The organism is Geodermatophilus sp. URMC 65 (assembly GCF_053502545.1).
Window position 1 is genome coordinate 2948391 of the sequence record NZ_CP199954.1, and the last position, 55736, is coordinate 3004126.

58 protein-coding genes, 1 tRNA gene, 1 pseudogene and 1 riboswitch (2 of these 61 cut by a window edge) are annotated in these 55736 nt (G+C 75.5%); of the genes and pseudogenes, 23 read left to right on the forward strand and 37 right to left on the reverse strand.

All coding sequences use genetic code 11. The annotated features are described in order from the left end of the window. The 3 genes in view from ACWIX7_RS14305 to ACWIX7_RS14315 are tightly spaced (at most 42 nt apart) and all read right to left on the reverse strand, a layout consistent with a single transcriptional unit that may run on beyond the window. Positions 1–345 carry the 5' end (the start) of a YihY/virulence factor BrkB family protein gene (locus ACWIX7_RS14305; protein ID WP_448617114.1) on the reverse strand. It extends 504 nt beyond the left edge of the window, so 345 of the gene's 849 nt are visible here — the first part of the coding sequence; its start codon is at positions 343–345; its stop codon lies off the left edge, out of view. After that, entirely contained in the window at positions 339–1904 is a 1566-nt protein-coding gene (locus ACWIX7_RS14310) for a phytoene desaturase family protein (RefSeq protein WP_448617115.1), read from the reverse strand. Before ACWIX7_RS14310 ends, ACWIX7_RS14305 begins: the two co-directional genes overlap by 7 nt. 42 nt (positions 1905–1946) lie before the next feature. Next, a complete protein-coding gene (locus ACWIX7_RS14315) occupies positions 1947–2159 on the reverse strand; it encodes a hypothetical protein (RefSeq protein WP_448617116.1) in 213 nt (70 codons plus the stop codon). Between the two features lie 232 nt (positions 2160–2391). Continuing rightward, positions 2392–2486: riboswitch (cyclic di-AMP (ydaO/yuaA leader) on the forward strand. 34 nt (positions 2487–2520) lie between these two features. On the opposite strand from ACWIX7_RS14315, the gene ACWIX7_RS14320 reads away from it, so the two are divergent. Next, a complete protein-coding gene (locus ACWIX7_RS14320; protein WP_448617117.1) occupies positions 2521–3573 on the forward strand; it encodes an NlpC/P60 family protein in 1053 nt (350 codons plus the stop codon). A gap of 69 nt (positions 3574–3642) precedes the next feature. On the opposite strand, the gene ACWIX7_RS14325 is transcribed toward ACWIX7_RS14320, so the two are convergent. Then, on the reverse strand, positions 3643–4176 hold the full coding sequence (locus tag ACWIX7_RS14325; protein ID WP_448617118.1) for a hypothetical protein: 534 nt from the start codon (positions 4174–4176) through the stop codon (positions 3643–3645). A gap of 84 nt (positions 4177–4260) precedes the next feature. On the opposite strand from ACWIX7_RS14325, the gene ACWIX7_RS14330 reads away from it, so the two are divergent. Further along, complete coding sequence (locus tag ACWIX7_RS14330; protein ID WP_448617119.1) at positions 4261–4596, forward strand: DUF3817 domain-containing protein; 336 nt, start codon at positions 4261–4263, stop codon at positions 4594–4596. A gap of 26 nt (positions 4597–4622) precedes the next feature. Continuing rightward, positions 4623–5948, forward strand: a complete 1326-nt coding sequence (locus tag ACWIX7_RS14335; protein ID WP_448617120.1) for a serine hydrolase domain-containing protein — start codon at positions 4623–4625, stop codon at positions 5946–5948. Between the two features lie 103 nt (positions 5949–6051). Here ACWIX7_RS14335 and ACWIX7_RS14340 read toward each other — a convergent pair whose 3' ends face one another. The 3 genes and pseudogenes from ACWIX7_RS14340 to ACWIX7_RS14350 all read right to left on the reverse strand — a co-directional run bounded on the left by ACWIX7_RS14340 (position 6052) and on the right by ACWIX7_RS14350 (position 7923). Next, on the reverse strand, positions 6052–6570 hold the full coding sequence (locus ACWIX7_RS14340) for a hypothetical protein (protein WP_448617121.1): 519 nt from the start codon (positions 6568–6570) through the stop codon (positions 6052–6054). Between the two features lie 41 nt (positions 6571–6611). Continuing rightward, a pseudogene (locus ACWIX7_RS14345) lies at positions 6612–6929 on the reverse strand (hypothetical protein); the annotation flags it as partial. Between the two features lie 451 nt (positions 6930–7380). Continuing rightward, positions 7381–7923 carry a hypothetical protein gene (locus ACWIX7_RS14350; RefSeq protein WP_448617122.1) on the reverse strand — a complete coding sequence of 181 codons (543 nt, stop codon included), beginning with the start codon at positions 7921–7923 and terminating at the stop codon, positions 7381–7383. Positions 7924–8137: 214 nt separating this feature from the next. Here ACWIX7_RS14350 and ACWIX7_RS14355 point away from each other — a divergent pair, with 214 nt between their 5' ends. Then, the gene (locus ACWIX7_RS14355; protein WP_448617123.1) at positions 8138–8389 is read left to right on the forward strand and encodes a DUF3253 domain-containing protein; all 252 of its coding nucleotides are present in this window, start codon (positions 8138–8140) and stop codon (positions 8387–8389) included. Positions 8390–8438: 49 nt separating this feature from the next. Here the strand turns inward: ACWIX7_RS14355 and ACWIX7_RS14360 are convergent, their stop codons facing one another. Further along, positions 8439–8906 carry an Lrp/AsnC family transcriptional regulator gene (locus ACWIX7_RS14360; protein ID WP_448617124.1) on the reverse strand — a complete coding sequence of 156 codons (468 nt, stop codon included), beginning with the start codon at positions 8904–8906 and terminating at the stop codon, positions 8439–8441. A 218-nt stretch (positions 8907–9124) separates the two neighbouring features. On the opposite strand from ACWIX7_RS14360, the gene pdhA reads away from it, so the two are divergent. The 5 genes from pdhA to ACWIX7_RS14385 all read left to right on the forward strand — a co-directional run bounded on the left by pdhA (position 9125) and on the right by ACWIX7_RS14385 (position 14631). Then, on the forward strand, positions 9125–10264 hold the full coding sequence (gene pdhA / locus ACWIX7_RS14365) for a pyruvate dehydrogenase (acetyl-transferring) E1 component subunit alpha (protein ID WP_448617125.1): 1140 nt from the start codon (positions 9125–9127) through the stop codon (positions 10262–10264). A 76-nt stretch (positions 10265–10340) separates the two neighbouring features. Continuing rightward, complete coding sequence (locus tag ACWIX7_RS14370; RefSeq protein ID WP_448617126.1) at positions 10341–11321, forward strand: alpha-ketoacid dehydrogenase subunit beta; 981 nt, start codon at positions 10341–10343, stop codon at positions 11319–11321. Positions 11322–11323: 2 nt separating this feature from the next. Further along, positions 11324–12826 (forward strand): dihydrolipoamide acetyltransferase family protein, encoded by a 1503-nt coding sequence (locus tag ACWIX7_RS14375; RefSeq protein ID WP_448617127.1) that lies wholly within the window; start codon positions 11324–11326, stop codon positions 12824–12826. A gap of 88 nt (positions 12827–12914) precedes the next feature. Next, on the forward strand, positions 12915–14084 hold the full coding sequence (locus ACWIX7_RS14380; protein ID WP_448617128.1) for an AGE family epimerase/isomerase: 1170 nt from the start codon (positions 12915–12917) through the stop codon (positions 14082–14084). Positions 14085–14163: 79 nt separating this feature from the next. Further along, positions 14164–14631 carry an SRPBCC family protein gene (locus ACWIX7_RS14385; protein ID WP_448617129.1) on the forward strand — a complete coding sequence of 156 codons (468 nt, stop codon included), beginning with the start codon at positions 14164–14166 and terminating at the stop codon, positions 14629–14631. Positions 14632–14836: 205 nt separating this feature from the next. Here ACWIX7_RS14385 and ACWIX7_RS14390 read toward each other — a convergent pair whose 3' ends face one another. Genes ACWIX7_RS14390 through ACWIX7_RS14405 form a run of 4 tightly spaced genes read right to left on the reverse strand, consistent with a single transcriptional unit; the run spans position 14837 to position 19082 of the window. Further along, entirely contained in the window at positions 14837–15097 is a 261-nt protein-coding gene (locus tag ACWIX7_RS14390; protein WP_448617130.1) for an HPr family phosphocarrier protein, read from the reverse strand. Between the two features lie 50 nt (positions 15098–15147). Beyond that, the gene (locus tag ACWIX7_RS14395; RefSeq protein WP_448617131.1) at positions 15148–17277 is read right to left on the reverse strand and encodes a PTS fructose transporter subunit IIABC; all 2130 of its coding nucleotides are present in this window, start codon (positions 17275–17277) and stop codon (positions 15148–15150) included. A 21-nt stretch (positions 17278–17298) separates the two neighbouring features. Then, a complete protein-coding gene (locus ACWIX7_RS14400; RefSeq protein WP_448617132.1) occupies positions 17299–18318 on the reverse strand; it encodes a 1-phosphofructokinase family hexose kinase in 1020 nt (339 codons plus the stop codon). Continuing rightward, entirely contained in the window at positions 18315–19082 is a 768-nt protein-coding gene (locus tag ACWIX7_RS14405; RefSeq protein WP_448617133.1) for a DeoR/GlpR family DNA-binding transcription regulator, read from the reverse strand. The genes ACWIX7_RS14400 and ACWIX7_RS14405 overlap by 4 nt, the downstream gene beginning before the upstream one ends. A gap of 174 nt (positions 19083–19256) precedes the next feature. On the opposite strand from ACWIX7_RS14405, the gene ACWIX7_RS14410 reads away from it, so the two are divergent. Then, positions 19257–20966 carry a phosphoenolpyruvate--protein phosphotransferase gene (locus ACWIX7_RS14410; RefSeq protein WP_448617134.1) on the forward strand — a complete coding sequence of 570 codons (1710 nt, stop codon included), beginning with the start codon at positions 19257–19259 and terminating at the stop codon, positions 20964–20966. A 212-nt stretch (positions 20967–21178) separates the two neighbouring features. Beyond that, positions 21179–21325 (forward strand): hypothetical protein, encoded by a 147-nt coding sequence (locus tag ACWIX7_RS14415; RefSeq protein WP_175486584.1) that lies wholly within the window; start codon positions 21179–21181, stop codon positions 21323–21325. Between the two features lie 69 nt (positions 21326–21394). Here ACWIX7_RS14415 and ACWIX7_RS14420 read toward each other — a convergent pair whose 3' ends face one another. Continuing rightward, positions 21395–21658 carry a DUF4396 domain-containing protein gene (locus ACWIX7_RS14420; RefSeq protein WP_448617135.1) on the reverse strand — a complete coding sequence of 88 codons (264 nt, stop codon included), beginning with the start codon at positions 21656–21658 and terminating at the stop codon, positions 21395–21397. Between the two features lie 102 nt (positions 21659–21760). Here ACWIX7_RS14420 and ACWIX7_RS14425 point away from each other — a divergent pair, with 102 nt between their 5' ends. Beyond that, positions 21761–23851, forward strand: a complete 2091-nt coding sequence (locus ACWIX7_RS14425; protein WP_448617136.1) for a diguanylate cyclase domain-containing protein — start codon at positions 21761–21763, stop codon at positions 23849–23851. Positions 23852–23860: 9 nt separating this feature from the next. Here ACWIX7_RS14425 and ACWIX7_RS14430 read toward each other — a convergent pair whose 3' ends face one another. Further along, positions 23861–24706 (reverse strand): tyrosine-protein phosphatase, encoded by an 846-nt coding sequence (locus ACWIX7_RS14430; RefSeq protein WP_448617137.1) that lies wholly within the window; start codon positions 24704–24706, stop codon positions 23861–23863. Positions 24707–24923: 217 nt separating this feature from the next. Here ACWIX7_RS14430 and ACWIX7_RS14435 point away from each other — a divergent pair, with 217 nt between their 5' ends. Then, complete coding sequence (locus tag ACWIX7_RS14435; protein WP_448617138.1) at positions 24924–26582, forward strand: tannase/feruloyl esterase family alpha/beta hydrolase; 1659 nt, start codon at positions 24924–24926, stop codon at positions 26580–26582. Positions 26583–26665: 83 nt separating this feature from the next. On the opposite strand, the gene ACWIX7_RS14440 is transcribed toward ACWIX7_RS14435, so the two are convergent. The 3 genes from ACWIX7_RS14440 to ACWIX7_RS14450 form a co-directional block, all read right to left on the reverse strand. Then, positions 26666–27544: a 3-methyladenine DNA glycosylase gene (locus ACWIX7_RS14440; protein WP_448617139.1), complete on the reverse strand. Its 879-nt coding sequence runs from the start codon at positions 27542–27544 to the stop codon at positions 26666–26668. A gap of 124 nt (positions 27545–27668) precedes the next feature. Then, positions 27669–29567: a helix-turn-helix domain-containing protein gene (locus ACWIX7_RS14445; protein ID WP_448617140.1), complete on the reverse strand. Its 1899-nt coding sequence runs from the start codon at positions 29565–29567 to the stop codon at positions 27669–27671. Between the two features lie 107 nt (positions 29568–29674). After that, complete coding sequence (locus ACWIX7_RS14450) at positions 29675–30430, reverse strand: 3-hydroxybutyrate dehydrogenase (protein WP_448617141.1); 756 nt, start codon at positions 30428–30430, stop codon at positions 29675–29677. A 265-nt stretch (positions 30431–30695) separates the two neighbouring features. Here ACWIX7_RS14450 and ACWIX7_RS14455 point away from each other — a divergent pair, with 265 nt between their 5' ends. From ACWIX7_RS14455 to ACWIX7_RS14475, 5 genes are all read left to right on the forward strand, one after another. Next, complete coding sequence (locus ACWIX7_RS14455; protein ID WP_448617142.1) at positions 30696–32060, forward strand: MFS transporter; 1365 nt, start codon at positions 30696–30698, stop codon at positions 32058–32060. 179 nt (positions 32061–32239) lie between these two features. Further along, the gene (locus tag ACWIX7_RS14460) at positions 32240–33178 is read left to right on the forward strand and encodes an ABC transporter ATP-binding protein (RefSeq protein ID WP_448617143.1); all 939 of its coding nucleotides are present in this window, start codon (positions 32240–32242) and stop codon (positions 33176–33178) included. 25 nt (positions 33179–33203) lie between these two features. Further along, positions 33204–34004, forward strand: coding sequence for an ABC transporter permease (locus ACWIX7_RS14465; protein ID WP_448617144.1), 801 nt, complete (start codon positions 33204–33206; stop codon positions 34002–34004). A gap of 41 nt (positions 34005–34045) precedes the next feature. Continuing rightward, on the forward strand, positions 34046–35257 hold the full coding sequence (locus tag ACWIX7_RS14470; RefSeq protein ID WP_448617145.1) for a sensor histidine kinase: 1212 nt from the start codon (positions 34046–34048) through the stop codon (positions 35255–35257). Further along, positions 35254–35859, forward strand: a complete 606-nt coding sequence (locus ACWIX7_RS14475; RefSeq protein ID WP_448617146.1) for a response regulator — start codon at positions 35254–35256, stop codon at positions 35857–35859. The genes ACWIX7_RS14470 and ACWIX7_RS14475 overlap by 4 nt, the downstream gene beginning before the upstream one ends. 26 nt (positions 35860–35885) lie before the next feature. On the opposite strand, the gene ACWIX7_RS14480 is transcribed toward ACWIX7_RS14475, so the two are convergent. From ACWIX7_RS14480 to ACWIX7_RS14530, 11 genes are all read right to left on the reverse strand, one after another. After that, positions 35886–36080 (reverse strand): hypothetical protein, encoded by a 195-nt coding sequence (locus ACWIX7_RS14480; protein ID WP_448617147.1) that lies wholly within the window; start codon positions 36078–36080, stop codon positions 35886–35888. 31 nt (positions 36081–36111) lie between these two features. After that, positions 36112–36330: a hypothetical protein gene (locus ACWIX7_RS14485; RefSeq protein ID WP_448617148.1), complete on the reverse strand. Its 219-nt coding sequence runs from the start codon at positions 36328–36330 to the stop codon at positions 36112–36114. Between the two features lie 69 nt (positions 36331–36399). Beyond that, on the reverse strand, positions 36400–36792 hold the full coding sequence (locus tag ACWIX7_RS14490) for a type II toxin-antitoxin system VapC family toxin (protein WP_448617149.1): 393 nt from the start codon (positions 36790–36792) through the stop codon (positions 36400–36402). Further along, entirely contained in the window at positions 36789–37037 is a 249-nt protein-coding gene (locus ACWIX7_RS14495) for a type II toxin-antitoxin system Phd/YefM family antitoxin (protein WP_448617150.1), read from the reverse strand. The genes ACWIX7_RS14490 and ACWIX7_RS14495 overlap by 4 nt, the downstream gene beginning before the upstream one ends. Positions 37038–37278: 241 nt before the next feature. Next, a complete protein-coding gene (locus ACWIX7_RS14500) occupies positions 37279–39123 on the reverse strand; it encodes an acyl-CoA dehydrogenase (protein WP_448617151.1) in 1845 nt (614 codons plus the stop codon). 118 nt (positions 39124–39241) lie between these two features. After that, positions 39242–39595 carry a lipopolysaccharide assembly protein LapA domain-containing protein gene (locus ACWIX7_RS14505; RefSeq protein ID WP_448617152.1) on the reverse strand — a complete coding sequence of 118 codons (354 nt, stop codon included), beginning with the start codon at positions 39593–39595 and terminating at the stop codon, positions 39242–39244. A 37-nt stretch (positions 39596–39632) separates the two neighbouring features. Continuing rightward, positions 39633–39797 carry a hypothetical protein gene (locus ACWIX7_RS14510; RefSeq protein ID WP_448617153.1) on the reverse strand — a complete coding sequence of 55 codons (165 nt, stop codon included), beginning with the start codon at positions 39795–39797 and terminating at the stop codon, positions 39633–39635. Between the two features lie 103 nt (positions 39798–39900). Continuing rightward, entirely contained in the window at positions 39901–40326 is a 426-nt protein-coding gene (locus ACWIX7_RS14515) for a hypothetical protein (RefSeq protein WP_448617154.1), read from the reverse strand. A 37-nt stretch (positions 40327–40363) separates the two neighbouring features. After that, positions 40364–40987: a TetR/AcrR family transcriptional regulator gene (locus tag ACWIX7_RS14520; protein WP_448617155.1), complete on the reverse strand. Its 624-nt coding sequence runs from the start codon at positions 40985–40987 to the stop codon at positions 40364–40366. 490 nt (positions 40988–41477) lie between these two features. Continuing rightward, positions 41478–42611 (reverse strand): ribokinase, encoded by a 1134-nt coding sequence (locus ACWIX7_RS14525; protein WP_448617156.1) that lies wholly within the window; start codon positions 42609–42611, stop codon positions 41478–41480. 22 nt (positions 42612–42633) lie between these two features. Beyond that, complete coding sequence (locus tag ACWIX7_RS14530; RefSeq protein WP_448617157.1) at positions 42634–43131, reverse strand: DUF6328 family protein; 498 nt, start codon at positions 43129–43131, stop codon at positions 42634–42636. Between the two features lie 59 nt (positions 43132–43190). Between ACWIX7_RS14530 and ACWIX7_RS14535 the strand changes: the two genes are divergently transcribed. From ACWIX7_RS14535 to ACWIX7_RS14550, 4 genes are all read left to right on the forward strand, one after another. Beyond that, positions 43191–43538 carry a DUF3140 domain-containing protein gene (locus ACWIX7_RS14535; protein WP_448617158.1) on the forward strand — a complete coding sequence of 116 codons (348 nt, stop codon included), beginning with the start codon at positions 43191–43193 and terminating at the stop codon, positions 43536–43538. 9 nt (positions 43539–43547) lie between these two features. Then, positions 43548–44303 (forward strand): methyltransferase domain-containing protein, encoded by a 756-nt coding sequence (locus tag ACWIX7_RS14540; protein ID WP_448617159.1) that lies wholly within the window; start codon positions 43548–43550, stop codon positions 44301–44303. Positions 44304–44322: 19 nt separating this feature from the next. Next, positions 44323–45357: a type III polyketide synthase gene (locus tag ACWIX7_RS14545; protein ID WP_448617160.1), complete on the forward strand. Its 1035-nt coding sequence runs from the start codon at positions 44323–44325 to the stop codon at positions 45355–45357. 123 nt (positions 45358–45480) lie between these two features. Next, complete coding sequence (locus ACWIX7_RS14550; RefSeq protein ID WP_448617161.1) at positions 45481–46137, forward strand: response regulator; 657 nt, start codon at positions 45481–45483, stop codon at positions 46135–46137. 13 nt (positions 46138–46150) lie between these two features. Here ACWIX7_RS14550 and ACWIX7_RS14555 read toward each other — a convergent pair whose 3' ends face one another. From ACWIX7_RS14555 to ACWIX7_RS14565, 3 genes are all read right to left on the reverse strand, one after another. After that, entirely contained in the window at positions 46151–47869 is a 1719-nt protein-coding gene (locus ACWIX7_RS14555) for a GAF domain-containing protein (protein WP_448617162.1), read from the reverse strand. Further along, positions 47866–48396: a universal stress protein gene (locus tag ACWIX7_RS14560; RefSeq protein WP_448617163.1), complete on the reverse strand. Its 531-nt coding sequence runs from the start codon at positions 48394–48396 to the stop codon at positions 47866–47868. Before ACWIX7_RS14560 ends, ACWIX7_RS14555 begins: the two co-directional genes overlap by 4 nt. A gap of 62 nt (positions 48397–48458) precedes the next feature. Beyond that, positions 48459–49340 (reverse strand): putative protein N(5)-glutamine methyltransferase, encoded by an 882-nt coding sequence (locus tag ACWIX7_RS14565; protein WP_448617164.1) that lies wholly within the window; start codon positions 49338–49340, stop codon positions 48459–48461. A 127-nt stretch (positions 49341–49467) separates the two neighbouring features. Here ACWIX7_RS14565 and ACWIX7_RS14570 point away from each other — a divergent pair, with 127 nt between their 5' ends. After that, the gene (locus ACWIX7_RS14570; protein ID WP_448617165.1) at positions 49468–49704 is read left to right on the forward strand and encodes a hypothetical protein; all 237 of its coding nucleotides are present in this window, start codon (positions 49468–49470) and stop codon (positions 49702–49704) included. Between the two features lie 82 nt (positions 49705–49786). On the opposite strand, the gene ACWIX7_RS14575 is transcribed toward ACWIX7_RS14570, so the two are convergent. The 6 genes from ACWIX7_RS14575 to ACWIX7_RS14600 form a co-directional block, all read right to left on the reverse strand. Beyond that, complete coding sequence (locus ACWIX7_RS14575) at positions 49787–50428, reverse strand: hypothetical protein (protein WP_448617166.1); 642 nt, start codon at positions 50426–50428, stop codon at positions 49787–49789. Between the two features lie 162 nt (positions 50429–50590). Continuing rightward, positions 50591–50661: transfer RNA gene (locus ACWIX7_RS14580), tRNA-Gly, on the reverse strand. A 16-nt stretch (positions 50662–50677) separates the two neighbouring features. Then, a complete protein-coding gene (locus ACWIX7_RS14585) occupies positions 50678–53413 on the reverse strand; it encodes an ATP-binding protein (RefSeq protein WP_448617167.1) in 2736 nt (911 codons plus the stop codon). A 114-nt stretch (positions 53414–53527) separates the two neighbouring features. Then, positions 53528–54493: a methyl-accepting chemotaxis protein gene (locus ACWIX7_RS14590; protein WP_448617168.1), complete on the reverse strand. Its 966-nt coding sequence runs from the start codon at positions 54491–54493 to the stop codon at positions 53528–53530. Between the two features lies 1 nt (position 54494). Next, positions 54495–55070: a PAS domain-containing protein gene (locus ACWIX7_RS14595; protein WP_448617169.1), complete on the reverse strand. Its 576-nt coding sequence runs from the start codon at positions 55068–55070 to the stop codon at positions 54495–54497. 140 nt (positions 55071–55210) lie between these two features. Beyond that, positions 55211–55736, reverse strand: the 3' portion of a protein-coding gene (locus tag ACWIX7_RS14600; protein ID WP_448617170.1) for a S8 family serine peptidase. The gene runs 2183 nt beyond the window's last position; 526 of the gene's 2709 nt are visible here — the last part of the coding sequence; the start codon falls outside the window, past its right edge — the gene reads right to left on this strand; it ends in the stop codon at positions 55211–55213.

Genomic DNA, 55736 nt, shown 5'->3' on the forward strand with positions numbered 1-55736 from the left:
CCCCTCGCCGTAGAACGACAGCGGGACCAGGGCCAGGACGAAGCCCAGCAGGTCCAGGCCGGTGCCGGCCTCGGCCAGCGTCCGCAGCGCCCCGGGGGCACCCAGCTCCGGCGGCAGCAGCTGCGCCAGCCGGTCGCTCAGCTCACGCACCCGCTCGGCCGAGGTGAGCAGCGCGGTCAGCGAGAAGGCGACCAGCAGCAGCGGCACCACGGCGATGCCGGCGTAGAAGGTCAGCCCGGCGGCGATCAGCGCGACGTCCCGGCCGCGCAGCTGCTCGGCGGCCCCGCCCAGCAGCGCCGTCGTCTCGGCGCGCAGCCGGCGCGCCGTCCAGGCCCGCCTCAGCACCGGTCCAGCAGCGCGCGGGCCGCCGCGTAGCCGCCCAGGCCGCTGACCGCCCCGCCGCGCACGGTGCCGCCCGAGGAGGCGGCGACGACGCGCGGGTGCGCCGTCCCCACGCCCCAGGTGCCGACCTCCTCCGGCGTCGCGGCGACCGGCCACGACAGGTCGCCGTGGAAGATGTGCCCGCCCGGCATCGCCAGCGACGCCTCGACGTCCAGCGGTGAGGCCGCCTGCAGGCACGGCCGGCCCTCGGCGTCCCGGGCCAGGCAGTCCAGCAGCGGCTCGGCCAGGTGCGCGTCCAGCTGGGCCACGACCCGGCCCACCGCCTCGTCCCGGACGCCCTCGGGGTCGTCGCGGAACAGCGCCGCGGGCGTGTGCAGGCCGAAGAGGGTGAGGGTGTGCCGGCCGGCCTCCCGCTCGGCCGGGCCCAGCACCGTCGGGTCGGTCAGCGAGTGGCAGTAGACCTCGAAGGGGACGACGTCGGGCAGCCGGCCGGCCCCGGCCTGGGCGTGCGCGGCGTCCAGCTGGGACGCCGCCTCGTCGACGTGGCAGGTGCCGGCGAAGGCGAGCGCCGGGTCGATGTCCGGCCCGTGGCCCGAGCGCAGCCGGGGCAGCCGCGACAGCACCATGTTGACCTTGAGCTGGGCGCCGTCCGCGGAGGGGCGGGGGGGCTGGCCCAGCAGGCGGTCGAGCACGGTCGGGGCGGCGCCGACGACCACCCAGCCGGCGTCCGCCGCCCGGTCGGTGCCCTCGTCGTCTGTCCAGTGCACGGTCGCTCCGTCGTCCCGCGGCTCCACGGCGGTCACCTCGGCCCGGGTGACCAGCTCCGCGCCGGCGCGGCGCGCGGCGGCGGCCATCGTGCCGGTGACCGCGCCCATCCCGCCCACCGGGACCCGCCAGCGCCCGGTGCCGTTGCCGACCACGTGGTACAGGAAGCAGCGCCCGGCCAGGCCGTCGGCGGCGTGCACGTCGGCGTACGTGCCGATCAGCCCGTCGGTGAGCGCCACCCCGCGGACGACGTCGTGCGACAGCGCGTCGGCGACCACGTCGGCCAGCGGGCGCTCGCGCAGGTCGTGCCACAGCCGCGGCTCGCGCAGCCGGCCGGCCAGGTCGGCGGGGGAGAGCAGCGGCTCGGTCAGGGTCGGGGCGAGGTCCTCGGCGAGCGTGGCGACCCGGCCGTAGAACCGCTGCCAGGCCGCCAGCTCGGCGTCGGAGCCGGTGAGCGCCCGGAAGGACGCCGCGGTGGCCGGGCCCTCGTCCCGCTCCACCAGCAGTCCCGGCCCGCCGGGGACGGCGGTGTACGAGGCGACCGCGCGGTCGGCCAGCGTCACCTGCAGGCCCAGGTCGGCCACGATCCGGTCGGGCAGCAGGCTGACCAGGTAGGAGTAGGCCGAGAGCCGGACGTCGACGCCGGGGAACACCTGCCGGCTGACCGCGGCGCCCCCGACCTCGGCGAGCCGCTCGAGCACCAGCACCGACCACCCGGCCCGGGCCAGGTAGGCCGCGGCGACCAGCCCGTTGTGCCCGGCGCCGACGACGACGGCGTCGTACCTGCGCGTACCCACCGGCGGACCGTAGCCGGAGCGCTCCGCCCCCTCACGCCGCGGTCAGCCGGTCCCGTCGTCCTCCTCGTCGGTCTGCTGCTCGTTGTCCTGCTCGGTGTCCTGGCAGAGCTCCTCGTCGGTCGAACCGGCCTCAGCGGCGTTGCACTCGCCCTGGCCGCGATCCACGTCGGTGTTGCCACCCGTCTCCGTGGCGGCACCGCACCCGGCCAGGGCGGCGACGGCGGCCAGCACGACGAGGGGTCGCTTGAGATCCATGACCCCTGCGTGCCCCGCGGCACCCGCGGCGAACCTCGTCCGTCACACTCACCCCACCCGTCGCGTGCGGCCCGGCAGTCGAGTCGAGATCCGACCAAATCACACCCGGGTAATTGTCACGGCGGCGTCACGGCCCTTACGGTGAGTGCATCCGCCGGGGCGCTCCGTCACCAGCCTGGGTGACACCCCGCGGATGCCGCCGAGCCGGCGCTCCTCTCCCCGGGAGCGCGGGGCCGGGGACCCACCGAACCACTGGGGTGAAGCGCGCGCCGGCTCGTGGCCGTCCGCGCCGGGCTCGTCCGGCCCGAACCCGTCAGCTGACCCGGTAGGCGGCCGTGGATGAACGGAGTGCCGCCGCACCATGGCGACCCCTCGCACCGCCCGCCGCGCCGCCCTCGTCCTCGCCGGCGCCCTCGGCCTCGCTCTCGCCCCCGCCCCGGCCGGCGCCGAGGAGCCCACCACCGCCGCCGACGCCGCCGCCCTCGTCGCCGCCCGCGGCCACGAGCTGGAGGTGCTCACCGAGGAGTTCAACGAGGCCCGCGAGACGCTGGCCGGCCAGCAGGCGGCGGCGCAGGCGGCCGCCGCGGTGGTCACCGAGGCGCAGACGGCGGTCACCGCCGCCCAGGACTCCCTCGTCGGCGTGGCGCGCAGCGCCTTCACCGGCGACACCATGGGCTCGTTCCAGGCCCTGATGACCAGCGACTCCGCCGACGAGTTCGTCAACCGCGTGACCCTGCTGCAGGCCGTGGCCGGCCACCAGGGCGAGCTGCTCGAGACGGCCGTCGTCGCCGGCGAGGCCGCCGCCCAGGCGCAGATCGTGGCCGACCGGGCCGCCGCCGAGGCGCAGTCCCAGTACGACGCGGTCGCCCGTCAGCAGGCCGACCTGCAGGCCCAGATCGCCGAGTACCAGGCCGACTACACCCGGCTCTCGGCCGAGGAGCGGCGGGCCGCCCTCGCGGCCGCCGCCGCTGCCCACGGTGCCGGCGAGGACGGCCGGGCCAGCCGCACCGAGCGCGAGGAGCCGGCCGCGGCGTCCTCCGCCCCCGTGGCCGTCTCCGGCGGTTCGCTCCAGGCGGTCGTCGACCGCGCCCTGGCCCAGCGCGGCAAGCCCTACGTGTGGGCGGCGTCGGGGCCTGGCTCGTTCGACTGCTCGGGCCTGGTGCAGTTCGCCTTCCAGGCGGCCGGGATCAGCCTGCCGCACTCCAGCCGCATGCAGTCGCAGATGGGCACCCCGGTGTCCCGCTCCGAGGCCCGTGCCGGCGACCTCGTCGCCTTCTACAGCCCGGTCAGCCACATCGGCATCTACCTGGGCAACGGGCAGATGGTGCACGCGCCGACGTCCGGTGACGTCGTCAAGATCGCCAGCGTCGACAAGATGGGCGCGACGCCGAAGTTCAACCGCATCGCCGGCTGAAGAAGGACCCCGGACCCCTTGGCAGGGGCCCGCCGCGAGCGTGCGAGCGGTGGGGAGCAACGGGGTCCTTCAATGGTCGACGGCCTGCAGCAGGCCCCAGACGAAGCGGGCGCGGACGCCGCCGAGCAGGTGCACCTCCCAGCGGGTGACCACGCCGGGGTCGACGCTCGTCGCCCCGCGCAGACCGACCACGTCGTCCAGCGTGTGCTCCCACACCCGCAACCGGGCCGGCGTGGCCCGCGGTACGGGTGAGCCCGGCGCCCGCACCAGGTGCTCCTGCAGCACGCTGCCCCCCGGGCCGGTGAGCACCTCCCAGTACAGGTGCGGCCACAGCGGCAGCGGCCAGCGGCGCACCTCGAGGTCGAGGTCGCCGAAGCGGCGGTCCTCGGTCTCCTCGGGCGGGCCGAGGACGGCCGAGCGCAGCGCCAGCCCGCGCGGCGCCCGCGGTGAGTGCTGCAGCGCCTGCCACCGGGTGTGCGCCGCGTGCGCCTCCGCCCGGGTGGCGCCCAGCCGGGGCAGCGCCTCGGCCACCAGGTCCGGCCGCAGGTCGGCCATCCGGCGCAGCAGCACCAGGCAGAACTCGCGCCGCGCCAGACCCCGCACGGGCCTCGACCCTGCCACGGGGGGACGACGGGTGGCGCGGGTCACCCCGACCGACGCGACCGGCCCGTCCCGGCGTCGGGGACCATGGGGCGCGTGACCCCGCGCGCCGTCGCCCTCGCCTTCCGTGCCGTCGCCCTCGCCGAGGCGTGCTCCTGGGTGGGCCTGCTGTTCGGGATGTTCGTCAAGTACGTGCTGGCGACCTCCGAGCGTGGCGTGCAGATCTTCGGCCCGATCCACGGCGGCATCTTCATCGCCTACGTCGTCGTCGCGGTCGTGGCCGCCCGGGTGCTGCGCTGGAACGCCGGTACCACGCTGCTCGCCCTCGCCGCGTCGGTGCCCCCGCTGGCCACCCTCTGGTTCGACCGCTGGGCCACCCGCACCGGCCGGCTGCCCGTGCCCGAGGCTGCGCCCACCTCCTGACCCGCGGCTCGCTAGCGTCTGGGCCCGTGCCCGACGCCGTCCTGCCGTCCACCGCCCGCCTGCTGCTCGCCCGCACCGCCCGCGTGCAGCGCGACGGACGGGCGCCCAGCCTCCTCGCGGGCGTCGTCCGGGACGGCGGGCTGGCCTGGTCCACCGGGCGCGGGGACGTCCTCGAGCCGCACACCGACGTCCAGTACCGGCTGGGGTCGATCAGCAAGACCGTCACCGCGGTCGCCGTCCTGCGGCTGCGCGACGAGGGCCGGGTGCACCTCGACGACCCGCTCGACCGGCACGTGCCCGGCACCCCGCTCGGCGACCGCACCGTCGGCCAGCTGCTCGCCCACGTCGCCGGCGCGGCCGCGGAGAGCCCGGGCGCGTGGTGGGAGCGGGCCCCCGGCGGCTCGCTGGCGGACCTGCAGCTGGCCCCCGAGCACGTCGTCCTCGGGGCCGCGCGGCGCTTCCACTACTCCAACCTCGGCTTCGGCCTGCTCGGTGAGCTGGTGGCGCGGCTGCGCGGCCGCTCCTGGGTGGACGTCGTCGGCGCCGAGGTGCTCGGCCCCCTCGGCATGACCCGGACGACGCCCCGGCCGGTCGCGCCCGCCGCGGAGGGCCGCGCGGTGCACCCGTGGGCCGACGTCGTCCTGCCCGAGCCGGAGCACGATGCGGGCGTGATGGCCGCCGCCGGCCAGCTCTGGGCGACGCTGGCCGACCTCGGGCGCTTCGCCGCCTTCCTGCTCGGCGACACCGGCGACGTGCTCGACCCCGCGACGCTGGAGGAGATGACCGTGCCCGCGGGCGTGGACCCCTCCGCGCCGGGCTGGTCCGCGTACGGGCTGGGCCTGCAGGTGCTGCGGGTCGACGGGTGCACGCTGGTCGGCCACGGTGGCTCGATGCCGGGCTTCCTCGCCGGCGTCTTCGTCGACCGCGACGAGCAGACCGGCGCCGTCTCGCTGGCCAACACCACTGCCGGCCTGGACCCGCTCGTCCCCGGCCTGCTCGCCGACCTGCGCGCCGCCGAGCCGCGGGTCGTCGAGGCGTGGGCGCCCTCGCCGCCGCCGGTGCCGCTGGAGTTCCTCGGCATGTGGTACTGGGGGCCCGGGCCGCACGTGCTGCGGGCGCTGCCCGGCGGCCTGCTGCACCTCGGTCCGCTGCCGGGCCGGACCGGGCGGGCCAGCCGCTTCGCCCGCCGGGACGACGGCACGTGGGTGGGCCTGGACGGCTACTACGCCGGCGAGCCGCTGCGCATCGCCGGGGACCACCTGGACGTGGGCACCTTCGTCTTCACCCGGCAGCCCTACGACCCCGCCGCCCCGGTGCCCGGTGGGGTCGACGAGGGCGGCTGGCGGGCCTGAGCGACCCTTCTCCACGTCGAGATCACGGGATCTCGCACGGGTACGGGCTCCCTGCCGTGCGAGATCCCGTGATCTCGACGGCTCGTACCCGGGGGGGCCTTCGTCACAGCCTGTCGAAGGCGTCCATCGTCGTCTTCACGACCGCGCCGTAGGCCAGGTGCGGGACGATGTCGCTGGCCCAGTCGGTCGCCGACCAGGTGCGCGGGTCGGTGATGCCGAGGACGGTCATCGGTCCGTTGGCGACGACCAGCACCCCCAGCGTGGTCAGCAGCGTGCCGACCAGCGGCTGCGACCGGTAGCCGGCCGCGCGCACCAGCCCGACGACGACGCCGACACCCACGCCGGCCACCAGCCCGGTGATCGGGCCCAGTCCCTGGATGCGGTTCTGCCGCGTGTCGCCCTCGCCCGGGATCGGCACGTGCGCCTTCTCGGCCAACTTCTCCACGGTCTGCTCGGGGGTCGAGCTCGTCGGGCGGCCGCGCACGGTCATGTCGAGGTACGTGACGGCGTTGAGCGCGGTGCTGCCCGCCGCCCCGGCCGCCGCGCCGCGCAGGGCCCAACCCGCCACGCTGATGCCGCGTCGTCCCTTGCCGATCGTCCCCAGCGGGGTGCGCTTCGCCATCCGCCCGGTCTACCCCCGTCGAACGGCCGGGTACACCCAGCTCAGCGCGGCACCGGGCGGCACAGGAACTCGGCCACGAGCCGCGCGCAGCGCTCGACGGTCTCCCGGTGCTGCACCTCGTAGCCGTGGGTGGACAGCGTCGGCAGCGACAGCAGCGCTGCCCGCGCGGCCTGGCCGCTGCTCGTCGACTGGCTGGCGTCGGAGTCGTAGGACTCCCAGACCGCCGCCCGCGGGTCCAGGCCCAGCTCGCGGCCGAGGGCCTGCAGGTGGTCGGCGACCGGCTTGTCGTAGACGACGGCGTCGTCGGCGTAGGCGACGACCGGGCCGGAGTCGGCCGGCACCTGGTACTCGGCCTCGGCCGGGCCGACGTCGAGGCCAGGGTCAGCTCGCCGGGCAGCGTCCGGCTGGCGTACGCCGCCCCGATCCCGCCCATCTCCTCACCGGCCGTGCACACCAGGTAGGCGTCGGCCGGCGGACGGTGGCTCCCCTCGTGCAGCCGACGCAGTCGGCGAACTCGACCAGGGACCGGCGGCTGCGGTGCACGCAGACCCGGGTGCCGGCGTGCACGCCGGCGGCGGGGAGCTCCTCGGCGGTGCGGCGCCTCCGCCGTGCCCGTGCCGCGCAGCGGTCCGACGAGGTTGCCCGCCGGGTCGACGGTCAGCTCGTCGACCAGCGGCTCCAGCTCCCTGCGGCAGATGGCCCGGACGTCGTCCTCCTGGCCTCCCGGGCCGTAGGCGGAGAGCAGTTCCTGCAGCAGGTCGCGGTCGCCGGGGCTCACGACCGGCCCCCCTATCCCCCGCCGTCCTCCGTCTACCCGCCCGCCCGTCGCCGCAGGACCAGCCCGCCTGCGAACGCCGCCACGAGCAGGACGGCGACGACCGCCTCGAGGGCCGTGTCGGACGGGCCCCCGGGCAGTTCGGTCCCGGCCGACCCGGGCTCGGGAGCGTTCGCGCCGGTCAGCATCTGCACCTCCGCCGCGGCCTGCGGGGTCCACACCGTCGTCCCGCCGCACAGGTCGGCCACCAGCCGGTCGTCCTCGCGGACGGCGAAGACGAGGAAGGGTCCCTCGCCGGCCAGCTCGAGGCCGCACGACGCACCGGACGCGGGCGACAGCACGCCCTGCTGGGCGGCGACCTGCCCCGCGTACACGGCGTCGACGGCGAAGACGTGCAGGGCGGTCCCGCCGACCACCTCGCGGTGGGCCAGCCGGCCGGAGAACACCGCGTCGGCGCCGAGGGCGTGGTCGGCCGTCGTCCCCCCGGTGCAGCTGCACGCCGAGGCCGTCGGGGCCAGCACCCAGCCGGCGAGCACGAGCAGCAGGGCGGCGAGCAGCCCGGACGTCCAGCGGCGCACGGGCCCAGCATCCCGCCGCCGGCCTCCCCCGCGCCTGCCCGCCGGCCCCACCCGGGCCGACCCCGGGCACCACCCACGGACGCTCAGCCGCTGCTCACAGAACGAAGCAAGGGAGAGGACCGGTCAGGGCGTCCTCGCACCGCAGCCACCGGAGCGGTGGCCAGGAGGCGGGTGCCGTGGCGCCGGCGACGTCCCGCGCCGCAGGCTGGGAGGCGTGGCGGACGTCGGCACGCGGCTGGAGCAGGCGATCGACGCGCTGCTCGACGACCGGCGGCCCGGCGCGACGATCTGCCCCTCGGAGGCCGCCCGCGCCGTCGACCCCGAGGGCTGGCGGGAGCTGATGCCCGCGGCCCGCGCGGCGGCCGGGCGGCTGGCCGCGGCGGGTCAGGTGGAGGTCACCCAGCGCGGTGAGGTCGTCGACGTCGCCACCGCGCGCGGCCCGGTGCGGGTGCGCCGGCGGCAGTGAGGCCCCCTGCATGGTCCCGCCGCGAGCCTGCGAGTGGTGGGTGGGGGCCTCACTCGGCCGCCCGTGCCAGCAGCGGCCCCATGCGGTGGTCGACCAGCCGGCGCAGCGCCAGCGCGGTGTCGGTGCGCTGGACACCGGGGATGCCGAGCACCCGATCGGTGATCCGCCAGAGGTCGTCGGCGTCGACCGCGACCACCCGCACCAGCAGGTCGGCGACGCCCGACAGCGCCGTCACCTCGAGCACCTCGGGGATGTCCGCCAGCGCCTCGCCGACCTCGGCCAGGCTGCGCTGCACCACCTGCACGGTCATGTACGCGCCCAGCCGGTAGCCCAGCGCCTCCGGGCGGACGCGGTGGTCGAAGGGCGCCAGGGCGCCGCCGGACTCCAGCCGGGCCAGCCGCGCCTGCACGGTGTTGCGCGCCAGGCCGAGCCGCTGCGACAGCGCCATCACCGTCGCGCGCGGGTCCTCGGCCAGGGCCTGCAGCAGGCGGGCGTCGGTGGCGTCGAGAGCCGGCACGTCGCTCAGTCTGACAGGCCGGGCCGCCCTGTGACCGGTCATCGTGCGCAATCCGTTCGGGGGACCTTGCGCAGATCGCTGGGCGGGTGTCTCCTCCATCGCAGGCCGGGTCGTGCCACGATGTGTGAGTGGCGCCACACCCGGGTGCCACGAGGCGTCCACACCGACCGCGTGGCCCGGCGACCCCGGCAGCGGCGGACGACGGCGAGGAGGAGCACGTGAGCGTGTCCAGTGCCACCGAGGTGGTCGACCCGGTACCGGGTGCGGAGGCGCCGCACCTGCCACGGCAACCCGACCTGGTGCAGCTGCTGACCCCCGAGGGCGAGCGGGTCGAGCACCCCGAGTACGCCATCGACCTCGACGACCAGCAGCTGCGCGACCTCTACCGCGACCTGGTGCTGGTCCGCCGGTGGGACGTCGAGGCCACCGCCCTGCAGCGCCAGGGCGAGCTGGGCATCTGGGCCTCGCTGCTGGGCCAGGAGGCGGCCCAGGTCGGCGCCGGCCGCGCCCTCGCGCCCGGGGACCACGCCTTCCCGACCTACCGCGAGCACGGCGTGGCCTGGACCCGCGGGGTCGACCCGCTGCACGTCATGAGCCTGTTCCGTGGCGTCGACAACGGCGGCTGGGACCCGGTCGCCACCCGCTTCAACCTCTACACCGTCGTCATCGGCGCGCAGTGCCTGCACGCCACCGGCTACGCCATGGGCGTCCAGCGGGACGGCGCCGAGACCGCCGTGCTGGCCTTCCTCGGCGACGGCGCGACCAGCCAGGGCGAGGTCAACGAGGCGTTGATCTGGGCGGCCAGCTTCTCCGCACCGGTCGTCTTCTTCTGCCAGAACAACCAGTACGCGATCAGCGTGCCGCTGGAGCGCCAGTCCCGGGTGCCGCTCTACCAGCGCGCCGCGGGCTTCGGCTTCCCCGGCGTCCGGGTCGACGGCAACGACGTCCTCGCCGTCCTGGCGGTGACGCGGGCGGCGCTGGCCGCCGCCCGGGAGGGCCAGGGCCCGACGTTCGTCGAGGCGTTCACCTACCGGATGGGTGCGCACACCACCTCCGACGACCCCACCCGGTACCGGCTGGCCAGCGAGCTGGAGGAGTGGAAGCTGCGCGACCCGATCGCCCGGGTCAAGGCGCACCTGTCCCGCAGCGGCGTCGCCGACGCCGACTTCTTCGCCGCCGTCGAGGCCGAGGCCGACGAGCTCGCGGCGCGCATCCGCCGCGGCACCACCGAGATGCCCGACCCACCCGGGACGGCGATGTTCGACCAGGTCTACGCCGAGCAGACGCCGCACCTGGCCGCGCAGCAGGCCGAGTTCGAGGCGTACCAGGCGAGCTTCGAGGGAGGCGGGCACCGATGACTGCGAGGACGACGCCCGAGCGAGCATCGCAGGGAGCGCCAGCGACCGAGGAGCGGAACGAGGGCGGAGTCGAGCGATGAGCATCGAGACGCTGACCATCGGCAAGGCGCTCAACCTCGGCCTGCGCCGGGCGATGGAGGACGACGCCAAGGTCGTCCTCATGGGAGAGGACATCGGCCGGCTCGGCGGGGTCTTCCGGATCACCGACGGCCTGCAGAAGGACTTCGGCGAGGACCGCGTCGTCGACACCCCGCTGGCGGAGGCCGGCATCCTCGGCACCGCCGTGGGCCTGGCGATGCGCGGCTACCGGCCGGTCTGCGAGATCCAGTTCGACGGGTTCGTCTTCCCGGCCTACAACCAGATCGTCACCCAGGTGGCCAAGATCCACGCCCGCTCCCGGGGGAAGCTGACCATGCCGGTCGTCATCCGGATCCCCTTCGGCGGCGGCATCGGCGCGGTGGAGCACCACAGCGAGAGCCCCGAGGCCTACTTCGCGCACACGCCCGGGCTCAAGGTGGTCGCGGTCAGCAACCCGGTCGACGCCTACTGGGGCATCCAGCAGGCGATCGCGCACCCCGACCCGATCGTCTTCCTCGAGCCCAAGCGCCGGTACTGGGACAAGGCCGAGGTGGACACCGCGGCCACGCCGGACCCGCTGTTCGCCTCCCGCGTGGTCCGCGGCGGGGACGACGTCACCGTGCTGGCCTACGGCCCGATGGTGAAGACGGCGCTGCAGGCGGCCGAGGCGGCCGCGGAGGAGGGGCGCTCGCTGGAGGTCGTCGACCTGCGCACGCTCTCCCCGCTGGACCTCGACCCGGTGCTCGAGTCGGTGCGGCGCACCGGGCGCTGCGTCGTCGTCCACGAGGCGCCGGTGACCCTCGGGCTCGGCGCGGAGATCGCCGCGCGGGTGACCGAGGCGTGCTTCCACGCCCTGGAGGCGCCGGTGCTCCGGGTGGGCGGTTACGACACGCCCTACCCACCGTCGAAGCTCGAGGAGGAGTACCTCCCCGACCTCGACCGGGTGCTCGACGCCGTCGACCGCGCGATGGGCTTCTGACGATGGGCGTGCTGAAGCAGTTCAAGCTGCCCGACGTCGGCGAGGGGCTGACCGAGGGGGAGATCCTGCAGTGGCTGGTCGCCGTGGGCGACACGGTCACGGTGAACCAGCCGCTGTGCGAGGTGGAGACGGCGAAGGCCGCCGTCGAGCTGCCCTCGCCGTTCGCGGGCACGGTCACCGCGCTGCTGCACGAGGCCGGGGACACCGTCGACGTCGGGACGCCGATCATCACCATCGACGTCGGCGGGGACGCCGTCCCGGCGCCCACCGAGGGCGGCGGTGGGACAGCCGACGAGCCCGCTGCGGGGTTGATCGGTGGCGCGGCGCCCGGCGGGCGGACGGCGGTGCTCGTCGGCTACGGGCCGCGGAACACCGAGGCCCGCCGTCGCCCCCGTCGCGGCGGCGCCACCGTCCCCGCGCGCGCCACGGCTCCGCAGGTCGTCCTGCCCGAGGCCGACTACGGCTCGGGCACCGACCGGCCGCCCCTGCTGGCCACCGCTCCCGACGCCGGGGTGAAGCCGGTCCGGCACGGCGGGCTCGAGGTCGGCCGCCAGGCCGAGGCGCACGCCCTGGCCGGCGACGCCGCCTCCGCCGATTCGCCGCCCGCCCGCCGGGTCGAGCACGGACACCGGCGCCCCCGGCCGCTGGCCAAGCCGCCGGTGCGCAAGCTGGCCAAGGACCTCGGTGTCGACCTCACCGCGCTGACCGGCAGCGGCGCCGGCGGGGTGATCACCCGCGCCGACGTCGAGGCGGCCGCGGCCGGCCCGGCACCGGTGACCGAGCTGCGGCCGGTCGCCGCACCGACGGCGGGGGAGCAGCGGATCCCGGTCAAGGGGGTCCGCAAGCACACCGCGGCGGCGATGGTGGCCAGCGCCTTCACCGCGCCGCACGTCACCGAGTTCCTCGCCGTCGACGTCACGCGGATGGTCAAGCTGCGGTCGCGGATCGCCGCGCGGCCGGAGTTCGCGGGGGTCAAGGTCAGCCCGCTGCTGTTCGTGGCCAAGGCGCTGCTGCTGGCCGCCGCGAGGCACCCGATGGTCAACAGCTCCTGGGACGAGGCGGCGCAGGAGATCGTCGTCCACGGGCAGGTCAACCTCGGCATCGCCGCGGCCACGCCCCGCGGGCTCGTCGTCCCCAACGTCAAGGACGCCGGCCGGCTGTCGCTGGTGGAGCTGGCCGGCGCGCTCGCCGAGCTCACCGAGACCGCCCGGGCCGGCCGCACCGCCCCGGAGGACATGACCGGCGGCACCATCACCATCACCAACGTCGGCGTCTTCGGGGTCGACACGGGGACACCGATCCTGAACCCCGGGGAGTCGGCGATCCTCGCCTTCGGCGCGGTCCGCGAGATGCCGTGGGTGCACAAGGGCAAGGTGCGCCCGCGGCAGGTCACCCAGCTGGCGCTGTCGTTCGACCACCGGATCATCGACGGGGAGCTGGGCAGCCGGTTCCTCGCCGACGTCGGGATCCTGCTCTCCGACCCGGGGACGGCGCTGGCCTTCTGAGTCGGCGCCGACGATCACGGCGCCGTGACCACCGATCCGGTCCAGGATGTGGCTGCGACGCCGTGATCGTCGCGAGGGGAGCGTGGACGTGACCGACCTCGACCGGCTGCTGGACTTCGCGGCCCGATCCCGGCTGCCCGAGGGCGGCTTCGGCTACCTCGGCGACGACGGCCGCGTGCGGCCCGAGCGCGGCCAGGAGACCTGGATCGTCGCCCGCATGACGCACGTCTTCGGGCTCGCCCGGCTGACCGGCCGCAGCGGGTGGGACGAACTGGTCCGGCACGGGGTCGAGGCGCTGGCCGCCGGACCGCTGCACGACGGAGGCCGCGGCGGCTGGTACGCCTCGACCGGCGACGACACCAAGGCCGCGTACGTGCACGCCTTCGCCGTCCTGGCCGGGGCCACGGCCACCGCCGCGGGTGCGCCCGGCGGCCGGGAGCTGCTGGACGAGGCGCTCGGGGTCTGGCAGACGCGGTTCTGGGACGACGCCGCGGGCCTGGCGGTCGAGGAGTGGGACGCCGGCTGGTCGCGGCTGTCGGACTACCGCGGCGTCAACGCGAACATGCACGGCGTGGAGGCCTCCCTCGCCGCCGCCGACGCCCTGGGCGACGCCGACCCCCGGGCCGCACAGCTGCGCCGGCAGGCGCTGCGCACCCTGGAGCGGGTGGTGCACGGCTGGGCGCGGGAGGGGGACTGGCGGCTGCCCGAGCACTTCACCGCGGAGTGGCAGCCGCTGCCCGGGTACAACCGCGACGAGCCGGCGCACCCGTTCCGCCCGTACGGGGTCACGGTCGGGCACCAGTTCGAGTGGTCGCGGCTGGCGCTGCACGCCCGCGCCGTCACGCCGGACGCGCCGTCCTGGCTGCTCGACGACGCCACGGGGCTCTTCACCGCGGCCGCCTCGCGCGGCTGGGCCGCCGACGGGCACGACGGCTTCCCGTACACCCTGGACTGGGACGACCGGCCGGTGGTGACCGCGCGCATGCACTGGGTGCTGTGCGAGGGGGTGGCCGCGGCGGAGGCGCTGGCGGCCGTCACCGGCGACGCCTCCTACCGGCGCCTGGCCGAGCACTGGTGGGCGCACGGCGAGGCCCGTTTCGCCGACCCGGCGACCGGCAACTGGCACCACGAGCTGACGCCGGAGGGCGCGGTCGCCACGGGCACCTGGGAGGGGCAGCCCGACGCCTACCACCTGGCGCAGGTGCTCCTGCTGCGCGGCCGCCCGGTGCGGGGGAGCGTGGCAGCCGCGCTGCTGTGACCGGGGTGGGGCAGGTGTCCTGCGCGGAGACGCCGGGTAGAGCGACTCCATCCGAGGACCCAGAGCAGAGGAGGCCAACGTGGCCAGCGTGCAGGAATCCGTCGACGTCGACGTCCCCATCCGGGTCGCCTACGACCAGTGGACGCAGTTCGAGTCCTTCCCGAAGTTCATGGGCGGGGTCGAGCGGATCACCCAGCTCGACGACACGCGCACCCACTGGGTGACCAACATCGACGGCGTCAAGCGGGAGTTCGACGCCGAGATCACCGAGCAGCACCCCGAGGAGCGGGTGGCCTGGACCAGCACCGGCGGCGAGGCCAAGCACGCCGGCGTGGTCACCTTCCACCGCCTCGACGACAACAAGACCCGCGTGATGATCCAGATCGACTGGGAGCCGACCGGCATCGTGGAGAAGGCCGGCGCGGCGCTGGGCTTCGACGACCGGCAGGTCAAGGCCGACGCCAAGCGGTTCAAGGAGTTCATCGAGAGCCGCGGCACCGAGACCGGCGCCTGGCGCGGCGACGTCCCCCGCCCCGACCAGACCTGAGGAAGGACCCCCTCGCCCCCCACCGCTCGCAGGCTCGCGGCGGGGCCCTGCGAGGGGGCCGTTCCAGCACCTCACCAGGACGGCGCCCGCCCCCTTCTGCAGGGGACGGGCGCCGTCGTCTGTGGCGGCGGCCCTGTGAGGCCGCCGGCCCCGTCCAGAGGCTCGCCGCGAGCTCGCGAGCGGTGAGGAGGACGGGGTCCTTCCGCTACTCGGCGTCGAGGTCCTGGGCGACCAGTCCTGCGATCTGCTCGAGGACGCCGGCGTCGTCGCTGCTCACGACGACCTCCGTCCCCTGCTTCGCGCCGAGCGTCATGATCATCAACGGCGACCCGGCGTCCACCGGGTTGCCTCCCGGCGTGGCCAGCGTGACCGGCACTCCGGCCTTGCCGACGGCCTCGGCGATGAGGGCCGCCGGCCGGGCGTGCAGCCCGACCCGGGAGCCGACGGTGACGGTCTGACTGGGCATGGGGTCTCTCCCTTGCTTCGGGGGCGTGCGGTCGGCTACAGCCTGCTGGTTCAGGCGCGAGCCGGCTGGGTGACGGGGGCAGCGGCGTTGTGGGCGTGGGCCATGTCGACGGCGTCCTCGGGCACGGCCTCGGCCTTCGGCCGCCCGATGCTCTTCGCGATGGTGACCGCGACGGCACCCACGACCATGCCGATGGCGATGGCCAGCAGGAACAGCAGGAAGTTGCTGATCGCGAAGAAGACGAAGACACCGCCGTGCGGGGCCCGCAGCTCGATGCCCGAGGCCGCGACGATGGCGCCGGTGGTCGCGCCGCCCAGCATCATCGAGGGGATGACCCGCAGCGGGTCGGCCGCGGCGAACGGGATCGCGCCCTCCGAGATGAAGGACAGACCCAGCAGCCAGGCGGCCTTGCCGTTGTCCCGCTCGGCCGGGGTGTACAGCTTCGGCCGGATGGCGGTGCTCAGGGCCATGGCCAGCGGGGGCACCATGCCGGCCGCCATGACCGTGGCCATGATGACCAGCGGGGCGCCGGCGCCTGCGGCCAGCCCGGTGGTGGCGAAGACGTAGGCCGCCTTGTTGACCGGGCCGCCGAGGTCGAAGCACATCATCAGGCCGAGGATGATCCCGAGCAGGATCGCCGAGGTGCCGGTCAGGCCGTTGAGCCAGTTGCCCAGGCCGGTCAGCACGGCGGCCAGCGGGCGGCCGAGGACGACGACCATCAGCCCGCTGGAGATCAGCGTGGCGAGCAGCGGGATGATCACGACCGGCTGGAGTCCGCGGACCCCGACGGGCAGCTTCCAGCGGCTGATCCACAGCGCGGCGAAGCCGGCGATGATGCCGCCGATCAGGCCACCGATGAAGCCGGCGCCCACCTGGACGGAGACGAAGCCGACGACGAAGCCGGGGACGATGCCCGGGCGGTCGGCGATCGCGTACGCGATGTAGCCGGCCAGCGCCGGGACCAGGAAGCCGAAGGCCGCCTGGCCCAGGACGGTGCAGACCGCGCCGAGGTAGCCCAAGAAGCCGTCGTTGAGGCCCTCGAGGGGTGCGACGTCCGGCAGGTTGAAGAAGGTGTTGTTCAGCGCCCAGTTCAGCGCGTAGCTGTTGCCGTCGGCCGAGGACGGGTCGGGGTTGACGATCTGGTACCCGCCGAACAGGAAGCCCAGCGCGATGAGCAGACCGCCCGCGGCGACGAACGGGATCATGTAGCTGACGCCGGTGAGCAGCCAGCGGCGGATCTCCGTACCCGCGCCGGGCCGCCCGCCCGCGGCGGCGGGCTCCTCGGCCCCACCGGCGCCGCCGGGCACCCGGCGGGCGTTGGGGTCGTCCGCGGCGGCCAGCGCCTCGCGGAGCATCACGTCGGGCTCGTTGATCGCCCGCTTGGTGCCCGACTGGACCAGCGGCTTGCCGGCGAACCGGTCGCGGTCCCGGACGCCCACGTCGACGGCGAAGATGACCGCGTCCGCGGCACGGATGACGGCCGGGTCCAGCGGCGTGGAGCCCGAGGAGCCCTGGGTCTCGACGTGCACGTCGACCCCGGCGCCGCGCCCGGCCTCGGTGAGCTTGTCGGCCGCCATGTAGGTGTGCGCGATGCCGGTCGGGCAGGCGCTGACGACCACGACACTGCGGCGGGCACCGGAGCCGTCACCCGCAGCCGGAGCGGCGGCGGCGGGGGCCGCGGAGGTGGTGGCGGCGCTCGTGGCGCCGGAGGCGGCGGCGGGAGCCGGCTCGGGGGAGACGACCTCCTGCACCAGCCGGACGACCTCGTCGGCGGAGCCGGCCGCGCGCAGCGAGGCCACGAACTCCGACCGCACCAGTGCCCGCGCCAGGGCGGTCAGCAGCGTGAGGTGGTCGGCGTCGCCGTGCGCCGGCGCGGCGATGAGGAAGACCAGGTCGGCCGGGCCGTCGGGGGCGCCGAAGTCGACCTTCGGGTCCAGCCGGGCGAAGGCCAGCGAGGCCTCGGTGACCGCGGCCGAGCGGCAGTGCGGGATGGCGATGCCGCCGGGCAGGCCGGTGGCCGCCTGCGCCTCTCGGGCGAGGGCGTCGTCGGCCAGGCCGTCGGCGCCGGTGGCCCGCCCGGCACCGGCGACGAGGCCGGCGAGCCGACGGACGACCGTGCTCTTGTCGGAACCCAGGTCGGCGTCGAGCGCCACCAGGTCAGGGGTGATGAGGTCGGGCATGGCTCACCTACTCGTGAGGCGTCAGACGTCGCGGCCGGCGGCCGGGACGATGGTGCGCGGTGCGGTGGTGCTGCTGGGCAGGCCCTCGGTCCGGACGGTGACGACCTCGACGTCGAGGGCGGCCACCTGCTCGGGGGTGGGGACGGCGGAGCCGGGCAGGGAGGCGCTGGCCGCGCCGTACGCGACCGCGCTGCGCAGCCGCTCGGCCGGCCCGCCGCCGGCCAGGTCGGCCAGCACGTGGCCGGCCAGGCTGCAGTCGCCGGCGCCGACGGTGCTGCGGACGGCGATCCGCGGCGGGGTCGCCGCCCAGACGCCCTCGGCGCAGGACAGCAGTGCGCCGTCGGCCCCGAGGGTCAGCAGCACCTCGGCCACGCCGCGCGCGTGCAGCGTGTCGACGGCGGCCAGCGCGGTGGCGCGGTTGGCGGTGAGGTGGGCCTCGGGGACACCGGAGAGCTGGGCGAGCTCCTCGGAGTTGGGCTTGAGCAGGTCCGGCGCGGCGTCCGGGCCGGCGGCCAGCAGGGCCAGCAGCGGCGCCTCGGAGGTGTCGACGGCGATCTTCGCGCCGGTGTCGCGCAACGAGCGGACCAGGTCGGCGTACCAGTCCAGCGGCGTGCCCGGCGGCAGCGAGCCGGAGAGCACCACCCAGCTGGCACCCTCGGCGTGCTGGTGCATCGCGATCGTCAGCGCTCCCCGGGCCTCCTCGTCCAGCGGGGCGCCCGGCTCGTTGAGCTTGGTGGTGGTGCCGTCGGGCTCGGCCAGCGTGTAGTTGGTCCGCACCGGCGTCGCGATCGGGACCGTGGCCATCGGCAGGTCCAGCCCGCGCAGCGCCCGCACGATCGGGTCGTCGTCGGCCGCGGGCAGCACGGTGACGACGTCCCCGCCGGCGACGGCGACCGCGCGGGCGACGTTCACGCCCTTGCCGCCGGGCTCGGTGGAGCTCGGCGCCAGGCGGGCCACGCCGCCACGCACCAGCGGGCCGGGCAGCGAGAGCGTCCGGTCCAGGCTGGGGTTGGCGGTGAGGGTGACAACGAGCCCATTCATGCGACCACGACCTCGATCCCGGCGTCCTCGAGACGGGCGAGGTCGGCCGGTGCGGCCTCGGCGTCGGTGACCAGGACGTCGACGTCGGCCGGCGTCGCGAAACGGACCAGGTGCTCGCGGCCGAGTTTGCTGCTGTCGGCCAGGACGACGACCTTCTGCCCGGCCCGGATCATCGCCCGCTTCACCGAGGCCTCCGCCTCGTCGGGGGTGGTGAACCCGTGCTCGGGGGTGATGCCGTTGGCGCCCAGGAAGACGACGTCGACGCGCAGGTCGGCGAGGGTGGCGACGGTCCGCTCGCCGACGGCGCACTGGGTGATCCCGCGGACCCGGCCGCCGAGCACGTGCAGGTCCACGCGCGGAGCGGCGGCCAGCCGGGCGGCGATCGGCACCGAGTGGGTGGCGACCAGCAGCCGGCGATCGCCGGGGAGGATCTCGGCGAGGGCGGCGGTGGAGCTGCCGCCGTCGAGCAGCAGGCTGCCGTCGGGACCGGGCAGGAGGTCGAGCGCGGCCGCGGCGATCTTGCGCTTCTGCTCGCTGCGGGTGCCGTGCCGCTCGCCGAGCGCGGTCTCCACGTAGGTGAGCGAGCCGGCCGGGACGGCGCCACCGTGCACGCGGCGCAGCATCCCGGCACGCTCGAGGGCCGCGAGGTCGCGGCGCACGGTCTCGGTGGTGACGCCGAACTCCTCGGCCAGCGCGGTCACCGCGACGCGGCCGCGGTCGGCGACGAGACCGGCGATCGTCTGCTGACGTTCCTCCGCGTACACGGCCCACCTCCCTGCCCTCTAGCACACACGGGTTGCCCGTTTGTGTTGGCTTCGTGTTGTGTTGCTGTTGTTCTACGTGCGATCCGTTGACAAGTCAACACCCATTGGTGACTCTTGTCATAGCCGGACTCCAGCGTCCTCCAGACCTGCACCACCGACCCGTGCGAGGTAGCCATGACCACCCACGCTCCCGGAACCGCCGCCCCGTCCACCGTCGGTCCGGTGGTGCTGCCCGGCACGCCCGTCGTCCCCGGGGTGGCCTGGGGCCCGGTGGTGCGGCCCTCGGGCGCGGTCCTGCTGCCGTCCGACGACGGCGTCGTGGTCGCCGAGGAGGAGCGCGCGGGGGAGAAGGAGCGCTTCGCGGCAGCGGCCGGCGTGGTGGCCGACCGGCTCACCGAGCGCGCGAGCGCGGCGACCGGGGTGAGCGCGGAGGTGCTGGCCACCACCGCCGGCCTGGCCCGCGACCGCGGCCTGCTCTCGGCGGTCGAGCAGCGGATCGACGCCGGCACGCCCGCCGCCGTCGCCACCGTGCAGGCCGCGCAGCAGTTCGTCGACCTGTTCACCAGCCTGGGCGGGCTGATGGCCGAGCGGGTGACCGACGTCCGCGACGTCCGGGACCGGATCGTCGCCCAGCTGACCGGGCAGGGGGAGCCCGGCGTCCCGAGCCCGGAGCAGCCCTCGGTGCTGCTGGCCGAGGACCTCGCGCCGGCCGACACCGCGGGACTGGACCCGACCCGCATCACCGGCCTGGCCACCCGGCTGGGCGGCACGACCAGCCACACCGCGATCATCGCCCGCCAGCTCGGGCTGCCCTGCGTGGTGGCCGTCGGCGGCCTGGGCGACGTCCCGGAGGGCGCCACCGTGCTGCTCGACGGCGAGCGCGGCACGGTCACCGTCGACCCGGACCCCGAGGACGCCCGCGCCCGCGTGGCGGCCGCGCAGGCCGCCGCCGCGTCGCTGGCCGGGTACACCGGCCCGGGCCGCACCCGCGACGGTCTCGAGGTCAAGGTGCTGGCCAACGTGCAGGACGGTGCGGGGGCGCGGGGTGCGGCGGCCAAGCACGCCGAGGGCGTCGGGCTGCTGCGCACCGAGCTGGCCTTCCTCAGCCGGGCCGAGGAGCCCTCGGTGGAGGAGCAGGCGGCGGGGTACGCCGAGGTGTTCGAGGCCTTCCCCGGCCAGCGGGTCGTCGTCCGCACGCTGGACGCCGGGTCGGACAAGCCGCTGGCCTTCGCCACGATGCCTGACGAGGAGAACCCGGCGCTGGGCGTCCGCGGACTGCGCGTCGCCCGCCGCGACCCCGGCCTGCTGGAGCGGCAGCTGGACGCGATCGCCGAGGGCGCCCGCCGGGCCGGCGCCGAGCCCTGGGTGATGGCGCCGATGGTGGCCACCGTCGCCGAGGCCGCGGACTTCGCCGCGCGCGTGCGCGCCCGCGGGCTGACCCCTGGCGTGATGATCGAGGTGCCCTCGGCGGCGCTGATGGCCGAGCGGCTGCTGCAGCACGTGGACTTCCTGTCGATCGGCACCAACGACCTCTCGCAGTACACGCTGGCCGCCGACCGGCTCTCGGCCGACCTCGCCGACCTCACCGACCCGTGGCAGCCGGCGCTGCTGGCCCTGGTGCAGCTCACCGCCGAGGCCGGCCGCCGTACCGGGAAGCCGGTCGGCGTCTGCGGGGAGGCCGCTGCCGACCCGCTGCTGGCCTGCGTCCTCGTCGGCCTCGGCGTCACCTCGCTGTCGTGTGCGGCCTCGTCGATCGCCGGTGTCGGCGCCCGGCTGGCCGTCGTCGACACCGACGCGTGCCGGCGGGCCGCGGAGGCGGCGCTGCTGACCGACGACCCGCAGGCCGCCCGGGCGGCGGCGCGCCGGGAGCTCGGCATCGACTGACGGAGGACCTCCCCGTCACGGGTCCCGCCCCGAGCTCGCGAGGGTGGGGGACGGGTCCTGCTGCTGGCCGTCAGCTGAGGGCGACGTCACCCTCCGAGGTGAGGGATCATCGCTGCGCCTAGCGAGTTGCCTGGGTTTCTTCGGAATAGTGTGCGGTGCACCTGCATTGTGCAAGGTGTAGACCTCACGAGACCGGAAGAAGGCAACGAGTCATGAACAGCGTGACCTCCAGCTGGCGGCGGCGTCGGCAGGCGGCGCGGACGCGTCGGGCGCTCGACCGCGCCCTCGCGCGCACCAGTAGCCCGGCGATGCGCGACGAGCTGCTGACGATGGCGAACAGCAGCGGGTTCACCCGCTGAGCCGTTCCCGACGACGCGCGACCCCGGCCTCCTCGTGGAGACCGGGGTCGCTTGCTGTCCGGGGAGCCTTCACCCGTGCAGGCCGTGGACGACGGCGTGTCCCCGACCGCGGCTCATCATCGCCCGGTCGATCGGCAGGGTCACCACGGAGGCGACCGCCAGCGCACCTGCGAGGGCGAGCCAGAACAGGGCGGTGGAGATGCGGGCCTCCATGGCGCCGGGGACCGACAGCACCACGGCCTTGTCGACGACCTCCATGACGGCGATGGAGGTCGTGTGGGCGGCCAGTGCCACTCGCAGTGCCTGCCGGAAGGGCACTCCTGTGCGCAGCACCCCGCGGAGCCCGGCTGCGTCCTCCCCCCATGGGGTGTACCCGTTCAACCCCGGGGCCCGTCCTGCCGATGGGACGGGCGTGAGCAGAACGGGTGGCCCCAGGTGAGCGGCCCTGCGGTGTCCGAGGCCCGGGAGACGTCCGGCGCCACCACGGGGTTGCTGCTGAGCTACGTGCGCCAGCAGGGCGGGGACGACGCGGTCGCGGAGGTGCTGCGCCGTGCCGGCGTGCCCTTCACCGCCGCCGAGCTCGAGCTGCCGTCGCACTGGACCAGCTACGACACCCGGATCAAGCTGTTCACCGCCGCCACCGAGGTGCTCGGCGACCGGCAGACCATGTTCCGCGTCGGCCGCGAGGCCCTCGCTCACGGCTTGGCCCCCGCCCTGGTGCTGCTCATCCGGGCGATGGGCTCACCGCGCCAGGTGTACCGCCAGCTGCCCCGTGCCGTCGCCAAGTTCTCCACGACCTCGACGATGCGGGTGGTCGAGGCCGGCGCCACGCACGCGACGCTGAGCTACCGGCTGCGCGACGGCTACCAGCACTCCCGCCTGGACTGCGAGTACGCGCAGGGCCTCATCGGCATGGTGCCGACGATCTTCGGTCTCCCCCCGGCCGAGCTCGTGCACCTCGAGTGCGAGTCCGACGGCCACCCGGTCTGCGTCTACCACCTCACCTGGGAGCGCCGGCGCCGGTTGGGCGGACGCCGCCGCAGCGACGACGACGTCACCGAGCTGCTCGCCCTCCGCGAGCAGCTGCGCATCCTGCAGTCGGCCGCTGCCGACCTGGTCGCCAGCGAGGACGTCGAGACCGTCCTCCAGCGGATCATCGAGAAGGCCGCCGAGGCGGTGCTCGCCCCGGGCTGGCTGCTCGCCGTGGCCGACCCCGCAGGCGGTCCCGCGCTCGTGCGCAGCGCCGGCCTGCCGCAGCACCAGGTCGACGTCCTCGCCGCCACGCTCATGGCCGGCGCCGACCCGGGCCCGAACGTCGTCGCGGTCGACGTCGCCTCCGCCCGCCGGGTGCACGGCCGGCTGGCCACGGTCTACCGGCCCGGCGACAGCGGCCTCGAGCACGAACGCCAGATGCTCGGCGCCTACGCCGGCTACGCCGCGGCTGCCCTCGACCTGCTCATGGCGCTGGAGAGCTCCCGGCAGGAGGCCGACCGCGCCGGGACGCTGCTCACCCTGGCCCACGAGCTCGCCGGCGCCACCGAGGCCGTCGACGTCTGCGCGGTGGTCGCCGAGGCGCTGCCCCGGGTCGTCGGCTGCGACAGCGCCGCGGTGATGCTATGGGACCCCGCGGAGGGCTGCCTGCGCACGGCCGCCCACGTGGACCCCGTGGAGGAGCACCAGCAGCTGATGTACGGCACGCCCCTCCACGCCGAGGACGTCCCGGAGCTGGTCGGGATGCTGACGGACCGGGAGCCGCGCTTCCTGCGGCCCGATACGAGCAGCCCCGTCCTGGAGCGGCTGCTCCGGGCCCTCGAGCTCACCGACGTCGTCGCCGTCCCGGTCGTGGCCGGGCGCACCTTCCTCGGCGTGGCCACCGCGAGCTGGCCGGCCGGGCGGGCCCCCGAGGTCCTCGCCGGCGACGTCCTGCACCGCCTGCGCGGTGTCGGCGACCAGGCCGCGACCGCACTCCAGCGGGCCCGCCTGCTCGAGACCGTGCGGCACCAGGCCACCCACGACGCGCTCACCGGGCTGCCCAACCGGGTGCTCTTCCTCGAACGGCTCGGCGAGGCGCTGGCCACCACGCCCGCCGACCAGCACGTCGGCGTGCTCTTCTGCGACCTCGACCGGTTCAAGGCGGTCAACGACTCGCTCGGCCACGCCGCCGGTGACGAGCTGCTGCGGCAGGTGGCCGCCCGGCTGCGGGCCGCGATCCGCCCCGGCGACCTGGTCGGCCGGCTCAGCGGCGACGAGTTCGCCGTCCTGCTGCCCGTCCTCGCCCGGCCGGAGGACGCCGGCCGCGTCGTCGCCCGCGTGCTGGGCTGCTTCGACGAACCCTTCCGCCTCGAGGGCGCCGGCGTCGCCGTCGGCACCAGCGTGGGCGTCGCCGTCCACAGCGGCGGATCGGGCAGCGCCGACGAGCTGCTGCGCGCCTCCGACGCCGACATGTACCGGCACAAGAGGAGGACCCCCTTCCCCCCACGGCTCGCAAGCTCACCGCGGGACCCTGAAGGGGGCCACGAGTCGTAGCTGCAGGTGCTAGCTCCGCAGTCGCGCGCGCAGGGTGGCCTGCTCCTCGGGGCCGAAGCCGTGCGCGGTGAGCCAGCCCTGCGGGCCGCCGTGCCGCTCGTCGAGCAGCTCGAGCACCCGGCGCATGGTCTCCGCCCGCGGCGTGTGGCTGGCGACGTCGCGGCGCACCATGTCCTCGGCGTAGGTCGGTGACGCGGCCAGCTTGGCGACCAGGTCGTCGATGACCTCGGCGGTCAGTGCGTAGTCGGCGACGATCTCCTCGTGCGGGACGCCGGCCACGGCGAGCGCGAAGGCCACCACGACCCCCGTGCGGTCCTTGCCCGCGGCGCAGTGCACCACGGTGGCGCCGTCCGTGGCCGCGGCCAGGGCGCGCAGCGCGGCGACCACGTTCTCCGGTCGGTGCGCGAGGTAGCCCAGGTAGGAGCGCACCGCCGGGGGCTCGCCCTGGTCGCCCTCGGCCACCTGCCGCGGCAGGATCGACTCGGCCCAGTCGGCCGGGAGCTCCGGCACGTCGGCCTCCTCGACGGCGAACACGTCGGTGTGGTGGCCGCGCTCGGGCAGCAGGGTGAAGTGCCGGTGCGTCACCTCGGGCACCGCGCGCAGCGGGCCGCGGCCCTCCAGCAGCACCTCGGCGGTGGTGCGCAGGTCGACCACCTCGCGCAGCCGCACGTCATCCACCAGCCGGCGGACGTCGTCCTCGCTGAGCGTCTGCAGGTTGTCGCTGCGCAGCACCCGCCTCGGGACCGTCGCCCCGCCGTCGACGGTGGGCAGCCCGCCCAGGTCGCGGGTGTTCGTCGTCCCGTCGAGGCGCAGCCAGCGGTCGGTCCGCAGACGGTCGGAGGCTCCGGAGGTCACGCGCACGACGGTACGACGCACGGGACGCCCGGTCGGTGTGGGCGCGGACCCCACACCCGGTGTCGCGACTGTGGAGTCCGCTCACCTGGAGACGGCGCGTGCCACTCCCTACCGTGTCACCCGCCTCACTCGGCGTCCACGGCGGGCGCTCGGGTCCCGCCGAGCCGCGCACGCCACCGCCTCGCCCGCGCCTGCACCGTCGAACGACAGGAGTCCCATGGACCTGACCAGAGCCAGGACGGTCGTGGCGGGGGTCGCCCTCGCCGTCGTCGCCTCACTCGGCTGGACGACGCCGGCGGGTGCCGCGGACGCCGCCGCGCGGTGTGCGGCGCTCGCGGGGGTCGACATCCCGGCGCGCGAGATCGGCCTCCCCACGACCGGCGGCGAGGTGGCCGAGGCCACCCTCGTGGCGCCGTCCGGGAGCGGCACCACCGCGATCGGGGAGCACTGCAGGGTCACCGCCGCGCTGCACCCCGTGGACCCCGCCGCCCCGGACATCCGCATGCAGGTGGCGCTGCCCACCGCGTGGAACCAGAAGGCGCTGATGTTCGGCGGGGGCGGCTACAACGGGACCATCCCGGCGCTCGACGGGAACGTCCCCTTCGGTCCGAGCGACGCCCCTCGGCCGCTCGGCCGCGGGTACGCGACCTTCGCCAGCGACTCCGGGCACCAGGCACCCGCCGGCGTCCTGCCGACCCCCTCGCTCTACGGCGATTTCCTCGCCAACGACGAGGCGCTGCGCAACTTCGCCGGCGACGCCCTGAAGAAGACCCGGGACGCCGGCGTGTTCGTCATCGGCCGGTACTACGGCAGGAACAGCCTCGAGCAGACCTACTTCGCCGGCGGCTCCACCGGCGGCCGGGAGGCGCTCGCCGTCGCCCAGCGCTGGGAGCGCGACTTCGACGGGGTCATCAGCGTCTATCCCGCGTTCAACGCCGCCACCCTCGACCTGTACTTCGGCCACATGACCCGCCAGCTCGCCGCGCCGGGCGCCTTCCCCCGTCCCGCCCAGCAGGTGCTGCTCTACGACGCAGTGATCACGGCCTGCGACGGCCTCGACGGGCTGACCGACGGCGTCATCAGCAACGAGCCTGCCTGCGACTTCGACCCCGCCGTCCTCCGCTGCCCGGAGGGGCAGGACACCGGTGACACCTGCCTGTCCGACCCGCAGATCACCGCCATCCGCGCCGTCTCCAGTGCGATCACGTTCCCGTACCCCCTGGCCAGCGGTGAGACCGGCTACCCGGGCTTCCCGTTCCTCTCGGGCGCGGACATGTCGACACCGCTGCTCGGCCTGGGGACGACCGCGCCGGCCAGCCCCATGCCGAAGACGGCCGGCTACGGCATGCAGTTCTGGGACGCCTGGGTGAAGTACGCCGTGACCCGTGACCCCGGCTACGACTCGCTGTCCCTGGACCCGCTGGCGCCGGGCCCCTGGCAGGACCGCATCTCGCAGCTCACCGCGCTGCAGGACGTCAACAGCACCGACCTGCGGCCCTTCGCGAGGAGCGGCGGGAAGCTGCTGCTGCTGCACGGGACGGCGGACGAACTGGTCAGCCACCGGGCCACGGTCGAGTACTACGAGGGGCTGGTGCAGACCATGGGGCAGCGCCGGGTCGACGCGTTCGCCCGCTTCTACCTGGTCCCCGGCGCCAACCACGCCAACGTCGCCGCCGCCTTCGCCGCCGGCTGGGACTCCCTCACCGCCCTGGACCACTGGGTCACGACCGGCGCGCCGCCGGCCGACCCCGTCGTCCGGGACACCAACCCCGGCGCCACCCGCACGCGGCCGCTGTGCGAGTACCCGGCGCACCCGCAGTACAGCGGCTCGGGGAGCCCCGAGGAGGCGAGCAGCTTCGACTGCGTGACCGGTTAGCCGAGGTCCGGACGCAGCCCGGCACCGCCGGTGCCCACGGGGTCGACGCACCGCGTGGGTGCCGGCGGTGACGCCTGCGCCGGTCAGCCCCGCAGGAGCCGGTCGCACACCTCGAGCAGCCGGGACCGGAGGGCGGCGCCCCGGCGGGAGAACGCCCGCTGCGCGGTGACGTACTCCGCCTTGCCCTCCGGCGTCTCGATCGCGACCGGCTCGTAGCCGGCCTCGCGCAGGTCGTACGGCGAGGCGCGCATGTCCAGCTCCCGGACGTCGGCCGCCAGCACGAAGCAGTCCAGCAGCAGGTCGCCGGGGACGGCGGGACCGAGCTTGTAGGCCCACTTGTAGAGGTCCATGGTCGCGTGCAGGCAGCCCGGCTGCTCCAGCTCGACCTGGGTGGCGCGGGTGGGCCGCAGCCGGTTGCGGCCGACGGCGGCGGGCGTGAAGAACCGGAACGCGTCGAAGTGCGAGCAGCGCACCGGGTGGGACTCGACGACGGCGTCGGTGCCGGCCCGGCCCAGCCGCAACGGCAGCGGGTGCCGGTGCTCGTCGGCTCGGTAGACCATCGCCCACTCGTGCAGCCCGAAGCAGCCGGTGTGCGCCGGCCGGGACGCGGTCGCGGCCAGCAGCCGGGCGACGAACGCGACGGTGTCCCCGCGGTCGGCCCGGAAGGCGTCGAGGTCGAGGGTGACCGCGCCGTCGTCGTCGGTGGTGTACCAGCGCCAGGCGGCGTGCGGTGCGGTGCCGTCGGCGCCGGGCTCGAGGACCACCCCGGGGCCGGGGTGCCAGCGGCGCAGCTGCGCGGGGCGGGCGCTGTAGTACTCGTAGAGGAAGTCCTCGACCGGGTGGCGGGTGCCGGTGGCGCGGCGGGCCCGGTGGTCCGCGGTCAGCGCGTCGGCCCGCTCCGCGTGCGCCTGCGCCCGCGCCGCCCACGCGGCCGCGGGCAGGCGGGTCAGGAGGGCGTGCACCCGACCAGGGTAGGAGGGCCGGGTCCACCGTCGTGCGCTGACCGTGGTCCCCACCTCGCCTGTTGTGCACAGGTGGTGGTCTCGCTGCCGTGCGGGACCACCACCTGTGCACAGCGGCGCCGGATCAGCCGCCGGCGGGACGGGTCAGGCGGTGCAGCCGCAGGGCCAGGTGCACCTCCAGGGCCCGCTCCGGCGCCGACCAGTCGCGGCCCAGCAGCCGGCCCACCCGCTCCAGGCGCTGGGTGACGGTGTTGACGTGCACCTGCAGGGTCTCCGCCGCCCGCGCCGGTGACCCGCCGGCGTCGAACCAGGCCCGCAGCGTCCCCACCAGGTCGGTGCCGCGCCGCTCGTCGTAGTCCAGCACCGGGCCGAGGGTGGCGGTCACGAAGCCGTGCACGTCCCGCCCCTCGCCGACCAGCAGCCCGACGAAGCCGAGCTCGTCGGCGCTGGCCGCCTGACCGGCCCGGCCCAGGGCGACCAGCGTCGAGGCGCACCGCCGGGCCTCGACGTGCGCGGGGGCGACCGCGGCCGGCCCCTGCACCGGCCCGGCGCCGCCGACGGTCACGGGCCGGCCCACGGCCGAGGTGAGCTCCCGGCAGACAAGCGCCGCCGCGGCGCCGGGCTCCTGACCCGGCAGGCAGAGCACCACCCGCCCGTCGTTCAGGCCGGCCAGCCCGCCGCGGACGGCGGCCAGGTGGGTGGCGGCGGCCAGCGCCCGGCCCCGACAGCGCTCCTCGGCCAGGGCGATGACGACGGCGTGCGGCCGGTCGAGGTCGGCGCCCAGCCGGCGGGCGCGCTCCCGCAGCCCGTCGGGGTCGCGCAGTGCCGGCCCGAGCAGCTCCTCCAGCAACTCGCCGCGCACCCGGCCCTCGGCCTCGCTGGCGGTGCGCCGGATGAGCAGCAGCAGGGAGGTCACCAGCGCGGCGCGCTCCAGGATGCGCTGGTCGGAGTCGGAGAGCTCGACGTCCCGGTGCAGCACCAGGCCGCCCAGCAACTCGGCGCCCACGGTCACCGCAGCGGTCCACCAGCTGCCGTCGCGGACCGTCCGGCCGGTCGAGCGGGCGAAGGTGAGGGCGGCCGCGGGGTCGGGCGGCAGGTCGCCGTCCGACCCAGGGGACGGCGTGCCGCGGCCGTGCTCGTCGAGGATGGTGATCCGCCCGCCGAGCGCCTCGGTGACCGCGGCCGCGACGTCCTCCACCCCGCCGCCGCGCAGCACGATGTCGATGAACCGGTCGTGCGCGCCGGCGGCCCGCTCCACCGAGGCGGTGTGGGCCCGCAGCTCCCGGGTGGCCGTCGACAGCTCCTCCAGCGCCGACCGGGTCTCCTCGAGCAGGCGGGCGTTGTCCAGCGCGATCGCCGCGTGCGCGGCCAGCGAGCCCAGCAGCGAGACCTCGGAGCGGTCGTAGAGCCGCTCGTTGCGGTCGGCGGCGAACAGCACCCCGATCACCCGCGACCCGCGGACCAGCGGGACGCCGAGGATGGCGACCAGGCCCTCCTCGGCAACGCCCCCGTTGATCTCGTCGGTGTGCTGGAAGCGCGGGTCGGCGAAGTAGCGGGCGGTGGCGTACGGCGCGGCGGTCTGCGCGACCAGGCCGCCGAGGCCGGCCCCCATCGGCAGCCGCAGCGCCTGGAACCGGGCCGAGACGGAGCCGTCCGTCACCCGCATGTAGGTGTCGCCGCGGGCGTCGTCGTGCAGGGTCAGGTAGGAGACGTCGGTGCCCAGGAGCTGCCGGGCCCGCCGGACGATGGCGGTGAGCACCTCGTCGACGCTGCGCAGCGCGGCGAGGTCGCTGGCGGTGTCGAACAGCGCGGCGAGCTCGGACTCCCGGCGGCGTCGGGCGGCGAAGGCGTCGCGCACCTGCAGGGCCAGCAGCTTGACCCGCTCCAGCCCGGCGAGCGTCGCGCCGTCGGCACCGGCGGCCCGGGCGCGCACCACCGGCCCCTCGAACTCGATCGCCGCCGCCTCCTCGAGCAGCAGCGCGAAGTACTCCGCGGCGCCGTCGAGCCGCCCGGCCGCCGGCACCGGCCCCCTGCCGAGTCCCGCCGCGGCCCCGTCCCGGGGCTCGCCGCGAGCCTGCGAGCGGTGAGGAGGACGGGGTCCTTCTCCGGCAGGGGGAAGAGGGTCCTCCATCAGTGGGCGGTCCACCCGCCGTCCATGACCAGGGAGCTGCCGGTGATCGACGCGGCGACCGGGGAGCAGAGGTAGGCGACCGCCTCGGCGACCTCCTCGGGCTCGATCAGCCGCTTGACGGCCGCGGGAGCGAGCATGATCCGCTCCACGACCTCGTCCTCGGACAGGCCGTGCGCCTTCGCCTGGTCGGCGATCTGGTTCTCCACCAGGGGGGTGCGCACGTAGGCGGGGTTGACGCAGTTGGAGGTGACCCCGTGCGGGGCGCCCTCCAGCGCGATCACCTTCGACAGCCCCTCGAGACCGTGCTTGGCGGTGACGTAGGCGCTCTTGTACGCCGAGGCCCGCAGCCCGTGGACCGAGCTGACGTTGACGATCCGCCCCCAGCCGCGGCCGTACATGTGCGGCAGCGCGCCGCGGACCAGCCGGAACGGCGTCTCCAGCATCAGCCGCAGGATCAGCGAGAAGCGGTCGACCGGGAACTCGTGCAGCGGCGCCACGTGCTGCAGCCCGGCGTTGTTGACCAGCACGTCCACGTCGAGGTCCAGGCCGTCGACGGCGTCGAGGTCGGAGAGGTCGACGGCGACCGCCGTCCCCCCGACCGCCGCCGCCACCGCCTTCGCCGCGTCGGCGTCGCGGTCGACGACGACCACGTCCGCGCCGGCCTCGGCCAGCCGGACCGCGCACGCCCGGCCGATGCCCGAGGCGCCGCCGGTGACGAGGGCCCGCCGGCCGCTGAGGGTTCCTGAGTCCGCCATGCCGCCGAAGGCTAGGGCGTCCCGTCGTCCGCACACACGTCGTGAGCCCACACAGTCCACCGAGCCTGAATGGTGGTGAGCCACATCACTCTGCCGACCCCTGGGACGGGATCGGCCCACACCGGTGCAGCGGACGGCGCGGTTCGGCATGGCGGGAGGACACATGACCGCAGTCACAAGTGGGGGGCCGCAGCACATGGGCAGCGGGGGGTTGCCATCTCTACCGTCGGGCCGGACTCTGCATGACCCTCGACGAGGAGACCCCATGACCGCACCCGCAGACTCCGGCACGCGCTTCGGCCGCGTCGTCGGCGCGAGCATCGTCGGCACCACCGTCGAGTGGTACGACTTCTTCCTGTACGGCTCGGCCGCCGCACTCGTCTTCGGACCGCTGTTCTTCCCGGAGCAGGACGACTTCGTCGGCGTCCTCGCCGCCTTCGCCACCTACGCGATCGGGTTCGCCGCGCGCCCGATCGGCGGACTGGTCTTCGGCCACTTCGGTGACCGGATCGGCCGCAAGAAACTGCTGGTGATCTCGCTGCTCATGATGGGCGGCGCCACGTTCGCCATCGGCCTGCTGCCCACCTACGCCACGGTCGGCGTGCTCGCTCCGATCCTGCTGATCACCCTGCGGCTGGTCCAGGGGTTCGCCCTCGGCGGCGAGTGGGGCGGCGCCGTCCTCATCGTCTCCGAGCACGGCAAGCCGGAGCACCGCGGCTTCTGGGCGTCCTGGCCGCAGGCCGGCGCGCCCGCCGGCCAACTGCTGTCCACGGGTGTCCTGGCCGTGCTGGCCGCCTTCCAGTCCGACGAGGCCTTCGCCAGCTGGGGCTGGCGGATCCCGTTCCTGCTCTCCGCCGTGCTCATCCTGGTGGGCCTGTGGGTCCGGCTGGCCGTGTCCGAGTCGCCGGTCTTCCTCGAGGCACAGCGCAAGGCTGAGGAGGAGGCCGCGCGGACCGGTGAGGTCGAGAAGGCCCCCATCGTCACCGTGATCTCCCGCTACAAGCGCGAGGTGCTCGTCGCCATGGGTGCCCGCATCGCGGAGAACGTCTCCTACTACGTCATCACGGCCTTCAGCCTCACCTACGTCACCCAGGTGCTCGGCCTCGAGACCTCGTTCGCGCTCAACGCGGTGCTCATCGGGGCCGCCGTGCACCTGGTGACCATCCCGCTGTGGGGCGCCCTCTCCGATCGGGTGGGCCGCCGGCCGGTCTACCTGTTCGGCGCCGTCGGCGTCGGCGTGTGGGGCTTCGTCTTCTTCGGCCTGCTCGACACGCAGAGCTTCGCGCTCGTGGTGGTGGCGGTCACCGTCGGCCTGCTCTTCCACGGCGCGATGTACGGCCCACAGGCTGCCTTCCTCTCGGAGCTGTTCGGCACCAAGGCCCGCTACTCGGGCGTGTCGGTCGGGTACCAGCTCGCCTCGGTGGTCGCCGGTGCTCCCGCGCCGCTGATCGCGGTGGCGTTGCTGGGCAGCTTCACCGATCCCAACCCGATGCGGGTGTCGATCTACCTCGCCGTCTGCGCCGTCATCACGCTGGTGGCGGTGCTCTCCTACGGCGAGACCAGGACCCGCGACCTCGCCGAGGACAAGGCCATCGTGACGAAGCAGGGCCGGTCGGCGACCCGCGTGTAGCGCACCCCGATCCCGCCACCACGGGCCCCCCATGACATCCGTCATGGGGGGCCCGTGGCGTTGCCGGGAGAAGTCGTGAGGGACGGCACCTGTGCCGACGCGGGGACGACGGCAGCGTCAGGGGTGCGCCCCGGAGGAACGGCCGGACCCCGGCCGGCGGGCGCACCGAGGAGGTCGCCGTGCACCCGTCCGTCGCACCCGCCCCGCCGTCGGCCACGGCGGCCGTCCTGCCCGCCGTCGAGGTCGCCGACCTGCGGCGCCGCTACGGCGACTTCGAGGCGGTCCGGGGGGTGTCCTTCGAGGTCCGGCCGGGTGAGGTGTTCGCGCTGCTCGGCGTGAACGGCGCCGGCAAGACCTCCGCCCTGGAGGTGCTCGAGGGCCTGGCCCCGGCGTCGGGCGGGTCGGTGCGGGTCCTCGGTGCCGACCCGCGGCGCGAGCGGGCCGCCGTCCGCCCGCACCTGGGTGTGCTGCTGCAGGTCAGCGGTCTGCCCGGCGACCTGACCGTGGCCGAGACGGTGCGGACCTGGGTCGGCACCCTCACCGCGCCCCGCCCGGTCGACGAGGCGCTGGCGCAGGTCGACCTCACCGGCCGGGCCGACGTCCGGGTGCGCAGCCTCTCCGGCGGGGAGCGCCGCCGGCTGGACCTCGCGCTGGCGCTGCTCGGCCGTCCGCGGGTGCTGGTCCTCGACGAGCCGACCACCGGCCTGGACCCGGAGAGCCGGCGCACCGTGTGGCGCCTGGTCCGCGGCCTGGTGGACGACGGTGCCGCGGTGGTGCTCACGACGCACCACCTGGAGGAGGCCGAGGAGCTGGCCGACCGCATCGCGGTCATGCGCGCCGGGCGGATCGTGCTCGCCGGCACCCGCGAGGAGATCGCCGAGACCCAGCCGGCCACCATCCGCTTCACCCTGGACGACGGCGTCCCGCCGCCACCGGTGCCCGCGGGCGTCCACGTGGTCAGCGCCGGCCCGCGGGTCGAGTGGCACACCCGAGCGCTGCAGCCGGCGCTCGCCCGGCTGCTCGCCTGGGCCGCCGCGTACGGCGTGGTGCTGCGCGGCCTGCAGGCCCGGTCCGCCTCCCTGGAGCAGGCCTTCCTCGCCGTCGCCGACGCCGAGTGACCCACCGACCCGCGAGGAGCACCCGATGACCACGCTCGCCACCCCCGTCGGCCCGTCCCCGCTGCGGCGCGTCGGCGCCCTCGCCGCCGCCGAGACCCGCCTGCTGGCGCGCAACCGCACCGCCGTCGTCAACTCGGTGATCACACCCCTGCTGCTCGTGGCCGCCGTCCCGGTGCTCGGCATCGGCGCCGGCGAGGGCGGGCACGGGCTGCTCACCACCGCCGTCGGCGTCACCCTGGTCTTCCTGACCTACTACAACCTGGTGACCACCTACGTCGCCCGGCGCGAGGACCTCGTGCTGCAGCGCCTGCGCACCGGCGAGCTCAGCGACGGCCAGGTGCTGCTCGCCACAGCCGTCCCCACGCTGCTGGTCACGGTCGGCCAGCTGGCGCTGGTCACCGTGGGGGTCGCCGTGCTCGGCAGGTGGCGGGCGCCGGCGGACGTCGTCCTGCCGGTGCTGGCCGTGCTGCTCGGTACCGCGCTGATGGTCGCGCTGGCCACCGCGAGCACGACCTTCACCCGCACGCCGGAGTCCGCGCAGATCACCACCCTGCCGGTCGTCATGGTGGCCACGGCGCTGTCCGGGCTGTTCTTCCCGCTCAGCGTGCTGCCCGCCGCGCTCGCCGAGACCGCCCGCCTGCTGCCGGTCACGCCGGTCGTGGAGCTCGTGCAGCTGGGCCTGTCCGGCCGCACCTGGGACGGCGGGGTCGTCGCCGGCGCCGAGCTGTGGTGGGCCGCGCTCGGCCCGCTGGGCACGCTCCTGGCCTGGACCGCGATCGCGGGGTTCGCGACCGCGCGGTGGTTCCGCTGGGCCCCGCGGCGCTGAGCGACCCGGGACGGGACGGTCGGTACGGCAGCATGGGCGCCGTGCCGACCGTCGCGCGCTGGTGGAGCAGCCGCACCGACCCGCAGCGCATCGACCTCTACACCCGCTGGTCGTACTACTCGACCCTGGTGTTCCTGCCGTTGTTCCTGCTGCTCGCGATGGCGCCGGGCTGGGGCGCTCCTCCCCGGTGGCTGGCGCTCGTGCTGGCCGCTGCCGCGCTGACCACCACGGCGGCCAGCCTGGTGCTCGCGCAACAGGGGTTCCGCGACCGCGCCGTCCGCCCCGACGATCCCGCCCACCCCGACCGGCCGGCGCTGGCGGTCGCCGTCGTGGCCGGGCTGGTCACGGTGGGCGCCGCCCTGGCGGCCAGTGCGGACGGGCCGTCGCCGTCCGGGCCGTGGACGACCGGCCTGGTCGCCGCGGGGGTGCTGCTGGGCGCGTCGGTGACCGTCCCGACCCGGCCGCTCGTCACCGGCGCCGCCGTCGGCGGCGCGCTCGCCGGCGTGGTGTCGCTCGCGGAGGGCAGCTCGCCGCTGACCGCGGCGGTCGTGGGCGTCTCGATCTGGGCGTCGGTGGCCGCCCTGGTCACCGCGTTCCGGTTCACCGTCTGGATCCTGGACGTCGTGCTCGAGATGGAACGCACCCGCGGCGTGCAGGCCCAGCTCGCCGTCGCCGAGGAGCGGCTGCGCTTCGCCCGCGACCTGCACGACGTCATGGGCCGCAACCTCTCGGCCATCGCGGTGAAGAGCCAGCTGGCCGCCGAGCTGGTCCGGCGGGGGAGGGACGGCGCGGCCGAGGAGCTCGCCGACATCAGCCGGGTCGCCGAGGAGTCGCTGCGCGAGGTCCGCGACGTCGTCCGCGGGTACCGGCGCACCGACCTGCCCGGCGAGCTGGCGGGCGCCCGGTCGGTGCTGCGCGCGGCCGGGGTGGAGGTCACGGTGACCGGCGAGGAGCAGGCCGTGGCGCTGCGCCAGCCGGTGCAGGCGGCGCTGGCCTGGGTGGTGCGGGAGGCGGTGACCAACGTGCTGCGGCACAGCCGGGCGAGCTGGTGCGCCGTCGAGCTGCGGGCGGCCGGTGGGGAGGCGGAGCTGCAGGTGACCAACGACGGCGCCCTCGGGGCGGGGACGACCTGGGGCAACGGCCTCACCGGCCTGGCCGAGCGGCTGGCGGCCAGCGGTGGCCGGCTCTCGGCCGGTCCGGACGGCGACCGGTTCGTCCTCGCCGCGGCCGTGCCCGTGAGGGTCCCGGCGTGATCCGGGTGCTGCTGGCCGACGACGAGAACCTGATCCGCTCGGCACTGGCCGCGCTGCTGGCCCTGGAGGAGGACCTCGAGGTGGTGGCCCAGGCCGCCTCCGGTGCCGAGGCGCTGGCGATGGCCCGCGCACACACGCCCGATGTCGCCGTCCTGGACCTGCAGATGCCCGACCGGGACGGCATCTCCGTCGCCGGGGAGCTGGCCACCGTGCTGCCGGGCTGTGCGGTGGTGATCGTCACCGGGCACGGCCGGGCGGGGCACCTCAAGCGGGCGCTGGAGGCCGGCGTGCGCGGGTTCCTGCCCAAGACGGTGAGCGCGCCGGTGCTCACCGACGTCGTCCGCACGGTGCACCGGGGCGGGCGCTACGTGGACCCGGAGCTGGCCGCGGAGGCGATCAGCGCGGGGGACAGCCCGCTGACGCCGCGCGAGGCCGACGTCCTCGAGCTGGCGGTCGGGGGCGCCCCGGTCGAGGAGATCGCCGCCCGGGCGCACCTGTCAGCGGGGACCGTGCGCAACCACCTCTCGGCCGCGGCGGCCAAGCTCGGCGCGCCGAACCGGCACGCCGCGGTGGAGGCGGCGCGCCGGCACGGCTGGATCTGAGAGGACTCCCTGACCGGGGTCCTCCGTCAGTCGGGGAGGTTGCCGGGGCGGATGAGCCCGTCGTCGCGCTGGGCGTCGTCGTCGGTGGTCAGCGTGACCTCGTCGCGCTCGCCGCCGTCGGACCGGTCCTCGCCGGGGACGCCGTCGACGAGGTTGCTCTGGCTGGGGCCGTTGGTGGTGTCCGGGGACTCCCCGTAACCGGTGTCGTCGGATTGGCTCATCAGTTGTCCCTTCGTCCGGATGGTGGTGTGGTCACCGGACCTCGCCGGACGGTCCGTCCGTCCGGGCGCGGGCGACGTCGGAGTCGGCGCGGGCGGGGAGCTCGTCGCCCGCGGCGGCGTCGCGCTCGACGGCCTCCTCGCGGGTGAGGGGCACGTCCTCGAACCCCGAGCCGGTGCTGCTGTTGTCGCCGGTGCCCGACGCGGTCGGGATGTCCTGCTGGATCCGGTCGCTGCCCTGGGGGTCGGTCATCGTCGTCCTCCCTGTCGTACCCGGTCGTGGAGGACATGCCCCGGTGAGGAGAGGTCCATGCCCGGTGGGTCAGGTCGGCGCGAGCACCCGCAGCCCGACCGCCGCGGCTGCATCCGCTTGGCGGTCGTCGTAGGACACGAAGACGTCGGCGTCCACGCGGATCGCGACGGCCACGTGCAGCGCGTCGAGACTGCGGAGGTGCCGACCGGCCAACAGCCCGGCCTCGCGGAACAGGGACCGGTCGACATCCACGAGGTCCAGTCGGTCCAACACCGTGGTGACGGCTGTCTGGTCGATGCCGACCCGCCACGCCAGACGGCGGAGCTCGGTCTCGAGGAGCATGGAGGACATGGCATCCGAGCCGCTCGCTCGTGCGTCTCTCAGCCAGGAGGCCAGTCCCTCGGACTCGGGTTCCGCCACGACGAGCTTGGCCGCCGCCGAGGCGTCGAGGTAGACGCTCACCGGTCCCCGCGCAGGAAGTCGAGGTCTTCCCGTACCGGGTGTTCGAGCTGGACCCGCGGCAGGTCGGTGAAGTCACCACGAACCCGGGCTGGGCGGATCGGCAGCGGCCGCGGCGCGCCGGGGGGCACGAGCAGGGCGACCACCTCACCGTGGTTGGTGATCTCGAACGTCTCGCCGGCCTGGACAGCGCGCAGGATGGCCGAGCTGTTGTTCCGGAGTTCGCGGTGCGGGATCGAGCGGGTCATGTCGGCCACCTCCGTAGCAACCGTAGCAACCGCTTTCCCGCCCGGCTTCGTCGGCGGCCGCCGTCCCACGAGGAGACGACGTCCGCCGTGGCCAGGTCAGCTCAACTGGGACGGCACCTGGCCGGGGTGCACCGATCGCGGGGCCCGGAGGGTCTCCCGATCGGGACACGGGCAGCAGCTTCCGGCCCCGTCCCGGGCCCCGCCCTGAGCCTGCGAAGGGTGGGGAGGACGGGGCCCTTCTTCACAGAGCGGCCTCGTCGACCTCCATGAGGGCGTTGTCGGTGTGCTCGACGATGACCCGCTCCGAGGACAGCCGCGGCAGGACCTGGCTGGTGAAGAACCGGGCGGCGGCGAGCTTCCCCTCGTAGAAGTGCCGGTCCTTCCCGGTGACCTCGCCGGCCAGGGCGCCGAGCGCCACCTCGGCCTGGCGCACGAGCAGCCAGGCCGTGACCAGGTCGCCGGTGGCCAGCAGCAGCCGGCTGGTGTTCTGGCCGACCTTGTACAGCGCGGTGAGGTCCTCCTGCGCCCTGGCGAGGTGGCCGAACATCGCCGTGAGCATCGCCTGGACATCGCCGAGGGCGGTGGCCAGTGCCGCGCGCTCCTCCTTGAGGCGGCCGTTGCCCGCCTCGGCGTCGATCGTGGCCTGGATCTGGCCGGCCAGCCAGGTCAGCGCGACGCCGCCGTCCTTGACGATCTTGCGGAAGAAGAAGTCCTGGCCCTGGATCGCCGTCGTCCCCTCGTAGAGGGTGTCGATCTTGGAGTCCCGGATGTACTGCTCGATCGGGTAGTCCTGCAGGTAGCCCGAGCCGCCGAGAGTCTGCAGCGACTCCTGGGTGAGCAGCTGGGTGGCCCGCTCCGACCCGAAGCCCTTGACGACCGGCAGCAGCAGGTCGTTGACGCGGGCGGCGAGCCTCGCCTCCTCGCTGTCGGCGGTGCCGGCGGCCTCGGCTTCGGTGACCTGGTCGCGGAAGGTGGCGGTGTAGAGGTACAGCGCCCGCATGCCCTCGGCGTAGGACTTCTGCAGCATGAGCGAGCGGCGGACGTCGGGGTGGTGGGTGATGGGGACCCGCGGGGCGTCCTTGCTGGTCGCGGTCAGGTCAGCGCCCTGGATGCGGGTCTTCGCGTAGTCGAGGGCCACCAGGTAGCCGGCCGACAGCGTGGCGATGGCCTTGGCGCCGACGAACATCCGGGCGTGCTCGATGACCCTGAACATCTGCGCGATGCCGTCGTGCACCTCGCCGACCAGCCAGCCCTTCGCGGGCACCGGCCCGTCGCCGAAGGTCAGCTCGCAGGTCGTGGAGACCTTCAGGCCCATCTTCTCCTCGACGTTGGTGACGTACACGCCGTTGCGCTCGCCGAGCGCGCCGGTCGCGAGGTCGACGTGGAACTTGGGGACGACGAACAGCGACAGCCCCTTGGTCCCCGGCCCTGCGCCGTCCGGGCGGGCCAGCACCAGGTGGACGATGTTGTCCGACAGGTCGTGCTCGGCCGAGGTGATGAACCGCTTGACGCCGGTGAGGTGCCACGAACCGTCGTCCTGCCGGACCGCCCTGGTGCGGCCGGCGCCGACGTCGGAGCCGGCGTCGGGCTCGGTGAGCACCATGGTGGCCCCCCACTTGTGCTCGAGCATGAGCCGGGCGAGCCGCTGCTGGTCGGGGGTACCGAGCTCGTCGAGGATCGCGGCGAAGGCGGCCCAGGAGCCGTACATGAAGACGGCGGGGTTGGCGCCGAGCACCATCTCGAAGGCCGCCCAGGTCAGGGCGTGCGGAGCGCCGGAGCCGCCGAGGTGTTCGGGCAGGTCGAGGGAGAACCAGTCGCCGTCCTCGATGGCGCGCACGGACCGCTTGAAGCTCTCGGGCAGGGTCACCGAGGAGGTGGCCGGGTCGAACACCGGCGGGTTGCGGTCGGCGTCGGCGAAGGACTCGGCGAGCGGACCCTCGGCCAGCCGGCGGATCTCGGCCAGCACGCCGCGTGCGGTCGCGACGTCCATCTGGGCGAACGGTCCGGTGCCGAACCGGTCCTTGGTGTCGAGGAACTCGAAGAGGTTGAACTCGAGGTCCCGCAGGTTCGCGGTGTAGTGGCCCATGCCCGTGGCTCCCCGTCTGTCGCCGGCGGGACCGTACCCGCTGGTAACAAACGGTATTACCGGCTGGTAACCACGGGCAAGCACCGGCTCCCCCCAGGGCGGGAGGCCGGCTGACCGCTCAGCCGGAGCGGCGGCGGGCGCGCAGCACCAGACCGGCCAGCCACACCAGCAGGCCGCCGAGCACCGCGGCGACGACCAGCGCGAGCACCAGCGGGGCCTGGACGTCGGTGAAGACCAGGCTGATCTGGACGGTCTGGTTGTTGAAGACGACGAACAGCACCAGCACGACGGTGACGAACAGCAGCAGCGCCAGGGCCAGCGTGCGGCCGGCGGTGCGGCCGGCGTTGCGGACGGGGTGACGCTCGGGCGTCCTCGTCCCGCCGGAGGTGACTGGGCCGGCGGTGGCCGGACCCGGGGTCGTCCCGGGGGTGCCGGTCGAGGTGCGCGTGGGGTCGGAGCCGGGGGTGGTCACGGGTCGAGTCTGGTGCCCGCCGCCGTCCTGCGCACGATCAGTGCTGCGCGTCGGGCTCGGTCTCGGCCGGCGGCCAGCTCGGACCCGCGACGCCGTCGGCCGGGCCGGGGGTGCCGCCCTGGGACTCCGGGTCGCCGGGCGGGGCCACCTCGCTGCCGAAGGGCTGGGCGTCGCGCGGTTCGTCGGGCTCGGGCATGGTCATCCCCAGAGTCTGCGTCGGTGACGTCCGGACGGCGACCCGGCTCGGCCTCCCTGCAGGGTCCCGGCGCGAGCTTGCGGGTGGCGGGGGGCAGGGAGGTTCTTCCTCACTCGTCCAGGACGGGCCCCGCCTCGTGCCCGGGGTGGCCCTTGGTCCGCTCGCGCTGCTTCATCCGCGCCTCGTAGACGTGCCGGTCGCCGTCGGACAGCTCGTCGCGGGCGCGCTGGTCGAAGGCGCGGAAGACCGACCAGTAGTTGGCGTCGTAGTCCTCGACGACCTGGAAGGTCCAGCGGTCGGCGATGACGTTGCGGCCGACGAGGTCGCGGTCGAGGTCGTCGGCGAGCTGGGTGTGGCCGGCCTCGCGGAAGAGCTCGACGGCGTCCTGGAGCAGCAGGTCGGCCTTGCCGGAGTGCTGGTGGAAGCCGTAGAGCTGGCCGCGTGCCTGCTCGATGGTCTCGAGGGCCTCGGAGAGCTTGCCCAGGCCCTCCACGGTGGTGTCGTCGAGGTCGGGCCGGCTGCGGTCGGTGCTCACCGGCCCATCCTGCGGTGCGCCGTACGGCGCCGCAGACTCAGCGGGCGACGGCGATGCCGACCAGCCGCTCGGCCAGCTCGCGACCGTGCGAGGCGGGGCCGTCGGGGCCCAGCAGCCCACCGGAGAGGTACATCCCGTCGATGATGAGGTGCACCTGCGCGGCGAGGTCCTCGCCCGAGCCCGGGGCGACCTGCTCCGCGAGGCGCTCGAGCCGGGCGTGCAGCTCGAACTTGTAGTCGGCGGCGGCGCTGCGCGCGGGGTGCTCCGGGTCGTCGTACTCGCTGCTGACGTTGGTGAACGGGCAGCCGCGGAAACCGGTCCGGGTGACGTCGGCCTCGACGGTGTCGACGACCGACAGCAGCGCCGCCCGCGGGTCGTGGGCGAGGCGATCGAGCTCGGCGTCGATGCGGCCGAGCACGGTGGCCGCCTTGCGCGCGAGGTAGGCGCCGACCAGGTCGTCCTTGCTCTTGAACAGCCGGTAGACGGTCATCTTGCCCAGACCGGTCTCGCGGACCAGCTCGTCCATCCCCACGCTGCGCGAGCTGCGGGTGGCGAACAGCCGCTCGGCGGTGTCCAGGACGATGGCCTGCCGCTCCGCCCGACTCCGGCGGACGGGAACCGAGGCGTCGTCGGCGGCGAGGGGGATGGCGGCTGCGGTCACGCCGGCGATGCTGCCGCAGGGCGTGACGGAGCAGTTCACGGCACGCCGGGACCGGCCGACAGGTGGTTGCTGTGAGTGACGAGGTGCGCCCGGGCTGACCGGGACGCCGGAGGTCGGTGGGACGGGTGTGACGTCCCGTGACCTCGCCGAGGCCCCCTCCTGGGCATCCCCGAGAGGATGCCGGAGGGGGCGCGTCCTCAGGCCCTGCGGATGCGGCGCGGGTTGGCCAGCAGGCGGGACAGGGGCGCGGTCGAGGCCTGTCGGGCCTGCGACTCGTCGGCCGGGCGCTCCTCAGAGGCCTCGGTACCTACTCGGGGCTGGTTCTGGGTCTCCTCCATGGACCCAGCGTCCCCCGGGCGGCCGGGGACGAAACAGACCCGCAACGGTGAGTTGAGCCGGAGTCACGGAGAGATGCATCACTCTCGGTGGCCGTCGAGCCCGGCCGGGTGCGGGCCGGACGCACCCGGCCGGCCCGCACCGCGCCCTCGGGTCAGGGGGTGTCGGCACCGCCCGCGGGCGTGTCGCCGCCCTCGGCGGGCTGGTCCGGGTGCGGCGTCTGGCCACCCGACTCCTCGCCGGGCGGGTCCCCGCCCTCGGCTGGTTCGGTGGTGTGGGCGGGCTTCTCGGGTTCGCTCACGGGACTGCCTCCTCGGTCGTCGGCTGGCCGAGCCTGTGCCCGGCCGGCCGCCCGGTCAACCGCCTCGTCCACCGGGACGGCGGCCGGCAGACCGGGCCGTGCGGCGGCCACCGCGGCGGCGTCGGGCAGCGCGCCCCGTGCACCGGCCCCGGTCGTCGACAGCGCCGCCGCCGTGGCCGCGGTCGCCACCGCCTCGGCCGCGGTCGAGCCCGCCGCCAGCGCGACGGCCAGCGCTCCGCAGAAGGCGTCGCCGGCGCCGGTGGTGTCCACGGGCCGCACCGGCAGCGGCGGCTGCAGCAGCGCCGGGCCGTCGTCCGGCACGAGCAGTGCCCCGCGCCCGCCGAGGGTGACCACCACCGTGCCGGCCGTGAGGCCGCGGGCCAGCCGCGCCAGCTCGCCCGGCGTCCGGTCGCCGGCCGGTGCGCCGGCCAGCTGCCGCAGCTCGTGCTCGTTGGGCACCAGGACGTCGACGCGCGCCAGCAGTCCGGCCGGCAGCGGCTGTGCTGGCGCGGGGGTGAGGACGACGGTGCCCGTGGCGACCGCCGCCGCGGCCTGCACGGTCTCCAGCGGGACCTCGAGCTGGAGCAGCACCACCCGCGCCTCGCGCACCGCCGCGACGTCGACGTCCGCGGGCCGCAGCCGCGCGTTGGCCCCCGGGACGACGACGATCAGGTTCTCGCCGCTGCCGTCCTCGACCGGGATCGTCGCGCTGCCGGTGGGGACCTCCGGCGTCCGCACCACGGCCGTGACGTCGACCCCGGTGCCGGTGAGCGCGGCCAGCTGCCGGTCGGCGGCCGGGTCGTCGCCGACTCGGCCGACCACGGCCACCGCACCGCCGAGCCGGCCGGCCGCCGCGGCCTGGTTGGCGCCCTTCCCGCCCGGCGCCAGGACGGTCTCCCGCCCGATGACGGTCTCGCCGCGGTCGGGCAGCCGGGGGACGCGGACCAGCACGTCCTCGTTGAGGCTGCCGACCACGGTGACGCGCACCCGCGCAGCATCTCCCAGGGCCTCAGCCGTCGCGCGGCCGCCGGTGGCGCAGCGGCACCACGTACCAGGCCACCACGCCCAGCACGACGACGAAGGCGCAGCAGGCGAGGGCCGGCCACCGGCCGAGGACGACGTCGAGCACGAGCAGCACCGCCGCCGCGGTGCCGAGCAGGAGCAGCGCCAGGCCCACCAGCAGCGTGCCGTCGGCGAAGGCGACCAGCTCCTGCTTGCGCCGCTGCCGGAACAGCGTGCGGTGGAAGGAGACCGGCGCGATCAGCACCAGCATCGCGGTCGCGGTGCTGAGCAGGGTGACCGCGTAGACCGTCGTCCCGAAGGCACCGAGCTCGTCGAAGCGGGCGCTGAACGGCAGGGTGAGCAGGAAGGCGAAGAGGATCTGCACGCCGGTGATCGCCACCCGCATCTCCTGCAGCAGCTCGGCCAGGTTGCGGTCGAGCACCTCCTCGGGCGTCTGGCCGCGGGCGACGGCCGCCCCGGCCACGTCGCTCCGTTTCCGCGCCACCCACCTGCGGTACCGCGAGGACCCGAGCACGACACGCGCAGACACCGGTGGGAGCAGCCATGGCCAAGGACGACGACCCGGACACCGTCCGCCGGGAGTTCCAGGAGGCGGTCAACATGAGCGCCGCGGACCTGGAGGAGTGGCTGGACACCGACGAGTCGCAGTCGGTCGGGCAGAGGAAGGGCGGGTCCGGGGAGTCCACCGGCCACGCCGAGGGGCGCCGGATCGTCGAGCTGCTGCGGAAGCAGAAGGGCGACCTCACCGACGACGACCTCGCCCACATGCGCAAGGTGCACGGCTACGTGGCCCGCCACCTGGCGCAGGAGCCGGGCAAGGAGGACGTCGAGACCTCCAAGTGGCGGTACTCGCTGATGAACTGGGGGCACGACCCGCTGAAGAAGGGCTAGAGCTGCCGCATGGGCCGACTGCGCCGGAACGACCCCGCCCAGTACGACGAGCTGGCCGGCCAGTGGTGGCAGGCCTCCGGCGGGTTCGCCGCGTTGCACTGGCTGGCCGCGTCGCGGGCCGAGCACATCCCCCCGGCGCCCGGCCCGGACGCCGTGCTGGTCGACCTGGCCTGCGGCGGCGGGCTCATGGCGCCGCACGTCGCGCGGCTCGGCTACCGGCACGTCGGCGTCGACCTCGGCGCGCAGGGCCTCCGGGTGGCCCGCGAGCACGGCGTCCTGGCGGTGCGCGGCTCGGTGCTCGCCGTCCCGCTGGCCGACGGGTGCGCCGACGTCGTGGTGGCCGGGGAGATCCTCGAGCACGTCGAGGACGACGTGGGCGTGCTCGCCGAGTGCGCCCGTCTGCTGAGACCCGGCGGCACCCTGGTCCTCGACGCCCTCGCGGCCACCCGGATCGGGCGCTTCCTCATGGTCACCGTGGCCGAGCGGCTGCCCGGCGGCCCGCCGCCCGGCATCCACGACCCCGCGCTGTTCGTCGACCGCGCCCGCCTGCTCGCCGCCGCCGACGCGCTGGGCCTGGACCTACGGCTCGTGGGGCTGCGGCCCTCCTTCCGCGAGGCGCTGGTCTGGAAGCTGGGCCGGCGGGACGTGGTGCGCATGAAACCGGTCCGCTCCACCGCCGTCGTCTTCGCCGGTTACGGCAGGCGCCGGGAGGAGGACGGACGGAGCGGCGCAGGGGACCCGACGCCCGTACGGTCGGGTCCATGAGCGCCTCCGAGCTGCGCCGATGAGCGCCGTCCTGACCGGTGCCGGTCGCGCCCTGCCCACGACGATCGACCAGGACGCGGCCTGGGACGGCTTCTTCGCCGACCACTACGCCGGCGTCCGCGCGGCACGGCGGGTCTTCGCCGGCTCCGGCGTGCGCCGCCGGCACGCGGTGGCCAACCCGCTCGACGAGGACATCAGCGGGTGGAGCACCGGCGCGCGGATGCAGCGCTACGTGCAGGAGGCCCTGCCGCTGGGCAAGCAGGCGGTGGCCGCCGCCCTCGACGACGCCGGCCTGGCACCGGGGGACGTCGGCCTGTTCGCCGTCGCCACCTGCACCGGCTACGCCACGCCGGGCCTGGACATCCGGCTGGCCAGCGACCTCGGCATGCCACCGGGGCTGCAGCGGCTGCTGGTCGGGCACATGGGCTGCTACGCCGCCATCCCGGGCCTGGCAGCCGTCGGCGACTACGTGACCGCCCGGTCCCGCCCGGCCGTCCTGCTGTGCTGCGAGCTGACCAGCCTGCACGTGCAGCCGCCGGTGCGCGAGCTCGACCAGGTCGTCGCGCACGCGCTGTTCTCCGACGCGGCCGCCGCCGTCGTCCTGCAGCCCGGGCGGGCGGGGCGGGGACAGGGACGGCGGCTGGCCGGGGTGGTCGCCCGCACCGACCCCTCGACCGCCGACCACATGACCTGGGACGTCACCGACCTGGGCTTCCGCATGGGGCTCTCCCCGCGGGTGCCCGACGTGCTCTCCCGGCACGTCGGCGACGTCGTCGAGGAGCTGCTCACCGGCGCGGGGCTGCGGATCGAGGACGTCGCCGGCTGGGCGGTGCACCCCGGCGGCCCGCGGATCCTCGACGTCGTCCGCGACCACCTGGGGTTGACCGAGGAGCAGCTGGCCGCCTCACGGTCCGTGCTGGCCGAGCACGGCAACTGCTCGTCGGCGACGGTGCTGCTCGTGCTCGAGGAGCTCGCCGACGTCGACGGCCCGGTCGTGGCGATGGCGTTCGGCCCCGGGCTCACGCTCTACGCGGCGCTCCTGCTGCCCTCGTGAAGAAGGACCCCCTCCTCCCCACCCCTCGCAAGCTCCGGGCGGTGCCCGGGAGGGGGCCGCTGGTGACCCCTCGCTGGAGTCGCTACGCTGTGTGAAGAATGTCACTCTCCGGAGGGGGCGCCCGTGGAGTCGAGCAACGGTGCCGTGCGGGTGTTCCTCGTCGACGACCACGAGGTCGTGCGTCGCGGGGTGGCCGAGGTCCTGGAGGAGGACCCGGTCATCACCGTCGTCGGGGAGGCCGGCTCGGTCGCCGAGGCCCTCGCCCGGGTGCCGGCCGTGCGGCCGGACGTCACCGTCGTCGACATGCGCCTGCCCGACGGGGACGGCGCGGAGGTCTGCCGCAAGCTGCGCGAGCGGGTGCCGGGCCTGCGCTGCCTGGTGCTGACCAGCTTCCCCGACGAGGACGCCGTGGCCGCCGCCGTCGCCGCTGGAGCCTCGGGCTACGTGCTCAAGCAGGTCCGCGGCTCGGCGCTGGTCACCGCCGTCCGGACCGTCGCCGACGGGGGCACGCTCTTCGACCGGGACATCGGGGTCTCGGCGTCCGCCTCGCGCCGCCGTCCGGCCGAGCGGGACCGCCGGCTGGCCGTGCTCACCGAGCAGGAGCGCACGGTGCTGCGGCTGATCGGCGAGGGCCTGACCAACCGTCAGATCGGTACCCGGATGGGCCTGGCCGAGAAGACGGTGAAGAACTACACCAGCCACCTGCTGGCCAAGCTGGGCCTCGAGCGGCGCACCCAGGCCGCGATCCTCGCCACCGAGCTGCGCGACCGCCCCGACTGACCGGGGTCCTTCCTCAGTCCCGGCGCGGCATCGGCACCGACCAGCGGATCTGGGTGCCCTTGGGTCCGGTGGAGGTGGTCAGCCGGCCGCCGTGCCGCTCGGCGCGGTCGGCCAGGTTGGTCAGCCCGCTGCGCACGGAGACCGCGGGCAGCCCGATCCCGTTGTCGGTGACCACGACGCGCACCTCGGTGTCGACGGTCACCGTGACCGTCACCCGGGTGGCCTGCGCGTGCCGCACGACGTTGGTCACCAGCTCGCGGACGACGGCGACGACGTCGGGCAGCAGTGCGGGCGGCAGGTCCTCGTCCCCGCGCAGCCGCACGTCCGGGCGCAGTCCCTGCCCACCGGTGATGGAGCGGACGATGTCGACGATGCGGGTGCGGACGGCGTCGGGCGAGGCGTCGTCGGCCTCGTGCAGCTCGAAGATCGACGAGCGGATGCGCGCGATGGTGCCGTCGAGCTCGTCGACCCGCTCGGCCAGCGCCGCCGCCGTCTCGGGCAGCTGCTCCTCCAGCGAGCGGCTCACCCGGTCCAGGGCCAGGCCGGTGGCGAAGATCCGCTGGACGACGTGGTCGTGCAGGTCGCGGGCGATCCGGTCCCGGTCGGCCTGCACCTGCAGCCGCCGCTCGCGCTGCTGGCTGCGGGCCAGCTCCAGGGCGACCGAGGCCTGCGCGGCGAACACCGACGCCAGTTCGAGGGTGTCCGGCTCGAAGGGCTCCCGCCCGCGCCGCCGCATGGCGACGACGGTCCCCAGCGCCGGACGACCGCCCAACGGGATCATCAGCGTGGGGCCGAAGCGCTCGGTGAGCTCGCCGAGCACCGGAGCGCGCTGGCCCCCGACCGCGGCGGCGCTGACGTCGGGGATGAGCATCGGCGTGCCGGTGCGGTGCGCCGTCCCCAGCTGCGTGTCGGTCAGCGGGAGGCGCACGCCCTCGGCGTACTCGTAGTAGTGCGCGCCGACGGCCACCCCCACGGTGAGCGCGTTCTCGTCGTCCGGGCTCGGCACCAGCACGCCGGCGGCGTCGGCCGAGGCGAGGTCGGCGACCTGCTCGCCGATGGAGCGCAGCACCGTGTCGGGGTCGGCGCCGGACAGCAGGGCGGTCGCGATGTCGGTGCCGGTCTGGGCCCACGCGCGGCGGTGCTCGGCCCGCTCGACGAGCTCGGCGTTGCCGATCGCCAGGCCGGCGGCGGCGGCCAACCCGACCGCCGCGGCCTCGTCGGCCGCGGTGAACGCGCCGACGCGCTCGTGGGTCACGAAGAGGTGACCGAACAGCGCCCCCCGCACGCGGACCGGGACCCCGAGGAACGAGCGCATCGACGGGTGGCCGAGCGGGAAGCCGACCGCCTCCGGATGGGTGGTCAGGTCGTCGAGGCGCAGCGGTTCGGACCGCCCCAGCAGCAGGCGGACGACGCCGGCCCCGACCGGCGGCCGGCCGATCCGCTCCCGCGTGGCGGCGTCCATGCCGACGACGACGAAGCGCTCGAAGGCCGTGCCGGTGTCGTCGAGGACACCGAGCGCGCCGTACGTGGCGCCGGTGGTCTCGACGGCGGCCTGCACGATCCCGTGCAGCGTGTCGTCGACCTGGGCGCTGTGCACCGTGGGTTGGCTGCCCGGGACGGACACCTCGGCCGGGGACAGGTCGACCGCCCCGGCACCGGGCGGGGTCAGGGCCCGGCGGTCGGGGTGCTCCTGGCGGAGTGGCGGGGACGTGGTGATGCCGACCTCCGTCACGCGCCGCGGGCGAGGCGGCGGGTCGGCTGCCGGGGGACGGCGGGGCGCAGCAGGGTCTTGCCCCGGCTGCTGACCACCACCAGGTCGGCCCCGCGGGTGGCGCTGCTGAGGGCCTCGAACACCGGCCGCTCGAGGACGGCGGTGCGCACGCGGCCGGTGACGCCGGTCTCGGCGATGGCCCGCAGCACCTGGGCCTCCAGCCGCTCCAGCGCGACAGCGCCCGTGCGCCGTCCCGGGCGGGACACGCCGGGGAGCGTGTCGTCATCCTCGTCGTCGACCACCCAGACGGCGACCACGGTGGCCTCCCGGCGGGCGGCCTCCCGCAGCGCCCACACCAGGGCGCCGTGCGAGGCCGGCGAGCCGTCGACGTCGACGAGCAGCCAGGGGTTCTGCCGTCGCGGCAGCAGCGGGGTGAGCCGCATCGGCTCCACGCGGCGATCGTCGCGCGCGTCGTCCACGGCGCGGTCCGCGGGGCTGCCCGGCCGATCCTGTTCCGGCTCGTCCCTGAACCGGTGCGCGTCGTCCATGCGGCGATCGTGCATCGGGCCGTTGCGGGGCGGCAGGGACCAAGGGCCCGCGTCGATCGAGGTCACGGCGTAACCGATCCATCCCGGTCGGTGACTGGGTGTGTCACAGCGGACCGTGATGATCTGGATACACCCTTCCCAGGGGGCGTCCCGAGGACGACCGTACCGTCGCGCTCCTCGTCCCGGACCACGGCCGCGCGCAGTCCGCCGGCCCGAACCGCGGCAGCGGTGCGCGACGCCTGGCGGGCACTGGTCTCGACGAGCAGGGTCCCGCCGGGCGCCAGCCAGGACCGCGCCTGCGCGGCGACCCGGCGCTGCAGGACGGTGCCGTCGGGACCGCCGTCCAGTGCGGTGCGCGGCTCGGCGACGCGCGCCTCGGGTGGCATGAGCGCCACCGCCGCACTGGGCACGTAGGGGGCGTTGACCGCCAGCAGGTCGACCCGGCCGCGGAGCGCGGCCGGCAGCGCGGCGTAGAGGTCGCCCCGGTGCACCCGACCGCCGACCGGCTCGAGGTTGCGCCGGGCGCAGCGGACGGCGACCGGGTCGACGTCGGCGGCGTGCAGCTCGACCGGGCCCAGGCCGGCGGCCACGGCGAGCGCGACCGCGCCGGAGCCGCAGCACAGGTCGACGACCACCGGGGTGCCGGCAGCGGAGCGCAGCAGCACCACCGCCTGCTCGACCAGCAGCGCGGTCCGCTGCCGCGGCACGAAGACGCCGGGCTCGACCGCGACGCGCAGACCGCAGAACCGCGCCCAGCCGAGGACCGTCTCCAGCGGCTCGCCGGCCACCCGACGGTCCACCATCACGGCGAGGTCCGCCGGGCCGGCGGCCGCGCCGAGCAGCTCGGCGGCCTCCTCCTCGGCGAACACGCAGCCGGCCGCGCGCAGCCGCGCGACCAGCGGTGACGGGTGCTCCGGGAGGACGTCGTCCCGCAACGGTGGCACGGGCCCTCCCCCCTCCCGACTCCGGCTGCCCGCGAGGGTACGGCCGGGCGGCGACGTGCATGGGTGGCGTGCCCGCGGGGCAGGGAAGTCGTGCGCGAGCCACGCCCGACCGGCGACAGGAGCCACCATGCCGACATCCGACCCACGACCGCCCGGCGAGGACCGCTCCGGCGAGGACCGGCCGAGCTCCCGGGGTCGGCGGGGGAGGGCCGTCGTCGCCAGCACCTTCCTCGCCGGACTGGCGATCGTCCTGGCCGTCCTGCTGCTCGTCCCGCGTTGCAGCCAGGCGGTGCAGGACAACGGGTCGGCCGTCGACGCCCCGTCGGTCGTCGAGCAGGCCGTCCCGCAGGTCGACCGGCCCTAGCGCGGCCGCCGCCCGACGCAGCAGAGCCCCGGCGGGCCCGTCGAGAACGGGGCCGCCGGGGCTCTGCCGCGTGCTGGTCCGGTCAGACCGGGAAGCCGACGCGGTCGATCCTGCGGTGGTAGCGGGTGCCGAGCCCGCCCCCGAGCAGTGCACCGAGCAACGAGACCAGCGCGGCGGCGACGCCGGCGACGATCCCGGCGGTGGTGGCGGTGCTGCCGCTGACCGGGATGCTCGGCAGGTTCAGCTGGGAGAGCACGTTGTACTGCGCGCCCAGCACCACGCCGAGGAGGCCGAGCACGACGACGACCAGCAGGCCGATGAGCCACACGGCCAGGCCCTGCCGGACCCCGTCGAAGCGGGCCATCCGGCCGGCCACGTAGCCGCCGGCGAGGTAGGCGAGGAAGAGCACGACCAGCAGGGCGATGCCGCCGGTGAGACCGATGGTGGTGGCCTGCTGGGCGGCCTCGTCCGCGGTGTCCACCTGGCTGAGGCCGAAGGCGACACCGGCCGCCGAGAGGACGGCCAGCAGCAGCACGGCCAGCCCGTTGGCCGACAGCCAGCCGAAGAACGCAGCGCCCCACTTGATGCCGCCGTAGCGGGCGTGCTGCGCGTCGACGGCGTCCCGGGCGGCCCCGCGGGTGGCGTGCGCGCCGTCCGGTGCGGCCGGGGCGGCCGCCGCGGTGGGGGCGTGGAGGTCGGTGCGGGTGCGGTCGGGCTCGGTCATCACGTCTCCTCGTGGACGACACAGGGCCCGGGGTCGGTGCCCGGCCGCCCCCGCGGCAAACGGGTCGTGACCGGATCGTGTGACGCGCTGAGCAGGGAGGACGCGCCCCGTCGCCCTGGGTGACCCGAACTGGTCGACCGGTCGCGCAGCCCGGAGGCGGAGAGCGGGTGACGAGAATCGAACTCGCACTGTCAGCTTGGGAAGCTGATGTTCTGCCATTGAACTACACCCGCGGAGTGCGGCCCGAGCTTACCGGAGCGCCCCGTCGGAGGGGAGCGGGGGGCCGCCGGTGCGGATGACGACGGTGGTGCCGGCCGGGCTGGGCGTCGCGGTGACCTCCCCGACGGCGCTCATCAGCTTCGAGCCCCGGCCGCGATCCATGCTCGGCACCCGCTCGCGCCACCGGCCGTAGTCGCGGACCGCGACCTCCACCCGGCCTCCCACGACCTCGGCGCCGACGTCGATGACCGGCTCGGCGGGGTCCTGGGCGTGCTCGATGGCGTTCGTGGCCGCCTCGCAGGCCGCCAGGACCACGTCGTAGGCGAGGTCCTCGTCCAGGCCGGCCTCGGCGAACAGCGCCCGCAGCCGCCGGCGCAGCGCCGCGACGGACCGGGCGTCGGACGGGAAGCGCCAGTGCCGGCGGACGGCGGTGTCCACGGGGGCGACGGGAGCCGGCGGCGCCTGACCCCCGGCGGACGGCGCGGTCGCGGGCGGGGCCACCGGCGGGCGCGGGCGGGGCGGCACCGCGGTCGCGGCGTCCCCGTCGGCCGCGGCGGTCGCCGACGGCGGGGCGGGGGGCGCGGGATGGTGGACGCCGGCCGCGCGCCCGGCGGCGCGCTCCAGGACCGCGCGCAGGCGCCCGAGGAGCTCGGCGGACTCGAACGGCTTGGCCAGGTAGTCGTCCACCCCGGCGTCGAAGCCCTCGACCGCGGCCTCCTGGCCGGCCCGGGCGGTGAGCATGACGACCGGGACGTCGCGCACGGCGGGGTCGGCCCGCAGGGCGCGCAGCAGGTCGAAGCCGTCGAGTCCGGGCATCATCACGTCGGTCAGGACGACGTCGGGCCGCGCGGCCGCGATGCTCTCCAGCGCCTCCCGGCCGTTGGCCGCCGTCCGGACCGTCCAGACCGCGGACAGCAGCCGGGTCAGGTAGGCGCGCATGTCGGCGTTGTCGTCGACGACCAGCACGCTGGTGCCGGGGGTGGCGGCCGGCCTCCGGGGGCCCGGGGCGTCGGGGAGGTCGTCCCACGGGGTGACCACCCCGCCGCGCGAGGACGCCGACGGGACGGCGGGGGCGCCGGCCGGGGCGTCGGGCACGCCGAAGGGCACCCGCACCGTGAAGGTGCTGCCGGTGCCGGGCTCGCTGGTTGCGCTGACCTCGCCGCCGTGCAGGGTGGCCAGCTCGCGCACGAGGGCCAGGCCCAGCCCGCTGCCCTCGCGGCTGCGCGCCGCGGTGCCCACCCCGCGGTGGAACCGCTCGAACAGGTGCGGCAGCTCCGCGGCGGGGATGCCCACGCCGGTGTCGGCCACCGTGAGCACTAGGTCGTCGCCGTCGGCCCGCAGCGTGACGTCGATGCCGCCGACGAAGGTGTACTTCACCGCGTTGGCGACGAGGTTGAGGACGATCTTCTCCCACATCCGCGGGTCGACGTGGGCGGGCCGGTCCAGGGGCGGGCAGTCGACGGTGAGCCGCAGCCCCGCGCGCTCGGCGGCGGCCCGCAGCACCCCGGCGAGCTCGGCGGTGAAGGCGGCGACGTCGGTCTCCACCCGCACCGCGGACGCCCGGCCGGCCTCGATGCTGACGAACTCCAGCAGGTCGTTGACCAGCCGCTGCAGGCGCTGGCCGTTGCGCAGCGCCAGGGTCAGCGACCCGCGGACGCCGGGGGGCAGGGCGGGTCCGTGCTCGGCGAGGGTGTCGGCGATCGGGCCCAGCAGCAGGGTGAGCGGGGTGCGCAGCTCGTGGCTGACGTTGGCGAAGAACGCCGTCTTGGCCTGGTCGAGCTCGGCCAGCGCCTCGGCCCGGGCGCGCTCCACGGCGTAGGCGCGGGCGTTGCGGACGGCGGCGGCGAACTGGCCGGCCAGCAGCTCGTGGAAGGAGCGGTACTCCTCGTCCAGCGCGCGGTTGGGGTTCACGCCGACCATCAGCGCGCCCACGCCGTCGCCGTCCGGGCTGCCGAGGGGGAGGACGACGGCCTCGGTGACGGCGTCGCCGAAGGGCCCGCCGACGACGCCCAGGCCGGCGACGGGCAGGGGGAGCAGCTCGTCGGGCGAGGCGGCGACCTCGGGCAGCTGTCCGGGTGCGCAGCCGACCACCGCGGCGCGGCGGAGCCCGGGCGTGCCGGGGCCGGCGAGGTAGACGGCGGCGAACGGCACGTCGAGCGGGTCGCCGGCCAGCGCGGCGGTCATCGCCGCCACCGTCGCGGTCTCGTCGACCAGCTCACCGGTCGACGTCGCGACGTCGTGCAGCAGCCGCTGCCGGCGCTCGGCCAGCACCTGCCGGGTCACCTCGGTGCAGACCGCGTGCATGCCCGCGACGCGGCCGTCGTCGCCGTAGGCGGGGGCGTGGGAGACGGTGAAGTAGGTCTCCTCGCGGTAGCCGGCGCGCTCGAGGAGCAGGAGCAGCTGCGGGATCCAGGACGCCTCGCGAGCGGCCATCGCGTGCTCCACCGGCTGCTGCAGCGCCGCCCAGCCCTCGGCGAGGGTCACCCGCAGGTCGTCGCCGATGGCGCCGGGGTGCTTGGTGCCGATCAGCGTCGCGTAGGCGTCGTTGTAGAACTGCGTGTAGCCCGGTCCCCACGTCAGGATCATCGGGAAGCGCGAGACCAGCACCGTACGGACGGCGTGGCGCAGGCTGGCCGGCCAGGCCTCGACCGGGCCCACCGGGGTGGCGGACCAGTCCAGGGCGGCCATCAGCCGGCCGTTCTCGCCACCGTCACCGAAGAGCTCGTCGTCCCCGGGGGCCGAGGACGGGCGGGCGCCTGTGCTCACGTACCGGCGCACCTCCCCGTGCTGGTCCTCTGCCCCTGCCGACGTGGTGCGGACACACGTCGGTCCCGGTCACCGGCCTGGGCCGGGCACCGGGACCGAACGGTACCCCGGGGGTCAGCGGCGCATCGCGCCGAGGAAGCCGGTCGCCTCCGAGCGCAGCCGCTCGGCCAGCTGGGACAGCCCGGTGACGTCCTGGCCGCCGGGACCCAGGGACGCCGAGCCGTCGACCGCGGCGGCGATGCCGTCCACCACGCCGTTCATCTCGGTGACCGTCGTCCCGACCCGGGTCATGACCGCGGCGACCTCCTCGCAGGCGGCCCGGATCTGCTCGACCTGGGCGGTGACCCGTTCGGTGGCCCGGCCGGTCTGGTCGGCGAGGTCCTTGACCTCCGAGGCGACGACGGCGAAGCCCTTGCCCGCCTCACCGGCCCGGGCCGCCTCGATGGTCGCGTTGAGCGCCAGCAGCCGGGTCTGGGCGGCGACGGAGTCGATCAGCGCGATGACGTCCCGGATCTCGGCCGCCGACCGGGTGAGCGTGCTCATCGTCTCCTGCGCGGTGGACGCCTGGGCGCTCGCGGCCGAGGCAGCCTCGGCCAGCCCGGACGCGGACGCGCTCATCTCCGTCGACGCGGTGGCCACCTGCTCCGACGTCGAGAGGACGACGGTCTCGAACTCGTCGGCCAGCAGCAGGCGGGCGTTCGTCGCCTCGGTGACCCGACCGGCGGTCTCCCGCATCGCGTCCCGTGCGGCGTTGATGTCGGTCGCGCCCTTGCGGTAGGCGCCGGCCAGGCCGCCGGTCAGCACCGAGCGGTGGTACCGGCCGGCCGCCGCGGAGGTCAGCACGGCCGAGGCCTCCCGCACGAAGGCGTCGGAGACGTCGAGCACGGAGTTCACGGCGTCGTTGAGGGCCAGCAGCTCCGCTACGTCGGCCACGCCCGCCGTCGGGCGGCTGCGGGCCTCCAGGTCGCCGTGCGCGGCCGCCTGGCAGGTCCGGGTCAGCTGCTGCACGAAGGCGCGGTACACCGCCAGCTCCTCGGCGTCGCTGCGCCGTCCGCCCTCGGGCCGTCTGCGGATGCCCACCTCAGCGCTCCTCTCGCGCGATGACCGACCAGATGAGCTCCTCGTACGAGCCGGCCTCCGCCGCGACCAGCTCGTCGAGCAGCCGGGAGGAGGCGGCCACGGCGGCCTTGGCCGTGGGGTGGCGCCGCTCCTCCTCGACCAGCCGCCGGTACAGCGGGGTCACCGTGCGGATCGCGCCGGGCGAGGGACGGCGCCGGCTGGAGTGGTAGCCGATGACCGCGCCGTCGGCGGAGTAGGACGGCGTGACGTGCGCGAGCACCCAGTAGTGCGCGCCGTCCGAGGCCAGGTTGTTGACGTAGGCGAACAGCTCGCGCCCCTCGGAGAGCGTCTGCCACAGCAGCGCGAAGACCGCGCGGGGCATCTCCGGGTGGCGGATCAGGTTGTGCGGCCGGCCGATCACCTCGTCGAGCTCGTACCGGCTGATCCGCAGGAAGACGTCGTTGGCGTAGGTGATCACGCCGCGGAGGTCGGTCTTGGAGACGATGAGCTCGTCCGGGGCGAAGGTGCGCGCCTCCCCGGTCGGTGCGACGCCCCGGCCGGCTCCCCGCGGGGCCGGCCGGTGGTGGATGTCGAGCAAGGGGGTCCTCCGGTCCTGCGGGACGGTGTCGTCCCCTTCTCCATCGGCAGTCCGGCGGGCGATCGAGTTGGACGGCACGCATCCTGCGGACGGCGCCGCGCCACCAGCCGGCGGGGAGCCGGCCGGTGGCGCGGGAGTGGTCAGACCCGGACGCCCCGGCAGGACGTCGAGCAGTCGGTCGACCAGACCGTCCGCAGGCCGGAGAAGACCGCGCTGCGGACAAGTCGGACGCCACCCGGGCCGGTGCGCACGTCGCCCGGGCTGCCGGCGCCCGCGGAGCCGTCGCCGCTGCCACCGCCGGTCCCGCCGGAGGAGCCGCCGCCCGGGCCGCCGGTCCCGGTATCGCCCGGCGTGCTGCCGCCCGGCGCCGTCCCGCCCGTGGCGTCGGTGTAGGTCAGCGCCGCGGTCAGGACCGAGTGCCGGCCGTCCGGGGCGAAGACGTGCACGTCGTACACGCCCGCCGCCCGGGCGGGGACCCGGACGACGACCTGGGTCGCCGACGCGCGGATCACGGTGGCCGCCGCGGAGTCGCCGATGCGCACCCGCGGGTCGGCCGGCAGCGCGGCGCCGGTGATGGTGACCAGCGTCCCGCCGGCGGTGCCGACCCGGGCCGGGCTCAGCGAGGTGATCCCGAAGGGGCCGACGGACGGGTAGACGACCTGCCCG

Bases quoted from the DNA above. Each gene is read 5' to 3' on its own strand.
- ACWIX7_RS14370 (WP_448617126.1), top strand. From the start codon at position 10,341: ATGAGCATCGAGACGCTGACCATCGGCAAGGCGCTCAACCTCGGCCTG.
- ACWIX7_RS14570 (WP_448617165.1), top strand. From the start codon at position 49,468: ATGCCGACATCCGACCCACGACCGCCCGGCGAGGACCGCTCCGGCGAG.
- ACWIX7_RS14535 (WP_448617158.1), top strand. From the start codon at position 43,191: ATGGCCAAGGACGACGACCCGGACACCGTCCGCCGGGAGTTCCAGGAG.
- ACWIX7_RS14560 (WP_448617163.1), bottom strand. From the start codon at position 48,396: ATGGACGACGCGCACCGGTTCAGGGACGAGCCGGAACAGGATCGGCCG.
- ACWIX7_RS14315 (WP_448617116.1), bottom strand. From the start codon at position 2,159: ATGGATCTCAAGCGACCCCTCGTCGTGCTGGCCGCCGTCGCCGCCCTG.
- ACWIX7_RS14480 (WP_448617147.1), bottom strand. From the start codon at position 36,080: ATGAGCCAATCCGACGACACCGGTTACGGGGAGTCCCCGGACACCACC.
- ACWIX7_RS14395 (WP_448617131.1), bottom strand. From the start codon at position 17,277: ATGCCCGACCTCATCACCCCTGACCTGGTGGCGCTCGACGCCGACCTG.
- ACWIX7_RS14465 (WP_448617144.1), top strand. From the start codon at position 33,204: ATGACCACGCTCGCCACCCCCGTCGGCCCGTCCCCGCTGCGGCGCGTC.
- ACWIX7_RS14500 (WP_448617151.1), bottom strand. From the start codon at position 39,123: ATGGGCCACTACACCGCGAACCTGCGGGACCTCGAGTTCAACCTCTTC.
- ACWIX7_RS14415 (WP_175486584.1), top strand. From the start codon at position 21,179: ATGAACAGCGTGACCTCCAGCTGGCGGCGGCGTCGGCAGGCGGCGCGG.
- ACWIX7_RS14340 (WP_448617121.1), bottom strand. From the start codon at position 6,570: ATGGCGAAGCGCACCCCGCTGGGGACGATCGGCAAGGGACGACGCGGC.
- ACWIX7_RS14455 (WP_448617142.1), top strand. From the start codon at position 30,696: ATGACCGCACCCGCAGACTCCGGCACGCGCTTCGGCCGCGTCGTCGGC.
- ACWIX7_RS14410 (WP_448617134.1), top strand. From the start codon at position 19,257: ATGACCACCCACGCTCCCGGAACCGCCGCCCCGTCCACCGTCGGTCCG.
- ACWIX7_RS14540 (WP_448617159.1), top strand. From the start codon at position 43,548: ATGGGCCGACTGCGCCGGAACGACCCCGCCCAGTACGACGAGCTGGCC.
- ACWIX7_RS14390 (WP_448617130.1), bottom strand. From the start codon at position 15,097: ATGCCCAGTCAGACCGTCACCGTCGGCTCCCGGGTCGGGCTGCACGCC.
- ACWIX7_RS14575 (WP_448617166.1), bottom strand. From the start codon at position 50,428: ATGACCGAGCCCGACCGCACCCGCACCGACCTCCACGCCCCCACCGCG.
- ACWIX7_RS14400 (WP_448617132.1), bottom strand. From the start codon at position 18,318: ATGAATGGGCTCGTTGTCACCCTCACCGCCAACCCCAGCCTGGACCGG.
- ACWIX7_RS14330 (WP_448617119.1), top strand. From the start codon at position 4,261: ATGGGGCGCGTGACCCCGCGCGCCGTCGCCCTCGCCTTCCGTGCCGTC.
- ACWIX7_RS14435 (WP_448617138.1), top strand. From the start codon at position 24,924: ATGGACCTGACCAGAGCCAGGACGGTCGTGGCGGGGGTCGCCCTCGCC.
- ACWIX7_RS14375 (WP_448617127.1), top strand. From the start codon at position 11,324: ATGGGCGTGCTGAAGCAGTTCAAGCTGCCCGACGTCGGCGAGGGGCTG.
- ACWIX7_RS14320 (WP_448617117.1), top strand. From the start codon at position 2,521: ATGGCGACCCCTCGCACCGCCCGCCGCGCCGCCCTCGTCCTCGCCGGC.
- ACWIX7_RS14510 (WP_448617153.1), bottom strand. From the start codon at position 39,797: ATGACCATGCCCGAGCCCGACGAACCGCGCGACGCCCAGCCCTTCGGC.
- ACWIX7_RS14495 (WP_448617150.1), bottom strand. From the start codon at position 37,037: ATGACCCGCTCGATCCCGCACCGCGAACTCCGGAACAACAGCTCGGCC.
- ACWIX7_RS14485 (WP_448617148.1), bottom strand. From the start codon at position 36,330: ATGACCGACCCCCAGGGCAGCGACCGGATCCAGCAGGACATCCCGACC.
- ACWIX7_RS14545 (WP_448617160.1), top strand. From the start codon at position 44,323: ATGAGCGCCGTCCTGACCGGTGCCGGTCGCGCCCTGCCCACGACGATC.
- ACWIX7_RS14450 (WP_448617141.1), bottom strand. From the start codon at position 30,430: ATGGCGGACTCAGGAACCCTCAGCGGCCGGCGGGCCCTCGTCACCGGC.